A 55,539-nucleotide genomic window follows, 5' to 3' on the forward strand; every position below is an offset into this window, starting at 1 on the left:
CGCCCGGTTACATTCCGAACCCGGAAGCTAAGCCTCACAGCGCCGATGGTACTGCAGGGGGGACCCTGTGGGAGAGTAGGACGCCGCCGAACTATCATTAACGGGAAACCCCCGCACCCTCTGGGTGCGGGGGTTTTCTGCGTTTAGGGTCCAGTTATGCGCTACGACCTGGTCATCTTCGACAATGACGGTGTTCTCGTGGACAGCGAACCGCTTTCCAACACCATCCTGGCCGCCTATCTGACAGAGCTCGGCCACCCCACCACGTATGAGGATTCCCTGCGTGACTACATGGGCGCCGCCGTCCATCGCGTACACGACCTTGTTCTTGAGCGCAGTGGAGAGCGGCTGCCCGAGGATTTCGACGTTGCCTTCCACGCTCGGGTATTCGCCGCCTTCGAGCGGGAGCTGGAGCCTGTGGCGGGGGCCGTCGACGTACTGGAGAAGCTGGCGGCCGGGGGAGTGCCGTACTGCCTTGCCTCGTCCGGGAGTCATGAGCGGATTCGGGTCGGCCATCGGCGGACCGGACTCGACCGGTGGTTCGACGACGAGCGGATCTTCAGCTCCGAGGATGTGGGGCGGGGGAAGCCGGCGCCGGATCTCTTTCTGTACGCCGCCGAGCGGATGGGTGTGGCGCCCGCGAGGTGTGTGGTGGTGGAGGACAGCCCGTTGGGGGTGAGGGCCGCTGTGGCGGCCGGCATGGACGTGTTCGGGTTCACCGCCATGACGCCGGCCGAGCGGCTTGCGGGGGCCACTGAACTCTTCGGGGACATGGGGGAGTTGCCTGACCTGCTCGTATGACGCGGGCCGTGGGAGCGGCCTGACATTTGTCATCGCGAGGTCCGGACGATCGTTTCTGTCGGGCGAGGGGTGGTCGCCGCGAAGCTGAGTACGTCGAGAACGAACGGGACGTACCCAGAGTCAGTGACGACGGAGGATGCAACGCCATGAGCGCAACGAGCCAGCTCGCCGCCCCCACGGAGACCCGCGTCCGGCAGCCCCGCTGGGAGTCGCTGAAGCCGCTCGTGCTGGACGCGGTCGTGCCGACGGCCTCGTACTACCTGCTCAGCAAGGGCTTTGGGATGGGCACGATGGCGGCGCTCGCCTGGAGCAGCGTGGTGCCCGCCGGGCGGACGCTGTGGAGCGTGGTGAAGGAGCGGCGGGTCAACGGTCTGGCGGCGCTCATCCTGGCCGCCAACGTCGTCGGGCTGCTGCTCAGCCTGCTGGCCGGGGACCCGCGTCTGATGCTCGCCAAGGACAGCGGGATCACCGCGACGGTCGGGATCGCCGTGCTGGTGTCCGTGGCCGCGGGGCGGCCGTTGATGACCGTGGGGCTCAAGCCCTGGGTGACCAAGGGGAATCCAACGCGGACGGCTGTGTGGGAGCGGTTGATCGCCGAGCGGGGGCGGTTCGCGCGGATGGAACGCACGTTTTCCGTGATGTGGGGTGTCGCGCTGTTCGGTGAGGCCGCGGTGCGGGTCGTGGGGGCGTACACGCTGCCCGTCGACACCATGGTGTGGCTGGGCGGTGTGATCGCGGGCGTCACCATCACGGCGACGGTGGTGGCGAGCGGGCGGCTGGTCGTCGATCCGATGGAGAAGAAGGTGAGCGCGGAGGTCGCCGCGCTCGGGCGGTGACGTAGGGCGGGGAGGACAGGACGTGGGGAATTGGGTGGGTGATCTATCTACCCACCGGTAGTCAGGGGTCCTACGCTCTGCAGCCATGACAGATGAGCTGCGGCGCGGCAGGGCCTCTTTGGCGTTCAGCTTCCTGGTGCAGGGCGTCACCTTCGCGTTGCTGGTGACGCGGATCCCCGCCATCCAGGATCGGTACGGGATATCCGACGGCCTGCTGCCGGTGTTCCTCGCCGCGGTGCCGATCCTCGCGGGTGTGGGGAGCGTCGGCACGGAGTGGCTGGTCAAGAGGGTGGCGCCCAGCCGTGTGCTGCGGTGGGCGCAGCCCGTGGTGCTCCTGGCGCTGCTCGGGGTCGGCGCGGGCGACGCCCTGTGGCAAGTGGCCGTGGCGCTGGGGGCCTTCGGGCTCTCCGTGGGGGCGCTCGACGCGTCCATGAACATGCTCGGGGTGAGTCTTCAGCGGGCGTACGGGCGCAGCATCATGCTGGGGTTTCACGCGGCGTACAGCCTGGGCGGGATCGCGGGGGCGTCGCTCGCGTGGGCGGGGGCGCACTGGGATCTGTCGCTCTTCGTCTCGTATCTGCCGGTGGTCGTGGTGCTGCTGCCGGCGGCGCTCGTGGGGAGCCGGTGGTACGTCGACGCGAAGGCCGCGAAGGCCGCGGGGGCTGTGGACGGCGCCGGGGAGGGGAAGGGCGGCCCGGTCGTCTTCAAGCTGCTCCTGCCGCTGTGCCTGGTGATGACCTTCGCGTACATCGGGGATTCGACCGTCTCCAATTGGAGCGCGAAGTATCTGCAGGACGTGCTGGGGAGTTCGGAGGAGGTCTCGACCGTCCCCTACAACGTCTACATGGTCATGACCCTGCTCGGGCGGGGACTCGGGGACCTGGGCGTGCGGCGGTTCGGGGCCGTGGCGGTGGTGCGGGCCGGGTCGGTGGTGGGCGCGCTCGGGTTCGCGATCGTGGCGGTGGCGCCGGGGGCGTGGGTCGGGATTCTCGGCTTCACGGTGCTGGGGCTCGGGTTGTGCGTGATCGTTCCGCAGACCTTCGCCGCGGCGGGGAGGCTCTTCCCCGGGGCCTCGGACGCCGCCGTCGCGCGGCTCAACATCTTCAACTACGTGGGGTTCCTGATCGGTTCACCGCTGGTGGGCGCGCTGGGGGATGCCTGGAACTACCGCGGGGCGATGCTCGTTCCCATGGTGTTGGTGCTCGTGACCTTGTTGTACGCCCGTTCTTTCGCCCCAGGAGCGGACCGATACGGTGACGGGCATGAGCGGCCACGCACAGCTGATGTGGGACGAGGCAGTAACGGGCTATGACTTCGGTCCTGAGCACCCCATGGACCCGGTCCGGCTCGCGCTGACCAGAAGCCTGGTCGGTGCCTTCGGGCTCGACCGCGAGCTGGAAGTGGTCGCGGCCAAGCGTGCCGGTGACTCGACGTTGCGGCTCGTGCATCGCGAGGACTATGTGGAGGCGGTCAAGGCCGCGTCCGCCGATCCGGCGTCGGCGGACGGCAGCTATGGCCTCGGGACCGCGGACGATCCCGCCTTCGCGGGGATGCACGAGGTGTCGGCGCTGATCGCCGGGCAGTCGGTGGGTGCCGCCGAGGCGGTGTGGCGCGGGGAAGCGCTGCACGCGGTGAACTTCGCGGGTGGGCTGCATCATGCGATGCCGGGGTCCGCCTCGGGGTTCTGTATCTACAACGACGCGTCGTTGGCGATCGCCCGGCTGCTGGAGCTGGGTGCGGAGCGGGTCGCGTACGTGGATGTGGACGTGCATCACGGGGACGGGGTGCAGGCGTCCTTCTGGGACGATCCGCGGGTCCTGACCATCTCGATGCACGAGCATCCGCGGACGTTGTTTCCGCAGACCGGGTGGCCCGAGGAGACGGGTGCGGCCGGGGCGGCGGAGGGCTCGGCGGTCAATGTGGCGTTGCCGGCCGGGACCGGGGACGCGGGGTGGGTGCGGGCGTTCCACGCCGTGGTGCCGGAGCTGTTGGCGGAGTTCAGGCCGCAGGTTCTGGTCACCCAGCATGGAGCTGACACGCATTTCGAGGATCCGCTGGCTCATCTCGCCGTTTCGCTCGACGCACAGCGGGCCGTGCAGGTGGCCTGCCATGAGTTGGCGCACTCGTACGCCGACGGTCGGTGGGTCGCGCTGGGTGGCGGCGGGTATGCCGTGGTGGATGTGGTGCCTCGGTCCTGGACCCATCTGACCGCCATCGCTGCGGGGCGTGAGGTGCTGCCCTCGGCGGAGATTCCTGAGGCATGGCGGCAGGAAGTCTTCGCTCGTACGCGGCAGTTGGCGCCGGGGCGGATGACGGATGGGCGGTGGCCCGTTTCCTGGGCGGAGTGGTCCGAGGGGTATGACCCTGCGGATCGGCTCGACCAGGCCGTGCTGGCTGCTCGCCGCTCGGCGTTTCCGTTGCGGGGGTTGTTGCCGTAGGAGGGCGTGGTGGTTCGGGTGGGCCCTGCGGGGCTTTCCCCCATCCCGCCCCTTCCCGAAACCATGGGGCTTCGCCCCCTGGACCCCCTTACAAGATGTCCTCAAACGCCGGACGGGCTGAATTGGGTCCGCAGTGTGCCCCCGTTAGCCCAACTGTGGGGGTTTTCCGGGGTTTTGGGGGCGCCAGGGGGTTCTCTGCGGCACGCTCACAGCGTGTTGAGCACCGGAGCGTTGCGCGCGCATCTGTTGGCCGCCCGGTTGGCCGGGCCCGTGGCCACCACGCGGGAGGCGAGCCTGCGGAGCTATCGGCTCTTCGCCGCCCGGGACCCGCGGATACTGCTCGGCCTCGACCCCGAGTGGAATTGGGGGCCCGGCGACCTGCTCGGCCTCATGGCCGACAAGTGCGGGGTGTCCGCCGACCCGCGGCACACCTCGGGGGTCGATGTCATCGACCCGGAGCGGACATTGGCCGCGCTGGACGCCTTCGCCGAGAGGCTCGCCGAAGCGGTGCGAGGGCGGCTTCCCGTGCTCTTCGGGACGGGACATCCGCACCGGCTCCTCGGTTTCTACGCCGCCCTGGCGGACGCTATGTCGGCGGCCGGGTGCACCGTCCTCACCCCCGCGCAGGGCAACAGTGTCGACATAACGACCCGGTTCGGCCTACGCACGTACAACCTTGACTACGTACAAGGAGTCGCGCTGGTGCGGGAACCCGGCGCGCGTCCCACCGGGAGTGAGACCGGCGCACACTCCCACTCCCCGCTCCCGGTTCGAGCCGCTCTCGCGGCCGCGGCGGAGGCCGACGGACCGCTTCCAGAGCTCGTGATCGGCGACCACGGATGGGTCTGCGGGGCAGGTCAGCTGGGGTTTGAGGCGATCGGTCTGGCGGATACGGACGATCCCGCGCTGTTCGTCGGAGAGGCCGAGGGGCAGGTGTCCGTCGTCGTTCCGCTTGATGACGCTGTGCGGTCTGATTACTACCGACCGCTTACTCGCTATGTACTCAATCGAGCGTGTCTGTCACAGTAGGCGGCCGATCGCTACTCCTCTTCCCCACTCGCATCATCCGCCCCTAGTCTGGGGAGTGAGCGCGCAGCGACGAAGAGTCACCGGAAGGGGAAGCCGGTGCCCGTCATGTGCGGAAGGTTCAGGTGGGGTGTCATGGCTGATAACCAGAGGCCGCTGAACGAGGTTCAGTTTCTGACCGTGGCGGAAGTCGCCTCGGTGATGCGAGTGTCCAAGATGACCGTGTACCGCTTGGTGCACAGCGGTCATCTGCCCGCCATCCGGGTCGGAAGGTCCTTCCGGGTCCCGGAGCAGGCGGTTCACGAGTACCTCCGCGAGTCCTATGTAGGAGTCGAGGCGGGCTGACCGGAGCCGGTCGATCCCCCTCGATTACGCCCCTCACCCGGGGACGGGTAGGCTAGGGCCGACGTAGGTCGTGTGGGCCCAGTCAGCTGCCCCGCACCGAGTGAAGAGAAGTGAGCGAGGGTAGTCGTGGGCTCTGTTATCAAGAAGCGGCGTAAGCGGATGGCCAAGAAGAAGCACCGCAAGCTGCTGAAGCGCACTCGCGTTCAGCGTCGCAACAAGAAGTAAGCGACAGCTGCACAGCGTGTACCGAAGCCCTCCCGTCATCCGGCGGGAGGGCTTCGGCGTTTCCCGGTGTCCCGCGGGGGCACCCGGCGGGCGTCTTCCGGCCGGTTTTCCGGGCTCGGCGGGCCATCCGGGGGCTTGTTTCGAACGTACGGCCTGGGCAGGATGTGCGTCCCGACCCTGCGTACGTCCTGGTCTGGGCATAGGACCAGGTCCATGCGCTGGTGTCGAAGCTGTCGTCACTTCCTGCATCGGGCGGTCATCACAGCGCAACATCGACCCGCTAGCGTGTGCCAGGAGAGAAATGATGGGGCGCGGCAGGACTTCGAGGGCTGGGGAAGGCAGGCGCTGATCTTGGGCAAGGTCGTGCTCGTGACCGGGGTGGCCCGTCAACTGGGCGGGCGGTTCGTCCGACGCGTGCTCCGGGACCCTGAGGTCGACCGGGTGGTCGCCGTGGACGCGGTTCCTCCCGAGCATCATCTGGGCGGCGCCGACTTCGTCCAGGCCGACATCCGGCAGCCCGCGATCGCCAAGGTGCTCGCCGAGTTCTCCGTCGACACCGTCGTGCACATGGACGTCACGGGTGCCGCGCTGGCCGGCGGCAACCGCGGCTCGCTCAAGGAAACGAACGTCATCGGCACCATGCAGCTGCTGGGCGCCCTGCAGAAGTCGCCGACGGTCAAGCGGCTCGTGGTGAAGTCGAGCACCAACGTGTACGGTTCCGCGCCGCGCGACCCCGCGGTGTTCACCGAGACGACCCCGCCGAAGTCGCTGCCGAGCGGCGGCTTCGCCAAGGACACCGTCGAGGTCGAGGGGTACGTACGCGGATTCGCGCGCCGGCGGCCGGACGTCGCGGTCTGCGTGCTGCGGTTCGCGAACATCCTGGGCCCCACCGCGGAGTTCCCGCTCGCCGAGTACTTCTCGCTGCCGGTCCTGCCGACCGTCTTCGGCTACGACCCGCGCCTGCAGTTCGTGCACGAGGACGACGCGATCGAGGTGCTGCGTCTCGGGGCGCACGATCCGGAGCGCGGGACGCTCAACAGCGGCACGTTCAACATCGCGGGCGACGGTGTGCTGCTGCTCTCGCAGTGCGCTCGGCGCCTGGGGCGCCCGACGCTGCCGGTGTTCATGCCGGCGATCACCTGGGTCGGCCAGGCGCTGCGCACCCTGGGCGCCACCGACTTCTCGCCCGAGCAGATCAGGCTGCTCACGCACGGCCGGGTCGTCGCCACCCGGCAGATGCGCGAGACACTGGGCTTCAGCCCCAAGTACACGACCGCGGAGACCTTCGCGGACTTCGTACGCAGTCGGGGTCCGGGTCTGATGCCGCCGCAGGCCGTAGCGGGGGCCATCGACCGGATCGCCACGCTGCCCTTCGCGGGCAACCAGAGCGCCAACTGAGGAGAGCGTCAACGATGGCGGACGCCAAGGTCATTCCGTTCGACGACGACCGGTCGCGCGCGGGTGCGCAGCGCCCGCCCCGGCGCAGGGGCACGGTCCGGCGCAAGAACGATCCGGCAGCCGTGCGTGAGGTCACGGCCATGCCCGGCCAGCAGGACGGAGAGCCGCAGGTGGAGCCGGCCGAGCCGGAGCCCTCGCGCCAGGAGACGCCCGGCCCCGGCCCCGGCACCGGCAGCGCGCCCGGGGCCGGACCGGAGCCGCGGGGCGGTGGCGGTGGCCTCGAGCGGCGTGTCGCGGGTGGCCTCGCGTTCCTGCGCCGACGGCTCACGGGCGAGTACGAGGTCGACGACTTCGGCTACGACGAGGAGCTCACCGACCAGGTCCTGATGTCCCTGGTGCGCCCGCTGTACGAGAAGTACTTCCGCGTCGAGGTGAAGGGCATCGAGAACATCCCGTCGGAGGGCGGGGCGCTGATCGTGTCCAACCACTCGGGGACGCTGCCGCTCGACGGTCTGATGATGCAGGTCGCCGTGCACGACAACCATCCCGAGGGGCGGCATCTGCGGCTGCTCGCGGCGGATCTGGTCTTCATGCTGCCGGTGGTCAACGAGCTGGCGCGCAAGGCGGGCCACACGCTGGCGTGCGCCGAGGACGCCGAGCGGCTGCTCGAGCGGGGCGAGCTGGTCGGGGTGATGCCGGAGGGCTTCAAGGGCATCGGGAAGCCGTTCAGCGAGCGCTACAAGCTGCAGCGGTTCGGGCGGGGCGGGTTCGTGTCCACCGCGCTGCGGGCCGGGACGCCGATCGTGCCCTGCTCGATCGTGGGGGCGGAGGAGATCTACCCGATGATCGGCAACGCGAAGACGCTGGCGCGGGTGCTGGGTTTCCCCTACTTCCCGATCACGCCCACGTTCCCGTGGCTCGGTCCGCTGGGGGCGCTGCCGCTGCCGACGAAGTGGACGATCCAGTTCGGGGAGCCGATCCCGACGGACGGGTATCCGCCGGAGGCGGCCGAGGATCCGATGCTGATGTTCAACCTGACGGATCAGGTCCGGGAGCAGATCCAGCACACGCTCTACAAGCTGCTGGTGCAGCGGCGGTCTGTCTTCTTCTGACCGGGGACCGGGGCCTGTCCTCGAACGCCGAACGGGCCGAACCCCGTGAAGAGGTTCGGCCCGTCCGGTGACCTGAGTGCTACCTCACGTCCTCTTCGTCGATCCCGAGGCCCGGCAGCAGGCCGGGGAGGATGGGCGGCACCGTGACGTCCGGCTTCGGTGTCGGGGTCTCCTTGCCGGAGGAGTCGCCCTTCGACGGGCTGCTCGGGGTGGTGTCGGACTTCGGGGGGTCCAGGAGGCCGCCCGTGTTGCCGCCCAGCAGGCCGTCGTCCTCGCCCTTGTCCGGTGTCGACGGGCGGGGTTCGCGCTTGTCGGCGCTCGATCCGTCCCGCGGGGAGGAGTCCGGGGCCGAGGGGCTGTCCGGGGCCGAGGAGCCGGGGGAGTCGCCCTGGCTCGGCTGTCCGGGGGTGTCGCTCTTGTCCGGGGTGCGGGGGAGGAGGGAGCGGAGGGGGTCCACTTCCTGGTCCATCGCGTCGAACACCGAGCTGACCTGATCGCCGACGTCACCGAGTTGGACGGGCAGTCTGCTCTGCAGGTCGCTCCAACTCCTGCGGTGCGACTCGGTGAAGGCGGACAGGGTCTGGATGTGGCCGAGCGAGCCGTCCCTCTCGTACGCCTGGTGGAGCAGGCGGTGGCCCTCCGTGGCGTCGTGGCGCATGCCCGAGAGGGCGCGCCTGATCTCGCCGAGCGACTCGTGGTCGAGGTCGCCGCTGCGGCCGCGCTCCATCAGCCGGCGGGCTTCGTTCAACCGCGTCGAGGCGTGGTCGAGATAGACCCCGCCCTTGTCGCTGTCGCCGTCGGCCATGCCGAGCTTGAGGTCTTCCATGCCGCGCTTCAAGCCGTACAGCGAATCGCCCGGCAGTGCGTCGGAGCTGGCCGCGGCCACCCCGCTGAACGCGCCGGCGGCCACGCCGACGGTGAGCCCGCCCGCGGCGATGCCTTGCGACAGCCGGGAGCGCGGCTTGAGTTTGCGCAGTCCCGTGGCCCGGTGGGCACCCTTGCGGGACCGCTGTTCGGGCACCGAGGTGCCGATGGTCCCACCGCCCGCGGCCGTGCCCTCAAGGAGCATGGCCTCCATGGCAGCTACGAGCTGGGCCCGCTGGACCACTTTGACCTCGGGATCCAGCTCCGGCTTCGGCAGCTCGCCGAGGCCGGTCGCCAGGGTCAGCATCCTGTCCGGGGCCGTCGCTTCGGACGGCCCGGAATCGGGCGTGACGGAACCTTCGGACTGCTCGGCCGCCGGGCCCTGGTCGGATTGCTCCTCCAGGGCCTGGGCGAAGGCGTTCGCCCGCCGGTGTGCCGATACGTTCGCGATCACTGGCGGCACCTCCTCTCGTCATGACGGTCGACTCCCCAGGGGGTCCTGAGGGTTGCCCGACCTGAGCACTTCCACACGAAAGAGTGAGCGGAGGTAGTCAGGGGGCGACCACAGGGAGCCTGCATCCCGCACAACGAGCGTCGCGGCACTTGGGTTACGGACGGAGGATGATCGGACCGCCCAAATTCCGTGACGGCCATCTGGCCGCCACGGAGCGTGAGTTGGGCGCTCCGCACGGCTACAGAGGGCGAGGGGGACGTGCGGCGCTAGCGCACGTCGTCGGGCAGCAGCCGGGCCAGCGTGCGCACGGCGCGGTACTGGAGGGTCTTGATCGCACCCTCGTTCTTGCCCATCACCCGAGCGGTCTCGGCGACCGAGAGGCCCTGCAGGAAGCGCAGGGTCACGCACTCCTGCTGCTGGGGGTTGAGGCGGCGCACGGCGTCCAGCAGTGCGGCGTTGGAGAGGGACTCCAGGACGGAGTCCTCGGGGCTGCGCTCGACCTCATTGGCGTCGAGCATTTCGCCTGTGGTCACTTCGAGGCGGAAACGGCTCGATTTGAAGTGGTCGGCGACGAGGTTGCGAGCGATCGTGACAAGCCAGGCGCCGAAGTCACGGCCCTGCCAGGTGAACGTGCTGATGCGGCGCAGGGCGCGCAGAAAGGTCTCGCTGGTCAGGTCCTCGGCGGTCGCCTTGCCGCCGACGCGGTAGTAGATGTAGCGGTAGACCGTGTCGCTGTACTGGTCGTAGAGACGGCCGAAGGCGTCGGACTCGCCCGCCTGGGCGCGTTCGACGAGGTCCATCATGCGGGCGCTGTCGCTGTCCGCGGCGGGACGGCGGTGGGTGGGGGTTGAGGTGGCGGCAGAAGCGGAACGAGTCCGTCTGCTGACCGCCGCGCCGCTGTCCGCCAGGGCATAGACGGGCCCGGCGGGTGTGGGGACGGCAAATGCGGGGACGGCGGGGCCGGCGTACGCGGTGGGGACGAAGCCGCGCAAGCGGTCGGCGACCGTTGCGCGCAGCGTAGCCAGGCCCGAGGCGTCAACCCCGACGTGTGGGTACACGGGACTCCCAGAGGCAGAGCTTCCATCACGTGCAGTGCGGAACCGTTCACCCGTCGTAGCGACGTGTGGGGTCCGTAATGCGTCTGAGGAGAATAACGCTTCGTACAGGCGGCACTACACCCAGTTGCTCAAATCACCGATTACGTCGCTTCTGTTATCGGTCTATGCCCGTTCAAGTAGCGCACAGTGACCAGTTGTTGATCGAAATAGGTCACATTCCGTCTCGGCGCGGGGCGTGTTGTGGCCGAGTGCTACCAACGTGACTGGCGGGAGCCCGGGAGGGGTATGACCGAGAGAATGCTCAGTGGCGGCGGCGGTGCAGGGCGATGGCCGCGGCCGTCCCACCTGCGATGGCGCCCACTCCCGCGGCGGCGGGGATGCCGACCTTGGCGGCCTTGCGGCCGGTGCGGTAGTCCCGCAGCCGCCAGTCCCGCTCACGCGCGTGCTTGCGCAGCTTGGCGTCGGGATTGATCGCGTACGGATGCCCGACGAGCGAGAGCATCGGGATGTCGTTGTGCGAATCGCTGTACGCAGCGCAGCGGCCCAGGTCCAGGCCCTCGGCCGACGCGAGCGCGCGTACCGCCTCCGCCTTCGCGGGGCCGTGCAGGGGCTCGCCGACGAGCTTTCCCGTATAGACGCCGTCCACGGACTCGGCGACCGTGCCGAGCGCGCCGGTCAGGCCGAGGCGGCGGGCGATGATCGTGGCCGTCTCCACCGGGGCGGCGGTGACCAGCCAGACCTTCTGGCCCGCGTCCAGGTGGGCCTGGGCCAGGGCGCGGGTGCCGGGCCAGATGCGCTCGGCCATGTACTCGTCGTAGATCTCCTCGCCGATGGACATCAGCTCGGCGACGCGGTGGCCCTTGACGATGGAGAGCGCGCTGTCGCGGGCGTCCTGCATGTGCTCGGGGTCCTCGACGCCCGCGAGCCTGAACCACGCCTGCTGCCAGGCGAATCGGGCCAGCTCCTGGCGCTCGAAGAACTTCCGCTTGTAGAGGCCGCGGCCGAAGTGGAAGATCGCGGCGCCCTGCATGACGGTGTTGTCGAGATCGAAGAAGGCGGCTGCCTTGTCGTCGCCGAAGACCGGGAACTCCGGCTCGTCGGGTTCCTCCGGCGAGGCCGCCGCGACGAGATCGTCGAGGGCCTCCAGCTCCTGGGAGGTCTTGCGCGCTGCCTCAGCCGAGGCCTCGCCTGCCAACACGCTCCGCGCGGTGGCGGAGCGCCTACGGGGGGTGAGCCATCCGAGAGCGGCCATGTCGTGAGCATAGCTAGTTCGTTCGGCCGTTCCGGAGTCGGCAGGATTCGGTGCTGTGAACTCTGCGCGACCGCACCGTTAAAGAGGCGGGCCGCGCGGCGCGTCGGCGGGGCGAGAATGGTGTCATGAGCCCGATTTTTCGCCGTGCGGAGAAGAAGAAGCCCCAGGACCGGACGGTCACCTTGATCGGCAAGCCCGGCTGTCATCTGTGCGATGAAGCACAGCTGGTGATCGAGAAGGTCTGCGGCGATCTTGGAGTCGTATGGGAGAAGAAGGACATCACTCAGGACGAAGAGCTCAACAGGGCCTACTGGGAACAGATCCCGGTGGTTCTGGTCGATGGTGAACAGCACACCTTCTGGCGTGTGAACGAGGACCGGCTGCGGCGCGAGCTCGCCCCGTAGTCCGAATCGTCACTGACCGACGAGTCCAAACGGCCCGAATGGTCCCTTAGGATCGTGGGCGGTTTGGGTCTCGGGGGCGATGATCGTGAGGAGAGTGTGCGGTTTTGCCCCCATCAATTGAGCACCGCAGCCTCATGTGTGCCGGTTCCCGGAACGCACGCCGGGGGCGCGTGACCCCGGTCACGTTGGCCGGGCAAATCGGACACCATCTTTGTGCACGCGTTCACAAAGACATAGCCTGCATTCGACGGGGCGGTCTGGGGACGTGTGACCGCCTGCAGCCCCGCTCTACCCGCAGGAGCACCGTGGCAACTGGCCGAACTCACCGACCGGCGACCCGCAGCCGAGGGATTCCCGAGGCCACCGTCGCCAGGCTTCCGCTGTACCTCCGAGCCCTCACCGCTCTGTCGGAGCGCTCGGTGCCCACGGTCTCCTCCGAGGAGCTCGCGGCCGCCGCGGGGGTCAACTCCGCGAAGCTGCGCAAGGACTTCTCCTACCTCGGCTCCTACGGGACGCGCGGCGTCGGCTACGACGTCGAGTACCTCGTCTACCAGATCTCACGCGAGCTCGGCCTGACCCAGGACTGGCCCGTCGTGATCGTCGGCATCGGTAACCTCGGCGCGGCCCTCGCCAATTACGGCGGGTTCGCCTCGCGTGGCTTCCGCGTCGCCGCGCTGATCGACGCCGACCCGGCCATGGCGGGCACGCCCGTCGCGGGCATGCCGGTCCAGCACACGGACGACCTCGAGAAGATCATCAGCGACAACGGCGTCTCCATCGGCGTCATCTCCACCCCGGCGGGCGCCGCCCAGCAGGTCTGCGAGCGGCTCGTCGCCGCCGGTGTGACCTCGATCCTGAACTTCGCGCCCACCGTTCTCTCCGTGCCCGACGGTGTCGACGTACGCAAGGTGGACCTCTCCATCGAGCTGCAGATCCTCGCCTTCCACGAGCAGCGCAAGGCCGGCGAGGAAGCGGCGGCCGACGAGGCCGTGGCGCCCGCCGCCGCCAAGCAGCAGCGCAAGGGACCCGACGGGGACGTCCCCGCCGTGATGCCGGCATGAGTCTCCTCGTCGTGGGGCTGAGCCACCGCAGCGCTCCGGTCAGCGTCCTGGAGCGGGCCGCGCTCAACGTGGACGCGCAGGCCAAGCTCCTGCAGGACACGCTCGCCGCCGAGCCCGCCGCCGAAGCGGCCGTCCTCGCCACCTGCAACCGCATCGAGCTCTACGCCGACGTGGACAAGTTCCACGCGGGCGTCGCCGAGCTGTCCACGCTGCTCGCCCAGCACAGCGGGGTCGGCCTGGAGGAGCTCACTCCCTATCTGTACGTCCACTACGAGGACCGAGCCGTCCACCACCTGTTCTCGGTGGCCTGCGGCCTGGACTCGATGGTCGTCGGCGAGGGGCAGATCCTCGGCCAGATCAAGGACGCCCTCGCGCGCTCCCAGGAGCTGCACACCGCGGGCCGACTCCTCAACGACCTCTTCCAGCAGGCACTGCGGGTCGGCAAGCGCGCGCACTCGGAGACCGGCATCGACCGGGCCGGGCAGTCGCTCGTGACCTTCGGCCTCGAACAGCTCGCCGGGCGCGAGCCGGTCGAGACCTGGGCCAAGGGCAAGCGCGCCTTGGTCATCGGCGCCGGCTCGATGTCCTCGCTCGCCGCGGCGACGCTCGCGCGCGCCGGGGTCCACGAGGTAGTCGTCGCCAACCGCACCCTGGACCGGGCGCACCGCCTGGCAGAGATCCTCGCCGAGGGCGGCACGGGCACCGTCGCGCGCGCCGTGCCGATGGACCAGGTGGCGGCCGAACTGACACGTGCCGATGTCGCGGTCTCCTGTACCGGCGCCACCGGTCTCGTCCTGACGGCCGAGGCCGTCGCGGCGGGAGTCGCAGACCGCACCGGCGCACCCGTCGCGGCGCCCGTCGCCGTGGGCGCCCCGCGCGTGCCGACAGCGGGGCCTTCCGCTCCGTCCGTCCCGCACGACACCGACGAGGCCTGCCCGCTCGGGCTCTCCGGTGACGGGACCGTGGGCCGCGGCGTCGGGTTCTCCGTCATGGGCGAGGAAGCCGTCGCCGGGATGGACGCCGCCACGCTGGAGCAGCACGCCGCCTGGGTGGACAACGCGCCCGCCGAGCGCCGCGACGACCCGCAGAGCGAGGCCGACACCATCTCCGCGCTCGCCGCGGCCGTCTCCGCGGGCGGACGCATCCCCGAGCACCGTCGCCGCCCCTCGCTCGTCGAGACCGGCAACGTCCTGCTCGCCCTGCTCGACCTGGCCATGCCCCGCGACATCGACGGCGCCGTGCACCGCATCGACGGCGTACGCCTCGTCGACATCGAGTCGCTCGCCGAGGCATCCGCCGACGCCCCCATGGCCGAGGACGTGGAGCGGGTCCGCGCGATCGTCTCCGACGAGGTCGCCGCCTTCGGCGCCGCACAGCGGGCCGCGCACATCACGCCGACCGTGGTCGCCCTGCGCACCATGGCTGCCGACGTCGTCGCGAACGAGATCGCGCGGCTCGACGGACGGCTCCCCGGCCTCGCCGAGAAGGAGCGCGCGGAGATCACCCAGACCGTCCGCCGCGTCGTCGACAAGCTGCTCCACGCGCCCACCGTGCGCGTCAAGCAACTGGCGAGCGAGCCCGGCGGCGCCGGGTACGCGGACGCGCTGCGCACCCTCTTCGACCTCGACCCGCAGACGGTCGCCGCCGTCAGCAGGGCCGACCGGCAGAGCGACCCCAACGACCAGAACGCAACGCAAACAGATCCGAATCGAGGCCGGGCATGACCGAGAGGGCACTGAGGCTCGGGACACGGCGCAGCAAGCTGGCCATGGCCCAGTCCGGGCAAGTGGCCGACACAGTGAGCCAGTTGACGGGCCGCCGCGTGGAGCTCGTGGAGATCACGACGTACGGCGACACGTCCCGTGAGCACCTGGCGCAGATCGGCGGCACCGGCGTCTTCGTGACCGCCCTGCGTGACGCGCTGCTCGGTGGCGAGGTCGACTTCGCCGTCCACTCGCTGAAGGACCTGCCGACGGCGCAGCCGCACGACCTGGCCCTGGCCGCGGTCCCGCTGCGCGAGGACCCCCGTGACGTGCTCATCGCACGCGACGGGATGACCTTCGGGGAGCTCCCGAGCGGCGCGCGCATCGGCACCGGTTCGCCCCGCCGCATGGCGCAGCTCAACGCCTACGCCCGCAACCACGGACTCGCCATAGAGACCGTGCCGATCCGCGGGAACATCGACACCCGCATCGGCTTCGTGCGCAAGGGTGAGCTCGACGCCGTCATCCTCGCCGCCGCGGGCCTCAACCGCGTCGGCAGGATCGGCGAAGTGACCGACTTCCTGCCGGTCGACACAGTTCTGCCCGCCCCCGGCCAGGGGGCACTGGCGATCGAATGTGCCGCGTCCGACGCGTCACTGACCGCCGCGCTCGCCGAGCTCGACGACCCGTACACCCGGGCCGCCGTGACCGCCGAGCGATCCCTGCTCGCCGCCCTGGAGGCCGGCTGCAGCGCACCTGTGGGTGCGTTGGCCGACCTTCTGGCCGACGGGCAGATTGTCAAGGAAATGCGCCTGCGCGGCGTCGTCGGGGCAACCGACGGCTCGACGCTGGTGCAGCTGTCCACCACCGGTCCCGTGCCCGAGACGCATGACCAAGCCATGGCGCTCGGCCGCGAACTCGCTGCCGAGATGCTTGCCAAGGGCGCGGCCGGTCTGATGGGGGAGCGAGCACTTTGAGCCCCACCTCGAACTTTCCCGGCCTTCCCGCACACGGGCACGTCACCTTCCTGGGTGCCGGACCCGGAGATCCGGGACTACTCACGCTACGCGCCGTTGAGGCGCTGGCCCGAGCGGACGTACTGATCGCCGAGCCCGATGTGCTCGACGTCGTTCGCGCGCATGCCAAGGGGGGTGTGGACACACCTCAGCCAGGGACAGTTGACGACGCGTCAGCGATCGCCGAAGCGTCGACTCTGCGAGCCGCCACCAATCTTGTCATGGAGGCAGCGAGGGGCGGCAAGCGGGTCGTACGTGCCGTCAGCGGCGACGTCGGCCTCGACACCTACGCGGCCGAGGAGATGCTCGCCTGCGCCGCCGAGGGCATCGCCTTCGAGGTCGTGCCCGGCATCGCGGCGGCGGTCGGTGTACCCGCCTACGCGGGTGTTCCGCTGCGCGACGCACAGGGCACGGACGTACGGTTCGTCGACGCGCGCACCGCGTCCGACCGCTGCTGGAGCGAGGTGGGGGCATCCGACGGGACCGTGGTCGTGTCGACCTCCCTGGACTCCGTGGCCGCGGCCGCCGGTGAGCTGGTGTCGTCCGGGCGCAAGCCGGACACGCCGATGACGGTGACCGTCGCCGGCACGACGACGCGCCAGCGGACCTGGCAGGCGACCCTGGGCACCATCGCCCAGGTCCTCAAGCAGGCGAAGGTGCTGCCCTCGCCCGACGGAGGCCAGCCCGTCATAGCCGTCGTCGGTGAGCGGTCCGCCGCCGCCCAGCGCGACCAGCTGTCGTGGTTCGAGTCGAAGCCGCTCTTCGGGTGGCGCGTGCTCGTCCCGCGGACCAAGGAGCAGGCGGCCTCGCTCTCCGACCAGCTGAGCTCCTACGGCGCGGTGCCGCACGAGGTGCCCACCATCGCCGTCGAGCCGCCCCGCACGCCCCAGCAGATGGAGCGCGCGGTCAAGGGCCTGGTCACCGGGCGCTACGAGTGGATCGCCTTCACCTCGGTCAACGCGGTCAAGGCGGTGCGCGAGAAGTTCGAGGAGTACGGGCTCGACGCGCGTGCCTTCGCCGGGATCAAGGTCGCGGCGGTCGGCGAGCAGACGGCCGCGGCGCTGGTCGCCTTCGGCGTGAAGCCCGACCTGGTGCCGAGCGGCGAGCAGTCGGCCGCGGGTCTCCTGGAGGACTGGCCGCCGTACGACCCGGTCTTCGACCCGATCGACCGCGTCTTCCTGCCGCGCGCCGACATCGCCACGGAGACGCTGGTCGCCGGGCTCATCGATCTCGGGTGGGAGGTCGACGACGTCACCGCCTACCGGACGGTGCGCGCGTCGCCGCCCCCGGCGGACACGCGTGAGGCGATCAAGGGCGGCGGCTTCGACGCCGTGCTCTTCACGTCCTCCTCGACCGTGCGCAACCTCGTCGGCATCGCCGGCAAGCCGCACAACGTGACCGTCATCGCGTGCATCGGCCCCGCCACCGCCAAGACCGCGGAGGAGCACGGGCTGCGGGTCGACGTGATGGCCCCGGAGCCGTCCGTGCACAAGCTGGCCGAGGCGCTCGCCGAGTTCGGCACGCGGCGCAGGCTCGCCGCCCTGGAGGCGGGGGACCCGGTGACCCGGCCGAGCGAGCGGCGACCCGGTTCCCGCAGGAGGCGTGCGGCACCCTGAGGCTTCAGGGCCGTACATATCCCTGGCCCCGGCTGAGATCCTTCAGCCGGGGCCGGAATCTTTTCGTGAGGTGAGAGAGACAGTGACCAAGTACGGATCGTTCCCCGGAGCCCGGCCCCGGCGCCTTCGCACCACGCCCGCCATGCGGCGCATGGTCGCGGAGAACCGGCTGCACCCGGCCGACCTGATCCTCCCCGCGTTCGTGCGCGAGGGGATCAGCGCCCCCGTGGAGATCGGTGCGATGCCCGGCGTCGTGCAGCACACCCGCGACAGCCTGAAGAAGGCCGCCGTCGACGCGGTGGAGGCCGGGGTCGCCGGGATCATGCTCTTCGGGGTGCCCGAGGACGAGAAGAAGGACGGTGCCGGGACCGTCGGCACCGACCCGGACGGGATCCTCCAGGTCGCCCTGCGCGACGTGCGCGCCGAGGTCGGCGACGACCTCATCGTCATGTCCGACCTGTGCCTCGACGAGTTCACCGACCACGGACACTGCGGTGTCCTGGACGCCGAGGGCCGCGTCGACAACGACGCCACCCTCGAGCGGTACGCGGAGATGGCGCAGGTCCAGGCCGACGCGGGCGCCCACGTCGTGGGGCCGAGCGGCATGATGGACGGTCAGGTCGGCGTCATCCGTGACGCCTTGGACCAGGTCGGCCACGAGGACGTCTCCATCCTCGCCTACACCGTCAAGTACTCGTCGGCGTTCTACGGCCCCTTCCGCGAGGCCGTCGGTTCGTCGCTCAAGGGCGACCGCAAGACCTACCAGCAGGACCCGGCCAACGCCCGCGAGTCCCTGCGCGAGCTGGCGCTCGACCTCGAAGAGGGCGCCGACATGGTGATGGTGAAGCCCGCGGGCCCCTACCTCGACGTCCTGGCGAAGGTCGCCGACGCCGTGGAGGTGCCGGTCGCCGCCTACCAGATCTCCGGTGAGTACTCGATGATCGAGGCCGCCGCCGAGCGGGGCTGGATCGACCGGGACCGGGCGATCATGGAGTCCCTCACGGGCATCAAGCGTGCGGGCGCGAACATGATCCTCACGTACTGGGCCACCGAGGTGGCGCGGCAGCTCTGAGGGCTTGCCCTCAAGTTTGGTTGAGGTTGCAGGGTGGTGTGCATCGACGTTCCGAGCGACGGGCGTCGACGTTCTGAGGAGGACGTATGCGCGCCGTTGTCCTGCATGAGTTCGGTCCCGCCGAGAACCTGACGTACGAGACCTTGCCCGACCCCGTCGCGGGGCCGGGCCAGGTGCGGATCGCCGTACGCGCGGCGGGAGTTCACTTCGTCGAGACCGTCATGCGGCGCGGCGACTCCAATGGCATGGCGCCGCCGCTGCCCGAACTCCCCGCCGTCTTCGGCGGGGAGGCCGCCGGAGTCGTCGACGCGGTGGGCCCCGGCGTGGACCCCGCCTGGCTCGGCCGGTCCGTCGTGACCCCGCGCAGCGCGCCCGGCGGGTACGCCGAACTGGCGGTGGCCGAACTCGCGCAGCTGCACGAGGTGCCGGACGGGCTCGGGTACGAGGCCGCCGTGACCATGGTGATGACCGGTGCGACGACCATGGGGCTGCTGGACGTCGCACAACTCACCGCCGACGACGTGGTGTTGGTGACGTCCGCGGCCGGTGGCGTCGGGCGGCTCGTGGTGCAGTACGCGCTGTCCGTGGGGGCGGTCGTGATCGGCGCCGCGGGCGGGGCCGACAAGGTCGAGGCCGTCTGGGGGCTCGGCGCCGACCTCGCCGTCGACTACAACGAGCCCGGCTGGGCGGACCTCGTGCGGGAGCGCCTCGACGGGCGCGAGGTGAGCGTCGTGCTCGACGGGGTGGGCGGCGAGAAGTCCGCCGCCGCGTTCGGGCTCATCGGCAGGGGCGGGCGGTACGTGGTCATCGGCTGGTCCTCGCAGGAGGGCTTCGAGCCGGACCCGGGTCTTGTGGAGCAACGGGACATCACCGTCACCAACGCGCTGATGCGGCTGATCGAGCGCCCCGAGGACGGCCCCGAGCACGAGCGGCGGGCTCTGGAGGCCGCGGCCAAGGGCGAGTTGGTGCCCGCGGTGCAGACGTTCCCGCTGGCGCAGGCCGCACAGGCCCACGCGGCCATGGAGCGACGGCAGACGACGGGGAAGGTCGTGCTGGTTCCGTAGTAGGTCCAGTTTCGGGCGCGGGCCTCAGTCCTGCTTGAGCAGGGTCACCAGGCGGGAGAGACCGTCGGCTCCGTACCCCTCCTCGACCGCGCGGTCGAGGAGGCCCTGGAAGGGGGCGAAGAGGTCGGGCCGCAGGCCCTGTTCGGCGTACGCCTGCAGGAAGTTGGGGAACGCCGCGCGGTTCATGGCGAGGTTGGACACGTCGGTGAGGTGCTGGTCGGTGTCGACCGCCTCGGCCGTCTCCGGCACGATCGCGTGCGTCATGCCCGCGACCCAGTCCTCGAGCAGCGGCGCGAACTCCCGGGCCGGGATGCCCTCGCTGCCGATCAGCGCGTAGGCCTGCGCGACGCCCGCCGCCATGCCGTACATGCCCGTGAGCAGGGCGAGGTCGTGCAGGGCCGCGAGGCCGGGGTCCTTGCCGACCCACTTGGTGGCGGCCAGCACGGTCAGGGTGGCGCGGTGCGCCTCGAAGGCCGCCTCGTCGGTGCCGCTGTAGAGGATGTACGCGGCGGGCGTCGCGATCATCTGGGGGACGGCCATGATGCCGCCGTCGATGTACGTGATGCCGTGCGCCTCGGCCCACGCCGCCAACTCCCTTGCCTGGGAAGGCGTTCCGTTCGTGAGGTTCACGAGGGTGCGGCCGGCTAGCGCTTCCGATTCCGGCGCCAGCAGGGTGCGTACGTCGTCGTTGGTCGTGAGGCAGACGATGACGAGGGGCGCGGCCTCGATGGCGTCCTTCGCCGTGTCGGCCGGGGTGGCGCCCTGTGCCGCGAGGGGGCCCGTCTTGGCGGCGGTGCGGTTCCAGACGGTGGTCGGGTGGCCCGCCTTGACCAGGGCGGAGGCGAGGGCGGTGCCCATGAGGCCGAGGCCGAGGACGGTCACGGGACTGCTGGTGCTGGGCATGAGGGCTCCTTCGGGGGCGTTTTCGGGGGTTTCCGGGTACGCCTTTGATCCTTGCGGGGCCCTGCGGGGAGAACAAGTACCGACTATTTTGTGCGGTACTTACCTTCTGGTCAGTGAGTGAGTGAGTAGGTGAGTGGGTGAGTGGGTGGCTGTCGGGGGTTCTCAGCCACCCACTCGGCGCCGGCCCTAGTGGGAGTACCCCGTCACCAGATCAGCGCGTCCGACGCCGACGTCTGCCAGTACGTGACGAACGCCGAGCTGTCCACGTACACCCCACCCTCCGGAAGCTTCGCCGCCGCCGGGCCGCCCGCGCTGCCGTTCATCGCGCGGTTGGAGAAGAGGACGTCCAGCGTGTGGGCCTGAGAGCCTTCCGAGCCCTCGGGCGACGACGTGCCGATGGCCGCGTACGCCGTCTGGCCCGGCTCGAGGGTGACGACCGCCTGGGGCGTGCTCGCGTCGAGCCACGGAGTGGCGGCCTGGCCCTCGTCGAAGCGGAGGTACGGGGCTCCGTACGCGTAACAGGTCTTCGTACCCGTGTTCTTGGCCTTCAGGAGCAGGTGGTTGATGGGGCGGTCGACCTCCTGCACGGTGACCTTCGTGGTGGCCGCGGTGCAGGTGACCGGCGCCGCCTTGGCGGCCGGGGTGGCGGCCGAGGCGGCGCCGCCGAGCGCGGTGAGCGAGAGGGCGGCGGTGAGCGTGGCGGAAACGGCGGCGGCCTTGGTGCTGAGTCGCATGGCTGATCTCTTTCGGTGTGATGCGGGAGACGCGAGCCGCGCCGAGGGGCTCCCGGTCGCGGCGTGCTTGTATGGCCCAGAGCTTGTGCGGGGTTCTGTCCCGTTGCACAGCGTGGAACGGCAGTTGGGGGACGCCGGGACATTCGTACGGCCGTGAGCTGGGAAAACTCCGTTCCCTGGAACGGATGAATGGGATGGAGAGAGCGTGGGGGCGGGCGGTCTCGCGGAGTTGCTGCGGGAGTTGAAGGAGCGGTCGGGGCTCAGTTACGGGTCGCTGGCCAAGCGGTTGCATGTGTCGACGTCGACGCTGCACCGGTATGTGAGCGGGTCGGCCGTGCCGACGGAGTTCGCTCCGCTGGAACGGTTCGCCCGGGTCTGCAAGGCGTCGCGGGAGGAGATGGTCGAACTCCACCGGCGGTGGATCCTGGCCGACGCTTCGAGGGGTGACCGCAAGGAACCTGTTGAAGCGGCTGTTGAAGCGGCTCCTCCCACGGTCGCGGCGCCCGACCAGCCGGTGGCGGCCACGGACCCCGCCGAAGCAGGCGACGAACCCCCCGGCATCGTCATCGGCCGTGCCCCCACCGGCAGCGGGAGCGAGGGCAGGCGGCTGCCCCGGGCGCGGGTCCTCGTCGCCGCGGGTGTCGTTCTCGCCCTTGGTGCCACCGCAGTCGCCGTACAGGCCGCGTCCGGCGGCGGTGACCGTGACCGTGCCGCCGTCGACTCACCCGCACCGCACGGCGAGCGGGAGCCGGGCCCGGACGGCTCCGGGTCGGCATCGCCCTCGGCGAAAGAGTCCGGGAAGGGCAAGCCCGGCAAGGAGCCGAAGGGCTCCGAGCGGCCGAAGGACGGGAAGAGCAAGGGCGCCGGAGCCGGTGCCGGGGCCCCCGGCACCGGAGACGGCGCCAAGGGCGGTGGCGGCACAGGCGCCGCCGAGGGCGGTGCTCCGGTGACCGTCTCCACCCAGCCCCAGTACTGGGCGGAGCCCTGCGGTCACCCCTACCTGGTCGACAAGACCCCCGCCACCCTCTCCCCGCCCCCCAACGAGCAGGACGCCGCCGGCTGGGTGGCCGCGAACGGCGCGGTCTCCGCGCGGGACCAGACCGTGAAGCTGACCGTGCAGGGCAAGGGCAAGGAAACCGTCGTCCTGGAGTCCCTGAACGTCCGCGTCGCCGGAACCAGCGCACCCCTCGCCTGGACCAACTACAAGATGGGCTACCTCGGCGTCGGCTGCGGAGGCAACGTCCCCCAGCACTCCTTCGACGTCAACCTGGACGCCTCGGTGCCGCGCCCGACCCCGCAGGAAGGGGAGAGCGGCTTCCCCTACAAGGTGAGCGCCGGCGACCCCGAGGCGTTCTTCATCAACGCGACCGCCAACACCCGTTACGTACGCTGGTACTTGGAGCTGGACTGGTCGAGCGGCTCCCGGCACGGCACGCTGCGCATCGACGACACGGGCAAGCCGTTCGCCACGAGCGGCGACAAGGGCCGCCCCGTCTACGGGTTCTCGCTCAACAGCAAGAAGTGGACGAAGACGAACCGCGACAACGACGACGTGCCGGACCCGCCTGCCTAGCCGCGCCGACCCGAGCAGCGGGGACGGCGTCCGCATCCCGGAATGGTGCTTGTAAACGCCACGCAAGTCCTTACGCTGCCGGAAAACAAAGGAGCCGCAGATGACCGTCACCGACGCCCACGCCCCCACCGGCCAGGACGAGGCAAGGACCCAAGGCCCGGCCCCCGTACCGGAGTTCGCGGCCCGCGTCGCCTCCGTCGGCGGCTCTCCCGTACGGGACATCCTGGCCGTGACGGCGCGGCCCGAGGTCATCAACTTCGCGGGCGGGCTCCCCGCCCCCGGCCTCTTCGACAAGGCAGGCATCGCCGCCGCGTTCCACGCCGTGCTCACCGAGCAGCCCGAGCGCGCGCTCCAGTACGCCACGACCGAGGGCGAGCCCGCCCTGCGGTCCGCCGTCGCCGCACGCTTCTCCGTGCGCGGACTCGCGACCGACGCCGACGACATCGTCGTCACCACCGGCTCGCAGCAGGCGCTGTCGCTGCTGGCCACGGCCCTCATCGAGCCCGGTGAGACCATCCTCGTCGAAAGCCCCTGCTATCTGGCCGCACTCCAGGCCTTCGGCTTCGCGGGCGCGCACGTCGTGCCCGTCCCGTGCGACGAGGCCGGGATCGACCCCGACGCCCTCGACGCACTCGTCGCCCTCCACCGGCCCAAGCTGCTCTACACCGTCCCCACCTTCCAGAACCCCACCGGCCGCACCATGCCCGCCGAACGCCGCGCCGCGATCGCCGCCGTCGCCGCCCGCCGCGGACTGTGGATCGTCGAGGACGACCCCTACGGAGAGCTGCGCTTCGAGGGCGAGCGCGTGCCGTGGATCGCCTCGTACCCCGGCGCCGAGGACCGCACCATCCTGCTCGGCAGCTTCTCCAAGGTCATGGCGCCCGGCCTGCGCCTGGGCTGGCTGCGCGGCCCCGCCACGCTGCTGCGGGCCTGCGCCATCGCCAAGCAGGCCGCCGACCTGCACACCCCCACCGTCAACCAGCTCGCCGCCGCACGGTACTTGGCGGACAACGACCTCGACGCGCACGTGGCGCACGTCGCGGGGGAGTACCGCGTACACCGGGACGCGATGCTCGCGGGCATCGGGGACGCGCTGCCCGAGGGGTCCACCTGGCTGCGGCCCGAGGGCGGCATGTTCGTCTGGGCCAAGCTGCCCGACGGATACGACACCGGCGCGCTGCTCCCCGAGGTCGTCAAGCACGACGTGGCGTACGTCCCGGGAGCGCCGTTCTTCGCGGGTGAACCCGATCGGGCCACCCTGCGCATGTGCTTCGTGACGCAGTCCCCCGACGAGATCGCCGAGGGACTGCGCAGGCTCGGAAGCGCACTCAAGGGCTAGAGGCGCTCGGGCGTCCTGATGCCGAGGAGCGCCATGCCCTGGTGCAGGGTGCGGGCCGTGATGTCGCACAGGAACAGACGGTTCTCGACCTGCGCCGGGGTGTCCGCCTTCAGGACCGGGCACTTGTCGTAGAACGTCGTGTAGTACGACGCCAGTTGGTACAGGTACGCGGCCAGCTTGTGCGGCGCGTACTCCCCGGCGACCTCGGCGACCGTCTCCGCGAACTGGTCGAGGTGCAGCCCCAACGCCCGCTCGGCCTCGGCCAGTTCGAGCTCCGGGTGGGCCTTGGGGGAGACGTCGCCCGCCTTGCGCAGGATCGACTGGATACGGGCGTACGCGTACTGGAGGTACACCGACGTGTCGCCGTTCAACGACACCATCTGGTCCAGGTCGAACTTGTAGTCGCGCACCGCCGACGTCGACAGGTCCGCGTACTTCACCGCGCCGATGCCCACCTGGGCACCGCGCTCGGCGATCTCCTCCTCGGAGAGGTCCTGCGCCTTCTCGCGCACGATGGCCGACGCCCGGTCGATCGCCTCGTCGAGAAGATCGATGAGGCGTACGGTCTCGCCCTCACGGGTCTTGAACGGCTTGCCGTCCTTGCCGAGCACCGTGCCGAAGCCCAGCTGCACCGCCTTGACGTCCTCCGTCAGCCAGCCCGCCCTGCGCGCCGTCTCGAAGACCATCTTGAAGTGCAGGGACTGCCGCGCGTCCACCACGTACAGGAGGGTGTCGGCCTTGAGGTTGAAGACACGGTCACGGATCGCGGAGAGGTCGGTCGCCGCGTACCCGAAACCACCGTCGGACTTCTGGACGATCAGCGGGGACGGGTTGCCGTCCGGGCCCTTCACGTCGTCGAAGAACACGCACAGCGCGCCGTTCGACCGGACCGCGACGCCGGACTCCTCAAGGATGCGGCAGGTCTCCGCCAGCATGTCGTTGTAACCCGACTCACCGACGATGTCCGCGTCCTCGATCTCCACGTCCAGCTTGTTGAAGACCGAGTAGAAGTACACCTTCGACTCGTCCACGAACCGCTGCCAGATCGCGAGGGTCTCCGGGTCGCCCGCCTGGAGGTCCACGACCCGGCGCCGGGCACGCGTCTTGAACTCCTCGTCGGAGTCGAAGAGCACCTTCGACTCCTTGTAGACGCGGTTCAGGCCCGACATGGCCTCCTCGCCCGCCTGCTCGGTGCCGTCGGCGGCCTGGTGGCCCAGCGCGTCCGGGTGCTCGATCAGATACTGCACGAGCATGCCGAACTGGGTACCCCAGTCGCCGATGTGGTGGCGGCTGACCACCTTCTCGCCGGTGAACTCGAGGATCTTGACCACGGAGTTGCCGATGACCGAGTTCCGCAGGTGGCCGACGTGCATCTCCTTGGCCACGTTCGGCTGCGCCCAGTCCACCACCGTCGTGCCCGGCTGCTCGGCGTACGGCACGCCGAGGCGCTCGCCGTCGGCGGCGCGCGCGGCGAGGTTCTCGGTGATCGCCTTGTCGGTGACCGTCACGTTCAGGAAGCCGGGGCCCGAGACCTCGACGTCCTTCAGCAGGTCAGGGGCGTCGATCGCGTCCACGACCTTCGTCGCGAGCTCACGCGGGTTCGCCTTAGCCTTCTTCGCGAGGGCCAGGATTCCGTTGGCCTGGTAGTCGGCCCGGTCGCTTCGTCGCAGCAGCGGGTCGGCGGCGCCGGCCTCCGGCAGGGCAGCCGAGAGGGCGTCCGCGAGGCGCTGGTGGACGGAGGCGGTGAGGGACGTGACCGAGGCCATGAAGGGGTGCCGTTCTGCTCGGGTGCCTGGTTGCTGGGGGTCCAGGGGCCGTCGGACGGATCCTGGAAATTCGAGTATCCCACGGGGTGAAAAGCGGTTTTCGCGGTTGCGGGTCGACCTGGGAGAATGACTCCGACAAGCGGTACTCACGTAGAAGAAGAGATGAAGCAGAAAGGCGTGCCGATCGTGGCTCAGAGCACCGATACCACCGACTGGGTCTCCCGCTACGCGGACGAGGTCATCGCCGAGTCGGAGCGTCGTGCCCCGGGCAAACCGGTCGTCGTCGCCTCCGGGCTCTCCCCCTCCGGACCGATCCACCTGGGCAACCTCCGCGAGGTCATGACCCCGCACCTCGTCGCCGACGAGATCCGGCGGCGCGGGCACGAGGTCCGTCACCTGATCTCCTGGGACGACTACGACCGGTATCGGAAGGTCCCGGCCGGCGTCCCCGGCATCGACGACTCCTGGGCTCAGCACATCGGCAAGCCCCTCACCTCCGTGCCCGCCCCGGCCGGTTCCGCGTACGCGAACTGGGCCGAGCACTTCAAGGCGGCCATGACCGAGGCGCTCGACGAGCTGGGCGTGGAGTACGACGGGATCAGCCAGACCGAGCAGTACACCTCGGGCGTCTACCGCGAGCAGATCCTGCACGCGATGAAGCACCGCGGTGACATCGACGCGATCCTCGACCAGTACCGGACCAAGAAGGCCCCCGGGAAGGGCGGCCAGAAGCAGTCGCAGAAGCCCGTCGACGAGGCCGAGCTCGAGGCCGCCGAGGGGTCCGGCGCCGCCAGCGAGGACGACGGCAGCGGCGGCTCCAGCGGGTACTTCCCGTACAAGCCGTACTGCGGCGCGTGCGAGAAGGACCTGACCACGGTCACGTCGTACGACGACGAGAGCACCGAGCTCGCGTACGTCTGCGCGGACTGCGGCCACAGCGAGACCGTCCACCTCAACGAGTTCAACCGCGGCAAGCTGGTCTGGAAGGTCGACTGGCCCATGCGCTGGGCGTACGAGGGCGTCATCTTCGAGCCCAGCGGCGTGGACCACTCCTCTCCCGGGTCGTCCTTCGTGGTCGGCGGGCAGATCGTGCGCGAGATCTTCGACGGCGTGCAGCCGATCGGCCCCATGTACGCGTTCGTCGGCATCTCCGGGATGGCGAAGATGTCGTCCTCGAAGGGTGGCGTGCCGACTCCGGCCGACGCGCTGAAGATCATGGAGGCGCCGCTGCTTCGGTGGCTGTACGCGCGTCGCAAGCCGAACCAGTCCTTCAAGATCGCCTTCGACCAGGAGATCCAGCGGCTCTACGACGAGTGGGACAAGCTGGACGCGAAGGTCGCCGACGGGACCGTGCTGCCCGCCGACGCCGCCGCGCACTCGCGTGCGGTGCGGACGGCTGCCGGTGAGCTGCCGCGGACGCCTCGTCCGCTTCCGTACCGGACGCTCGCGTCCGTCGCGGACGTCACGGCGGGCGCCGAGGACCAGACCCTGCGCATCCTGCGGGACCTGGACCCGACCGACCCGATCTCGTCCCTCGACGAGGCACGGCCGCGCCTGGACCGCGCCGAGAACTGGATCACCACCCAGGTCCCGGCGGATGCCCGCACGATCGTGCGTTCGGAGCCGGACGCGGAACTGTTGTCCTCGCTGGACGACGAGGCCCGCGAGTCACTGCGGCTGCTCCTCGAGGGCCTGGACTCGCACTGGTCCCTCGACGGGCTCACGCACCTCGTGTACGGGGTGCCGAAGGTGCAGGCCGGGTTCTCCGCGGACGCGACGGCCAAGGAACTCCCCCCGGAGATCAAGGTCGCGCAGCGGTCCTTCTTCGCCCTGCTCTACCGCCTCCTGGTGACCCGGGAGACGGGACCGCGCCTGCCCACGCTGTTGCTCGCCGTGGGCGCGGAGCGGGTGCGCAAGCTCCTCGGCGCGTAACGCTGGCCGCTTCGGCGGTACGGGGATGGGGGCGGGGCCCAGTTTTCACTGGGATCCGCCCCCTTCACGTGCCGCGTGCCGGGTCTGGGGGTGCTGGGTGGCTTCGGGCTGCCGGGACTCTCCGCGTGCCGCGGGCCGGCTTCGCGGGGCGGGGGTTTGGGGGTGCCGCTTGCCTTCGCGTGCCGCGGACTGAACCGCCGCTTCGCGGCGGATTTTTCCCGCCCACCCACCCGATTGCCCGGGGGCGATCGGGTGGGTGGGCTGTGGGGCATTGGGGGGCCGGAGCACTGGCCGTGGGGCAGTCAGGTGGGGGGGGCGTGCTCGTCGGCTGGGTGCTGCGGGGCAATCGGGCGGGTGGGTGGGAGGGCTTGTTCGGTCAGGGGTGTCTGCCGGGTGTCGGGCGGGTGGGTGGGAGGGCTTGTTCGGTTAGGGGTGACTGCCGGGTGTCGGGTGGGTGGGTGGGGGAGCCTGTTCGGGCGGGGGAGGCCTGCCGGGTGCCGGGGCGGTGGGGCAGCTTGTTCGGGCAGGGGGGACTGCCGGGTGCCCGGTGGGAGGCGTCCGCTGCAAGCGGGGGTGCATCTTTTGGGGTACCGGGAGATCCCTCCCGGGCAGGACGCCCAAGGCCCCGGGGCCAGAGATCGTGAACGTATGAAGGAAATCATCGCCATCGTCGGATGGGTCGTAGGGATTCAGGGCGCGCTCGGAGCCGCCGGGCGTCTCTTCGGGGACGAGCCCTGGGGCCTCCTCCACAAGTGGTGGGACATACCCACCCCCGCCTACCTCGCCCTGGCCATCACCGGCGCCGCCCTCGCCATCTGGGGCGAGACCGCCAAGAAGCGCACCCACAGCAAGGCGTAAGCCCCCACTACGCGCTGTACTCGGAGTCCAGCTCCTCCTGGTAGCGGCTCCGGAAATCACGCAGATACGGACGCAGCGTGCTCTCCGCCGGAGGCCCGCCCGCCTGCCCGGTGACGCCGTACAGGTCCATCAAGTACAGGCCGAACTGCCGGGCGTTGGGATAGTCCCCGAGCTCGCTCACGTACTTGCGGAACGCCGCGAAGTACGCGTCGTCGCGCGAGACGTCGTCCGGCAGACCGGAAGCCTCGGGCAACGGCCCCAGCTCCTCAGGCCCCACCTCGCGGTCCTCACGCTCCTCACGCTCCTCGCGGACCTCGCGGACCTCGCCCTCGCCGACCTGCTCCTCACGCGGCCCCGGAATCAGATGCTGACCCCCGAGCGGCCGCGTACGGCCGGGCCCCGCAGGCACCTGGAACTCCGGCTCGGCGGGAGCAACCCCGGCCCCGACCCCGCCCCCGCCCTGCTCGTCGAAGTACGCCTGCTGCTGCGCCAGATACTCCTGCTGCTCGACGTACGCCTGCTGCTCCGCGTACGCCTGCTGGTCCGCGTACCACTGGTCGTGCGGCTCCTCAGGAACGTACGACGGCTGCTGAGCGGCGAACCACGGGCTCACATGCGCCCCCGCAGGCTCCGGCACGACCTGCTCCTGCGCCGCCTGCTCCTGCTGGGCCTGGCTCTGACCCTGGCCCTGGCCCTGGCCCTGCGGCTGCTGCCGCTCCGACTCCAGCTGCGGCACCGGCGGCGCCACCAGCTCCGGCTGCTGCGACTCCGCCGCCACCGGCACCGGCACCGGCGCGGGCGGCAGCAGCGCGGGCTCGATGCCCGCCGCCGCGAGCCCGGCAGGAGCCGTCTCGGCCAGCGGTACACCGAAGCGCGCGAGCCGCAGCGGCATCAAGGACTCGACGGGGGCCTTGCGGCGCCAGTTGCGGCCGAAGCGGGCCTGGAGGCGGGCCTGGTAGATGAGACGGTCCTGCTCCAGCTTGATGACCTGCTCGTAGGAACGAATCTCCCACAGCTTCATCCGCCGCCACAGCTTGAACGTCGGTCCGGGGGACAGGAGCCAGCGCGTGAGGCGTACGCCCTCCATGTGCTTGTCGGCCGTGATGTCCGCGATCCGCCCCACCGCGTGCCGCGCCGCCTCGACGGCCACCACGAACAGGACCGGGATGACCGCGTGCATGCCCACGCCCAACGGGTCCGGCCAGGCCGCAGCCCCGTTGAAGGCGATCGTCGCCGCCGTCAGGAGCCACGCCGTCTGGCGCAGCAGCGGGAAGGGGATGCGGATCCACGTCAGAAGGAGGTCGAGCGCCAGCAGGACGCAGATGCCCGCGTCGATGCCGATCGGGAAGACCGCCGAGAAGCTGCCAAAGCCCTTCTTCTCGGCCAGTTCGCGTACGGCCGCGTACGACCCCGCGAAACCGATGCCGGCGATGACGACCGCACCGGCGACGACCACGCCGATGAGTATTCGGTGCGTGCGTGTCAGCTGCATCGCGGCCACCCGCGAACCCCTCCCTGTTCGGTTTGTTGCGAGCGACAGCCTGGCACACGCATGCGGAAGCCGGTGTGCCGGTACGGCAAGAGCCCGGCCACCAGAGGGCCGGGCTCCACAACTGCCTTGACTGCGCCGCGAGTTGTACGCGAGGCGCGTGCCGCGTTTTTCCCGCGCCCGCGCCTAGGCCTACGCCTACGCCTACGCCTGCGTCAGCTCTTCGGCTTGCTGCTGGACTTGGACTTGGCGCTGGAATCCTTCGACCCCGAGTCCTTCGAGTCCGAGTCCTTGGAACCCGACCCCTTCGACCCCGACCCCTTCGACCCCGAGTCCTTCGACCCCGAGTCCTTGGAGTCGCTGTCCGCCCCGCCCGCCTTGTTCGCGGCGACGACCGCCTCGGCGGCCTCCTTCGCGGCCTTCTCGGCGTCCTTGGACAGATCCTTCGAACTCGGCGCCTTGTCGCCCGCCAGGCCCGCGCCGTTGTAGTCGATCGTGACGACCGCGTTCTCCACGCGCGTCACGACCGTCTGCTGCTTGAAGTTTTCCTTGTCCTTCTTCAGGTCGTAGTGCACGACCGTCGTCTGGTCGCCCATCCCCGGCACCGGCTCCGTCTTGACGCTCTTCGCGCCCTCCGTCGCCTGCGCGTCCGCGACCTGCTTGGCGAAGCTGTTCTGCGCACGCTTGGCGCCGCTGCCGAGCGAGGCGTCCGAGTCGAAGCGCATCAGCGAGACGCGCAGCCAGCGGAACTGCGAACCGTCGACGCCGTTGTTGTCCAGGCTGTCCCACGAGCAGGTGCCGCGCGCCGACGTATCGTCGGACGTGCCCGCCTTGCCCGACTTGTCCTTCGCCTCCGGGACGAGGTCGTCGAGCGTCTTCTTCGACAGGACGTCGCAGGGCTCCGGCAGCTTGCCGAACGCCGCCTTCTCCACGGTCGCGGCCTTGTCCTTGCCCGAGGCCGAGGCGGACGCCTTGGAACCCGAGTCCTTCTTGGCCCCGTCCGAGCCCGAGCCCGAGTCGGAGGAGCAGGCGGAGGCAATGAAGATCACCGGTACGGCGGCTGCGCAGGTGAGTATGCGGGTGAGTCGCTGTCCTTGTCGGTGCATGGTTCCTTCACTCAAGTCACTCAAGACGGCTGTCGTCGGTTCGATGGGCCACGGTACGCCGTGCCCGACGCGAACGACTCCGCTTCCGGACAGCGGGTGACCCGCCCGAACCGTCTCTAATCGTCGAAACCCTCGGCCAGCGTTCCGGCCACTTCCTGCGCCTTGTCCTGCATTTCCTTGCTGTCGGGGATCTCCGTACGGCGTCCGGGCTGCTCGTCGTACTCGACGGTCACGACCACGTTCGACGTGCGGAACACCACAGTCACCGTGCGGTGCCGGGTCGCCGAGCCGGACGTCGTGAGCGCGTCGTCCAGGAACGCCTCGTCACCCAGCTCGTCCAGGACGCGGGGCTCGAGACCGGGAGGCGTCACGGCCTCGCCCGGGGAGTCGCCGGCGTCACCGGACCCGCCCTTGTCCGACCCGGAAGCGGCACCGTCGGAAGGCTCGCCCCCCTTGTCACCGTCACCGTCACCATCGGCGGGCGGCTCCGTGTCCGCGTCGGCGGACGGGGTGCCGGAGGGCTCGGCGAGGTCGGCCTTCTGCGCCTTGGACGCGTAGACCTCCGTGGCACGGGTGTCGTCGCTCACGGCGTTGTCGTACGAGACGACGCGCTCGAAGTCGACGAACAGATGATGCGTGGCGTCCGAGGACTCCACCTTCCAGCGGCAGCCCACACGCCGGTCGGTGTCGTACGTGACGGTGGGCGCACCCTCGTACGCCTTCTCCCGCTGCTCCTCGCCCGGGATCTCCTCGATGCCGGGCAGCATCGAGTCGAGCGTGCCGCGGTCGACCTGGCCGCAGGGCTCGGGGAGCGTGCGGTACTTGCCGGGCTCGGCGGCCGCGGTCGTCCCGCCCGTCTCACCGGGCTTCGAGTCGTCCGGCTCTCCGCCGAGCGCGCCGCCGCCCGTGCAGCCGGCGAGCAGCGCCGTGAGGAGAGCTGCGACGCCTGGTAGGTAGGCCTTCCGCTGCACCGATGGGCTCCTTCTCGCCGGGGATATTGGGTTGCCGCTGATGGGCGACCGGTGGACACAATGTGTATCGCACGCAATGCCGTGGACGCCGGTCCGTGATCCCTTTCGTTGACCTTGGCTCCGGTATTTGCTCTTCACGACTTTCAGCACTTTGATGCAACTACGGGGTAATGAGGACGATATGTCGTACGTAGAGGTTCCCGGGGCGAAGGTACCGATCCGCATGTGGACGGACCCCGCATCGGTGGAGGACGTCGCGCTCCAGCAGCTCCGGAACGTGGCGACCCTGCCCTGGATCAAGGGCCTGGCGGTCATGCCGGACGTCCACTACGGCAAGGGCGCGACGGTCGGCTCCGTGATCGCGATGCAGGGCGCGGTATGCCCCGCGGCGGTCGGCGTGGACATCGGCTGCGGAATGTCGGCGGTAAAGACGTCCCTGACGGCAAACGACCTCCCGGGCGACCTGTCCCGCCTGCGCTCGAAGATCGAGCAGGCGATTCCGGTGGGCCGTGGGATGCATGCGGATCCGGTGGATCCGGGGCGGCTGCATGGGTTCGGGACTTCGGGGTGGGACGACTTCTGGGGGCGGTTCGAGGGGGTCGCTGACGCGGTGAAGTTCCGCGAGGAGCGGGCGGTCAAGCAGATGGGCACGCTCGGGTCGGGGAATCATTTTGTGGAGATTTGCGTCGATATGTCCGATTCGGTGTGGCTCATGCTCCACTCCGGTTCCAGGAACATCGGCAAGGAGCTTGCAGACCACCACATCGGTGTCGCGCAGAAGCTGTCATTCAATCAGGGCCTGGTAGACCGCGACCTCGCGGTCTTCGTCTCCGACACTCCACAGATGGCTGCGTACCGGAACGACCTCTACTGGGCGCAGGAGTACGCGAAGTACAACCGCTCGATCATGATGGCGCTCCTGAAGGACGTGGTCCGCAAGGAGTTCAAGAAGGCGAAGCCGACCTTCGAGCAGGAGATCAGCGCCCACCACAATTACGTGGCAGAGGAACGGTACGAGGGCGTCGACCTGCTGGTCACTCGCAAGGGCGCGATCCGTGCGGGCTCGGGCGAGTACGGCATCATCCCTGGCTCGATGGGCACGGGCTCGTACATCGTGAAGGGCCTCGGCAACGAGAAGGCCTTCAACTCGGCCTCGCACGGAGCGGGCCGGCGGATGAGCCGGAACGCAGCGAAGAAGCGCTTCTCCACGCGTGACCTGGAGGAGCAGACGCAGGGCGTCGAGTGCCGCAAGGACTCGGGCGTCGTGGACGAGATCCCGGCCGCGTACAAGCCGATCGAACAGGTCATGGAGAACCAGCGTGACCTGGTCGAGGTCGTGGCCAAGCTCAAGCAGGTCATCTGCGTGAAGGGCTGAGCCGCAGCCTCTGCCCTACAGCTCGCGGTGGACCTTCGTGTTGGAGGCCTGGGCTCGGGGGCGGACCACCAAGAGGTCGATGTTTACGTGGGGCGGGCGGGTTACCGCCCAGGTGATCGTGTCCGCCACGTCGTCGGCCGTGAGGGGGGCCGCCACGCCCGCGTAGACCTTCGCGGCCTTCTCCGTGTCGCCGCCGAAGCGGGTCGTCGCGAACTCCTCTGTCTTGACCATGCCGGGGGCGACCTCGATGACGCGGACCGGGGTGCCGACGATCTCCAGGCGGAGGGTCTCGGCGAGTACGTGCTCGGCGTGCTTCGCGGCCACGTAGCCGCCGCCGCCCTCGTACGTGCCGTGGCCGGCGGTGGAGGAGAGGACGACCACCGTGCCGTCGCCGCTCGCGGTGAGTGCGGGGAGCAGGGCCTGGGTGACGTTCAGGGTGCCGATGACGTTCGTCTCGTACATCTGGCGCCAGTCGTCCGGGTCGCCGGTGGCGATGGTGTCGGCGCCGAGTGCGCCGCCCGCGTTGTTGACCAGGACCGCGACCTTGCGGAAGGCGGTGGCGAACTCGTCCACTGCCGCGCGGTCGGTGATGTCGAGCGCGTACGCCATGGCGTCGTGGCCCGCGGCCGTGATCTCCGCGGCGAGGGCCTCGATGCGGTCCTTGCGGCGGGCGGTGAGGACGACGCGGTAGCCGGCGGCCGCGAGTCCGCGCGCGGTGGCGGCGCCGATGCCGCTGCTCGCGCCGGTGACGATCGCGATGCGGGTGGCGGCGGGCGCGGCGGTCATGGTGACTCCTTGGGCGTACGTGTGTTCCTGGCCTGTTCCGCCAGGATAGGTCGACGTCTGCCTAGCGGCTCCGTGGCGCGTACATGATGACCGCCATACCGGCGAGGCAGATCAGCGCCCCGGTGACGTCCCAGCGGTCGGGGCGGTAGCCGTCGGCGACCATGCCCCAGGCGATCGATCCGGCGACGAAGACGCCGCCGTACGCGGCGAGGATGCGGCCGAACTCGGCGTCCGGTTGGAGCGTGGCCACGAAGCCGTACACGCCGAGCGCGATGACGCCCGCGCCGATCCACGCCCACCCCTTGTGTTCGCGCACTCCTTGCCAGACGAGCCAGGCGCCGCCGATCTCGAAGAGTGCGGCGAGGACGAAGAGGGCGGCGGAGCGGGCGATGAGCATGGGGGAATCGTGGCATGAGGGGGGTGCGGGTGTGGGGTGCGGGAGTGCGATGTTGGAGGGCGTTGTCAGACCCTCGCCGTAGCTTGGTCTGTATGGAGAGATCGCTGGTGGCTGCCGGTCCGGTTCTAATTCCTTGGGCGGAGGGTGACTTCGGGTTGTTGGTCGCCTGTAACTCCGCCGAGATGACCGCGCATTTGGGCGGTCCCGAGACGCGGGAGCAGGTGGAGTCCCGGCATCGGCGTTACCTCGCGCTGGGCGGGCGGGGGCAGGGGCAGATGTTCCGGATAGCTCTGGACGGTGAGGCCGTCGGTTCGATCGGGTATTGGGAGACGTCCTGGCAGGGCGAGTCCGTCTGGGAGACGGGGTGGGGTGTGCTGCCCGGGTTCCAGGGGCGGGGCATCGCGGCGTCGGCCGCGCGGCTGGTCGTCGAGGAGGCGCGGGCCGCGGGGCGGCACCGGCGGCTGCACGCCTTTCCCTCCGCGGACCACGCGGCGTCCAACGGGGTGTGCCGTAAGGCCGGGTTCACGCCTGGGGGCGAGCACGACTTCGAGTATCCGAAGGGGCGTTGGATGCGGTGCAACGACTGGAGCGTCGACCTGGGGGGCTCCTGAACGGGTAGTCAGAGTGCGGCCGTCACTGCGGCGCGTACGCCGTCGGCGGTACTCCCACCGTTGCCGTGAAGTCCCTGATGAGGTGGGCCTGGTCGGCGTAGCCGAGTGCGTCGGCGACGTCCGCCCAGTCCACGTCCTCGCCCGTTTCGGCGTGCTCGAGCGCCTCGTGGATGCGGTGGCGCAGGATCATCCACTTCGGGCCGACTCCCACGTACGTGGAGAACAGCCGCTGCAGTGTGCGTACGGACATGCCCTGCGCGCGGGCGAACTCGCTGACCCGGCGGATCCCGCGGTCCGTGCGGATGCGTTCGGCCAGGGCCATGGCGAGGTCCGCCTGGGGGTCGGGGGTGGGGCCGAGGGCCAGCAGGAAGGCGTCGAGTGCCGCCACGCGCGCGTGCTCGTCGTCCGGGGTCAGGACGGCGTCGAGGGCGTTCTCGGGGATCTTGCCGAAGACCTCCGCCAGTGGCAGCATCCGGCGTCCCGTCCACGCGGACACGGGGGCCGTGGGAGCGAACGGCCGGAAGCCCCCTGGGCGGAACTTCACGCCGCAGACCCGCCCCCGCCCCTCCAGCTTCTGCGTGAAGAGGTCGAGCCCGATGCCCGCCACCTCGGCGAAGGGCTCCTGCCCGGGGAGCCTCTGGAAGACGACGTTCACGGACGGGTGCGGCACGACGTGGGACGCGTAGGGCTGGGTGAGGTCCCAGTCGATCAGCCAGTACTGCTCTACGTAGGGGCGCAGCTCGGGCGTCGCCAGGTGCCGGCGGAAGCGTGCGCGGGCCAGGAGTCCGGCGGCGTCGACGATGCCCTTGGTGTCGCTGCGCGGGGCGGAGGGGGTGGCGTCGGAGGGGGAGGCGTCGGCGTCGGCCATGGCTGGATCGTATGACGCGGGGGCGGGGTCGCGGGCGGGGGCAGGGTCCTCCGGAGGTTGTCGCCCCTGTCGCGTTTCTTCAAGCCAGGGCAGTGGCCTCCGGCCTACGGTCACGGCATGAGTGAGAACAGCATTGCCGACCTGTTGAAGGCGGCCACCGACCGAGCCGTCCCCGTGGTCCGCGCGATTCCGGACGACCGTCTCGCCGCGCCCACTCCCTGTGCCGAGTACGACGTGAAGGCCCTGGTCAACCACCTCTTCCAGGTGATCGTCCAGTTCCAGGCACTCGCCGCCAAGCAGAACTCCGACTTCGGCACCGAGGCCCCCGATGTCGTCGCCGAGAGCCCTGACTGGCGTGAGCGTTTCGCCGACGAGGCGGAGAAGCTGGTCGCCGCGTGGGCCGCGCCCGGGGCCGACGAGGGCACCACGGGTGCGATGGACATGCCCGCGAGGACCGTCGGCTCCATGGCCCTGCTCGACCTGACGGTGCACGCCTGGGACCTGTCCCGCGCGACGGGGCAGGTGTACGAGCCCGCCCCGGAGAGCAGCGGTGTCGTCGCCGCGTTGCGGGAAGCGGTGGCGGGCCTGGGGCCGACGGCCCGGAAGATGGGTGTGTTCGGGGAGCCGATCCCCGTGCCCGAGGGTGCCTCCGAGCTGGAGCGGCTCCTTGCGGAGACGGGCCGCGACCCGCGCTGGACGCCGTAGCGCCCTCGCTGCCGGTCTCTGCGACGCCTGGCCGGAGCCCCCGGGGGAATACCGCCCGGGGGAGCCCCGGGGAATACCCCCCGCCACCCCACCGTTCCGTAGGTATAGTTGAACAGTCAACAACCTGCGGAGAGTGAGTCAGCCATGCAGTCGCAGTCCGGATCCGGCATGCAGTTCGGGATCTTCAGCGTCGGCGACGTGACGCCGGATCCCACGACGGGCCGCACCCCCACCGAGCACGAGCGCATCAAGGCGATGGTCGCCATCGCGCTCAAGGCCGAGGAGGTCGGACTCGACGTCTTCGCGACCGGCGAGCACCACAACCCGCCGTTTGTCCCCTCCTCGCCCACCACGATGCTCGGCTACATCGCCGCCCGCACCGAGAACCTGATCCTCTCCACCTCCACCACCCTCATCACCACGAACGACCCGGTGAAGATCGCCGAGGACTTCGCGATGCTCCAGCACCTCGCCGAAGGCCGGGTCGACGTGATGATGGGCCGCGGCAACACCGGCCCGGTGTATCCGTGGTTCGGCAAGGACATCCGCGAGGGCATCAACCTCGCCGTCGAGAACTACGCGCTCCTGCACCGCCTGTGGCGCGAGGACGTCGTGACGTGGGAGGGCAAGTTCCGTACGCCCCTGCAGTCGTTCACCTCGACGCCCCGCCCGCTCGACGGCGTCGCGCCCTTCGTCTGGCACGGCTCCATCCGCTCCCCGGAGATCGCCGAGCAGGCCGCGTACTACGGGGACGGCTTCTTCCACAACAACATCTTCTGGCCGCAGGAGCACACCAAGAAGATGGTCGACCTCTACCGCCGCCGGTACGCGTACTACGGGCACGGCACCGAGGAGCAGGCGATCGTCGGGCTCGGCGGTCAGGTCTTCATGCGCAGGAACTCCCAGGACGCGGTCAAGGAGTTCAGGCCGTACTTCGACAATGCTCCCGTCTACGGACACGGGCCGTCCCTGGAGGAGTTCACCTCCCAGACGCCGCTGACCGTCGGCTCGCCGCAGCAGGTGATCGAGCGGACGCTGTCCTTCCGGGACACCGTCGGCGACTACCAGCGCCAGCTCTTCCTGATGGACCACGCGGGCCTGCCCCTCAAGACCGTCCTGGAGCAGCTGGACATCCTCGGCGAGGAGGTCGTCCCGGTCCTGCGCGCCGAGTTCGCCAAGAACCGCCCGGCGACCGTGCCGGACGCGCCGACGCACGCCATCCGTCTGGCCTCGCAGGGCAAGGAGATCACCGTATGAAGCTCGTGATCGTTTCCGCTGGTCTCAGCGTCCCCTCCTCCACCCGCCTCCTGGCCGACCGCCTCGCGGCGGCCACCGGGCGCCACGCCGACGTGGAGATCCAGGTCGTCGAACTGCGCGACCTGGCGGTGGAGATCGCCCACAACTACGTCACCGGCTTTCCGGGCCCGGAGCTGGGCGCGGCGGCCGAGGCCGTGAAGGGCGCGGACGGTCTGATCGCCGTCACGCCGATCTTCTCCGCCTCCTACAGCGGTCTGTTCAAGTCGTTCTTCGACGTCCTGACGGTCCTGGACAAGGACGCGCTCGCGGGTACGCCGGTCCTGATCGCGGCGACCGGCGGCACCCCGCGCCATTCGCTGGCCCTGGAGCACGCGCTGCGTCCTCTGTTCGCCTATCTGCGGGCGGTGGTCGTACCGACGGCTGTGTACGCGGCGTCCGAGGACTGGGGCGCGGACGGCCTGGACCAGCGCATCGAGAGGGCCGCGGGCGAACTGGCCGGGCTCATGCGGCCCGCGCCCGTACGGGAAGAGGAGCTGATCCCCTTCGAGCAGCAACTGGCATCACTGCGGCCGGAGTAGGCCCCGGAAGAACAGGAGCGGGACGCGGGGATCAGGGCCAGACCAGGCAGTACGCCTGGTGCCCCGCGTCGTGCAGCCGGTGGCTGAAGTCCTGCCATTCGTGCAGCAGTTGATAGACGTTGAACGCGTCGCGCGGGCCGCCGCGGTCGGGGACCGTGGACCAGATGAAGGCCGCGGCGCCGACCGACTCCTCGCCGACGCCGCGCAGCGGGTCGACGACCGTCATGGGGAGCTTCACCACGGCGTAGTCGGGGTGCAGGACGACCAGTTCGAGCGGGGGCACCTTGGACAGGGGTATGCCCTCGATACCGGTCAGGACCATCGCGGCGACGGTCTCCGGCTTGATCTTCGTGAACATGCCGCCCATGCCGAGCTCGTCACCGCCGAGCTCCTCGGGACGCATCGAGATGGGCACGCGGGCGGCGGTCGCGCCGTCCGGAGCTCCGAAGTACTTGTAGGTCACCCCACCCACCCGGCCACTCCTGGTTCCCGCCCGGTCCTGCTCCGTCTCGCCGCCCCGTGCCAAGGCCTCAGCCTCGGCCGCTTCCGCCTCGCGTCGGTGCCTGCCGATCCGCCGGGCACGCCGCGGACCCAGGTCGTCGGTCCCCTCGCCCAGTCCGCCACCGCGATGCATATCTCCACCCGACTGCTTTTCCAGGGCGCCCGCCCCTGCTTTTCTAGGCCTCGCGGCCCCCGCCGCGCAACCCGATCATCGTGTCAGTGACCTCCCCCACGGTCACCGGCTAAAACGTCGAGTGAAACACCTGTCCGCAGGATGTCCGAAGCCTCTGACACCATGGTTCATGTGAGCTTCCCGTATAGCGCCCCAGTTTCGCAGACTCTCTTCGACCGTGCGGCGGCCGTGACGCCCGGTGGTGTGAACTCTCCCGTGCGCGCTTTCCGCGCTGTGGGCGGTACGCCCCGCTTCATGGTGTCCGGTACCGGTCCGTACCTCACGGACGCCGACGGCCGTGAGTACGTCGACCTTGTCTGCTCGTGGGGGCCGATGATCCTCGGCCACTCCCACCCCGAAGTGATCGCCGCAGTTCAGGAGGCCGTCGCGCGCGGCACGTCCTTCGGCACGCCCGGAGAGGGCGAGGTCGCGCTCGCCGAGGAGATCGTCGCGCGCATCGAGCCCGTCGAGCAGGTGCGGCTCGTCTCCAGCGGTACCGAGGCGACGATGTCCGCGATCCGTCTCGCGCGCGGGTTCACCGGCCGCGCCAAGATCATCAAGTTCGCCGGGTGTTACCACGGTCACGTGGACGCGCTGCTCGCCGCGGCGGGCTCCGGGCTCGCCACCTTCGGCCTGCCGGACACCCCGGGCGTCACCGGCGCTCAGGCGGGCGACACGATCGTCGTCCCGTACAACGACATCGAGGCCGTGCGTGCCGCGTTCGCCGCGAACGCCGGCGAGATCGCCTGCGTCATCACCGAGGCGTCGCCGGGCAACATGGGCGTGGTGCCGCCGCGCGAGGGCTTCAATCAGGGCCTCGCGGACCTGTGCAGGGAGAACGGCGCGCTGTTCATCTCGGACGAGGTCATGACCGGCTTCCGTACGTCGAAGGCGGGCTGGTTCGGCGTCGACGGCGTGCGGCCCGATCTGATGACCTTCGGCAAGGTCATGGGCGGCGGCTTCCCGGCCGCCGCTTTCGGTGGCCGCGCCGACGTCATGGAGCACCTCGCCCCGGTCGGCCCCGTCTACCAGGCGGGCACCCTGTCGGGGAACCCGATCGCGACGGCCGCGGGCCTCGCGCAGCTGCGGCTCCTTGACGACGACGCGTACGACAAGGTCGACGTGGTCTCCGGGCAGTTGCGCGGTCTGGTCACCGACGCGCTCTCCAAGGAGGGCGTCGCGCACCGGCTGCAGAACGCGTCGAACATGTTCTCCGTCTTCTTCACCGAGCGCGACGTGCGGAACTACGACGACGCGAAGACCCAGGAGTCCTTCCGCTTCACCGCGTTCTTCCACTCGATGCTGTCGCAGGGCGTGTATCTCCCGCCGTCGGCCTTCGAGTCCTGGTTCGTTTCCACCGCCCACGACGAGCGGGCCGTCGAGAAGATCGCCGCGGCCCTGCCCGCGGCGGCGCGCGCGGCCGCCGAAGCCACTGAATCCACCACGGAGGCCACCGCATGAGTGCGGGCAGCGAGCTGACAGTCGTCCACGTGATGCGCCACGGGGAGGTGGAGAACCCGGACGGGATCCTTTACGGGCGCCTGCCGGACTACCACCTCTCCGACCTCGGCCGGCAGATGGCCGACCGGGTCGCCGAGCATCTGGCCCCGCGTGACATCACGCACGTCGTGGCCTCGCCGCTCGACCGCGCGCAGGAGACGGCGACGCCGATCGCCAAGGCGCAGGGCCTGGACCTGGCGACGGACGGGCGGCTCATCGAGGCGGGCAACGTCTTCGAGGGCAAGACCTTCGGCGTCGGCGACGGCGCGCTGAAGAACCCGGAGAACTGGAAGCACCTGGTCAACCCCTTCAAGCCGTCCTGGGGCGAGCCGTACGTCGAGCAGGTCGTGCGGATGATGGGCGCCCTGGACGCGGCGCGGGACGCGGCCCGCGGGCACGAAGCGGTGTGCGTCAGCCATCAGTTGCCGATCTGGATCGTGCGGAGCTTCGTGGAGAAGCGGCGGCTGTGGCACGACCCGCGCAAGCGGCAGTGCACGCTCGCCTCGCTCACGACGTTCACGTACCGCGGCGACAAGATCGTGTCCGTCGGTTACACGGAGCCCGCGCGGGATCTCGTTCCCGCGCATCTTCTGGCGGGCGCCAAGCCGGTGAAGGGAAAGGCCAAGGCCTTCGGCGCGTAGGCGCTCCGCTGATATCGCCGTCAATTGTCTGCGGCGTCGTCGTGGCTGAGCGCGCAGTTCCCCGCGCCCCCTTCGGGGCGCCACGCCAGGTAATCGGCTCGCGACCGTATGTCCATTCTTGGTAAAAGGCGGCAAATATGTGCCTGTTGCCAGGAACCCCCTTCTTCGTCGTGCCCTCTAACGGGGCGTCCATCGTGCATGGACGCATGCAGGACCGCAGGGCGCGACGAATGGGGATGGAATGCGCGACATCAGTCGCAGGGGAATGCTCGGTCTCGGCGTCGGGACCGCGGCCGCTTTGGGACTTGCCGGCTGCGGCACGGGCGGCGGCAGTCATGCGGCGGGTTCCGCGGACGGGTCGAAGGACGGCAACGGCGGCAAGGGCGGCGACAAGCGCCCGGCGAAGCCCATCGGTGACGGTTCGACCTCGTACACCGGCAAGCAGCCCAACCAGCCGGGCAAGCCCGTTCCCCTGCAGCCGGGCGAGACGCCCCCGCAGTTCGTGATCTTCTCCTGGGACGGTGCGGGCGAGGTCGGCAACGGCCTCTTCCCGCGTTTTCTGAAGCTGGCCGAGGAACACGACGCGGGGATGACGTTCTTCCTCTCCGGTCTTTATCTCCTGCCCGAGTCGAAGAAGCGGATGTACAAGCCGCCGAACAACGGCGTCGGCGCCTCCGACATCGGATATCTCACCGACGGTCACATCAAGGAGACGCTGAAGTACGTCCGGCAGGCGTGGCTCGAGGGCCATGAGATCGGCACGCACTTCAACGGTCACTTCTGCGCGGGCAGCGGCACGGTCGCCAACTGGACGCCCGCGCAATGGCAGAGCGAAATCGACCAGGCCCGTTCCTTCGTCAAGGAATGGCGCACGAATACCGGCTGGACCGATCTGCCGTCGCTGCCCTTCGACTACGACAAGGAACTCATCGGCGGCCGTACGCCCTGTCTCCTGGGCCAGGACAATCTGCTGCCGACGGCGAAGAAGCTCGGCTGGCGCTACGACGCCTCGTCGCCCGGCGGCCGGCAGCGCTGGCCGCAGAAGAAGATGGGCGTCTGGGATCTGCCGCTGCAGGCCATGCCGTTCCCCGGGCACTCCTTCGAGGTCCTGTCCATGGACTACAACATCCTGGCCAACCAGTCGCAGAACTCCACGAAGGCCCCGCCGGCCAACTACCCGGGCTGGCGCAAGCAGGCCACCGAGTCCTACATCGCCGGGTTCAAGCGCGCCTACGAGAGCAACCGGGCGCCGCTCTTCATCGGCAACCACTTCGAGGAGTGGAACGGCGGCATCTACATGGACGCCGTCGAGGCGGCCCTGAAGCACATGGCCGGGAAGAAGGACGTGCGCCTGGTCTCCTTCCGCCAGTTCGTCGACTGGCTCGACGTACAGGACCCGAAGGTCCTCGCCGACCTGCAGGGCCTCGAGGTCGGCCAGGCGCCCACCGGTGGCTGGAAGGGACTCGGGAAGGCCGTCTGAAATGGGACTTTCCGCAACCCCGGGGGGTGCGGAAGATCCCCGAAACAGACATGCGAAACTTTTCACATGAGTGCCGCCTGCCGCGCCCCCCACAGCACGAACCGCAGCCGTAGCCGCGCCGCCCTGCTGGGCGCCGGGGCCGCGGTCGCCGCGCTGACCCTGTCGGCGTGCAGCTCCGGCGGCACGTCCGGGGGCTCCGGGAACACCAACTTCGTCACCGGCTCCGACGGCATCGCCACCGCCGACAAGGGCGAGCGCCAGGACGGGCCGAAGCTCGAGGGGGAGACCCTCACCGGCAAGCACCTGGACGTCGACGACTACAAGGGTAAGGTCGTCGTCCTGAACGTGTGGGGCTCCTGGTGTTCGCCCTGCCGGGCCGAGGCCCCGAACTTCGCGAGGGTCTCGAAGGACACCGCGGACAAGGACGTGCAGTTCATCGGCATCAACACCCGTGACCCGCAGAAGGGTCCGGCGCTGACGTTCGAGAAGGAGTGGAAGATCTCCTACCCGAGCCTGCACGACCCGATGGGCAAGCTGATGCTGCGCTTCCCCAAGGGCACGATGAACCCGAAGTTCATCCCCTCCACGATCGTCCTCGACCGCGAGGGAAAGATCGCGGCCCGCTCGCAGCAGGCCCTCAGCGAAGAGAAGCTGCGCAAGATGATCGACCCGCTGATCGCGGAGAAGTGATCTCCCCGTGATGTCCACCCTCGCCGCCGTCGGCGAAGCGAACCAGACCGTCATGAACGGCGCGCTGCTCCTCGCCCTGCCCATCGCGGCTCTCGGCGGTCTCGTCTCCTTCTTCTCCCCGTGCGTCCTGCCGCTCGTGCCGGGCTATCTGTCGTACGTCACCGGGGTCGGCGGCACCGACCTCGCGGAGGCCAAGCGGGGGCGGATGGCCGCGGGAGCCGGGCTCTTCGTGCTCGGGTTCACCGCCGTCTTCGTCTCCACCGGCGCGCTCTTCGGGTACGTCGGGCAGAACCTGCAGGAATACCAGGACGTCATCACCAAGGTGCTCGGCGTCCTGATGATCGCGCTCGGCATCTTCTTCATGGGGCTCATGCCCTGGCTGTCCCAGCGGGAGTTCCGCTTCCACAAGAAGCCGGCCGCCGGGCTCGCGGGGGCGCCGCTGCTCGGCGCGCTGTTCGCCGTGGGCTGGGCGCCCTGCGTGGGGCCCACGCTCACGTCCGTCAACTCCCTGGCGCTCGACCAGGGGAGCGCGGGGCGCGGGGCCATACTGAGCGTCGCGTACTGCGTGGGGCTCGGGCTGCCGTTCATCCTCGCGGCGATCGCCTTCCGCAAGGCGCTCGGCGCGTTCAGCTGGGTGAAGAAGCACTACGTCTGGGTGATGCGCATCGGCGGCATCATGATGATCGCGACCGGGCTGCTCCTCGTCACCGGAGTGTGGGACAGCATCGTGCAGGAGATGCAGGTCTGGTCCAACGGCTACACGGTGGGGATCTGATCCATGAGCAAGACCGACGCCCCCGAAGAGCAGACCGAGAGCGATCTCGGCGCCGCGGGCTCCCAGCTATCCACCGCCCCCGTCGACCGTGTGGTGCCCGGCTCCTTCGGCGGCAAGCGCGCCCCCGGGGTCACCGGCTGGCTGGCCTGGACGGGCCGTGAGGTCGTCGGCTGGGTCCGGTGGATGTGGCGGCAGCTGACCTCGATGCGGGTCGCGCTGCTCCTGCTGCTCCTCCTCTCGCTCGGCGCGATCCCCGGTTCGCTGATCCCGCAGACCGGCATCGACGAGCTGAAGGTCCAGGACTTCAAGAAGGCGCACACGACGCTCGGGCCGCTCTACGAGAAGTTCCAGCTGTTCGACGTCTACAGCTCCGTGTGGTTCTCGGCGATCTACATCCTTCTCTTCATCTCCCTCATCGGCTGCATCGTGCCCCGCACCTGGCAGTTCGTGGGCCAGCTGCGCGGCCGTCCGCCGGGCGTGCCCAAACGGCTCGACCGGCTGCCCGCCTACACCACGTGGCGCACCGAGGCCGCACCCGACGAGGTCCACGAGGCCGCGCTCGGCCTGCTCAAGGGGCGGCGCTTCCGCGCCGACCTCACGGCGGGCAAGGGGGGCGCGGGGGCGTCCGTGGCCGCGGAGAAGGGCTACCTGCGTGAGGCCGGCAACCTCTTCTTCCACGTCTCGCTGATCGTGCTCCTGGTGGCCTTCGCCGTCGGGGCCCTGTTCAAGTCCGAGGGCGGCAAGCTCATCGTCCAGGGGGACGGGTTCTCCAACACCCTCACCCAGTACGACAACTTCAAGTCCGGCAACCTCTTCAACACCGACGACCTGGCGCCCTTCAGCTTCAAGCTGGATAGCTTCGAGTCGTCGTTCGAGAGGAAGGGCCCCGAGAAGGGCACGGCCCGCACCTACCGGGCGAACGTCACCTACAGCGAGGGCATCGACGGCCCCGAGAAGAAGAAGGCCATCGAGGTCAACAAGCCGCTCGAGGTCGACGGCTCGAAGGTCTACCTCATCGGCCAGGGCTACGCCCCGACCGTCACCGTGCGCGACGGGAAGGGCAAGGTCGTCAGCACCCAGTCCGTCCCGCTCCTTCCGATCGACTCCAACGGCACGGCCACCGGCGCGATCAAGGTCCTCGACGGCTACCGCGACAAGGACGGCAAGAAGGAACAGCTCGGCTTCAACGCCTTCTTCGTGCCGACGTTCGCGGGCGAGGGCCACGGCCAGATGTTCTCCCAGTTCCCCGCCCTGGACTACCCCGTGCTCGCGCTTTCCGCGTACCACGGGAGCCTCGGGGTGGACTCCGGTCTGCCGCAGAACGTGTACCAGCTGGACACCAGCAAGATGTCCAAGTTCAAGGACTCCAAGGGCGAGCTCTTCAAGAAGCGGCTGGTGCCCGGCGAGACGATGAAGCTGCCGAACGGCGCCGGCTCGATCACCTTCGAGAAGGACATCAAGCGCTGGGCGACCTTCCAGGTCTCCCAGCAGCCCGGCAGCATGTGGGCGCTGATCGGGGCGGTCTCCGCCATCGTCGGCCTCGCCGGGTCGCTGTTCATCCAGCGCCGCCGCGTGTGGGTGCGGGCCGTGCGGGGCGCCGACGGCGTGACCGTCGTGGAGATGGCCGGGCTCGGCCGCAGCGAGTCCGCGAAGCTGCCCGAAGAGCTGGGCGATCTCGCCGCACATCTGCACGAGAAGGCGCCGAGCGCGCCCGACGAACATCAAGACCATGCCGACCCCACCCCCGATGTTGTTCCTGCCGAAGGGGCTGAGAAGTGAATCTCGCCACCACCCTCGCTGCCGAACCGAACGAGAACCTCGCGAACATCAGCAATGTGCTGGTGTACTCCGCGATGGCCGTCTATCTCCTTGCCTTCTTCGCGCACATGGCAGAGTGGATCCTCGGCAGCCGCAGCAAGGTCGGCCGCACGGCCGCCGCGCTGACCTCGAGGACCGAGGCCGCCGCCAAGGCGCCCGGTGTCACCGTCAAGGCCAAGGGCGGCACCGCCGTCCTGGACCGGCCGAAGGCGGCCCCGAAGGTCGTCACCCGCTCCGTCACCGGCACCCGCGATGTGCCGGACGGTCCCGGCGCCGCGGCCGGAGACGAGAAGGGTGACCTCTACGGCCGTATCGCCGTGTCCCTGACCGTCCTCGCGTTCCTCGTCGAGTTCGGTGGTGTGCTCACCCGCGCGCTCTCGGTGCAGCGGGCGCCGTGGGGCAACATGTACGAGTTCAACCTGACGTTCTCCACCATGGCCGTCGGGGTGTACCTCGTGCTCATGGCGCTCAAGAAGAACGTCAGCTGGCTCGGCCTTCCGCTGGTCACCACGGTCCTCCTCGACCTCGGTCTCGCCGTCACCGTCCTGTACACCGCCAGCGACCAGTTGGTTCCCGCCCTTCACTCGTACTGGCTGTGGATCCACGTCTCCACCGCGATCTTCTGCGGCGCGACGTTCTACCTGGCCGGCGTCGCGACGATCCTCTACCTCTTCCGCGACTCCTACGAGAACAAGCTGGCCTCGGGCGGACAGCCCGGCCGCTTCGCGACCTCGGTCCTGGAGCGCCTCCCGGCCGCGGCCTCGCTCGACAAGTTCTCGTACCGCGTGAACGCCGCCGTCTTCCCGCTGTGGACGTTCACGATCATCGCGGGCGCGATCTGGGCGGGCGACGCGTGGGGCCGCTACTGGGGCTGGGACCCCAAGGAGGTCTGGTCCTTCATCACCTGGGTCGCCTACGCCTGCTACCTGCACGCCCGCGCGACAGCCGGCTGGAAGGGCCGCAAGGCCGCCTACCTGGCCCTGATCGCCTTCGGCTGCTGGCTGTTCAACTACTACGGCGTGAACATCTTCGTCACCGGCAAGCACTCGTACGCCGGCGTCTGACCACCGCCCACACCGCCGCAGCCTCCACAGGCCGGTTCCCGTGACCCAGGTCATGGGAACCGGCCTTTGCCGTACGGACAGACAAGGGGCGTGGAGACGAATCAGGGGGACCCTCAGGCACACCGCAGAGCGTTGCGCGTCCGCATCAGGGACGGGGACGCCGGCGCCTTCGGTGAGCTCTTCGACGCGTACGCGCGCTCCGTCTACAACCACGCCTACCGGCTGACGGGGGACTGGTCGGCGGCCGAGGACATGGTGTCGCTCACCTTCCTGGAGGCGTGGCGGCTGCGGGACAGGCTCGACGCGGACGGCGGCTCGCTGCGGCCGTGGCTGCTCGGCGTCGCCACGAACGTCACCCGCAACGCCCGCCGCGCCGCCCGGCGGCACGCGGCGGCGGTCGCCCGGCTGCCGCGCGACGAGGCCGTGGCCGACTTCGCCGACGAGGTCGCCGGGCGCGTCGACGACGAGGAGCAGCTCGTCCTCGTCCGCGCCGCTCTGGCCACACTGCGGCGCGGTGAGCGCGAGGTGCTCGCCCTGTGCGTGTGGTCGGGGCTCAGTTACGCGGCGGCGGCCGAGGCGCTCGGGGTGCCGGTCGGGACCGTACGCTCCCGGCTGTCCCGGGCCCGTGCAAAACTCGCGAAACGTGTGGAACCGGTCGGCGGGCGCGGACAGATGAGAGGTGACCGCACCACCGCGGTCGGGCCCACGAGGGAGGGAAACCGATGAACGAACTTCCAGAGCGCGACCTTCCGCCGGGCCGTCATCACCTGCTCAGGGAGCACCTGTTGACCGAGATCCGGCAGAACGAGAAGAAGCCCGCAGAGACCCCGAAGCCTCAAGAGACCTCGAAGCCCCGGGCGACCCCGAAGCCCCAGAAGCGCTGGTTCCGCCCCGCGCTCATCGCCGGAGCGGTGGCCGCTTCCGTCGCGGCGGGTGTGCTGGTCGCCTCGCCGTTCGGCGACCGGCCGGCGCAGGCCGCGCCCTCGGCGGAGACCGTGCGGATGCTGGAGGAGATCGCGGAGGCGGCGCGGCGGCAGCCCGCGCCGAAGGACCTGCGGGACGACCAGTTCGTGTACGTCAAGAGCAAGGTCGCCCACATGTCGGCGCAGGCCGACAAGCCGGGCGAGCTCGGCCCCGTGCACCAGCGGGAGATCTGGCTCTCCGTGGACGGCCTGCACACCGAGATCGTGCACGAGCCCGCGAACGACCTGGACATGGAGCGCCTGAAGCCGGAGCTGCCGCTTCCGGACGCGGACAGCAACTACCGCAACCTGCAGAAGCTCCCGACCGACCCGGTCAACATGCTGGACTGGCTCCACAAGGAGAGCCAGGGCGGCAAGAGCGACGACCAGAACGCCTTCGTACTCGTCGGTGACCTCTCGTACGAGTCGCTCATGCCGCCGAAGCAGGCAGCCGCCCTCTACCTCGCCGCATCCAAGATCCCTGGCGTCGAGCTGATCGAGGACGCGGTCGACGCGGAGGGGCGGCACGGCGTCGCGATCGCCCGTGAGGACGACGGCGTCAGGGAGGAGCTGATCTTCGACAAGCGGACCAAACAGTTCCTCGGTGAGCGGGAGGTCGTGGTCGAGGACACGCCGTACGGCGCCGAGGAGGGTGACGTCGTCGGCCGCAGTGCCGTCCTCGACCGCACCGTCGTCGACAAGGCCGGTCAGCGCCCGTAGAAGCGCCCGTAAGCACCCCCATCGCGTGCGCGCGGGGGCGGGGCGGGTGAGGCTTGGGGTATGAGTGCGACGATCGGGCAGGGTACGAGCCGGACCAATGGTTCACGGCAGCATCTCGGCTATGAGCTTCATCTTCCCCACCCTGTGGACAAGGTCTGGGCGGCGGTGGCCACCCCGGAGGGGCTTCCGGGGTGGCTGGCCGCCGCCGATGTGTGGGAGCCACGGCTCGGTGGGGCCGTGTCGTTGCGTTGGCTCAACGGCGACCAGTCGGCCACCCACTCCGGGACCGTCACCGCGTGGGAGCCGGAGCGGATCGTCGAGTACACGATCGACCTGCACGGCCGGTGCCGCTTCCATCTGGAGGCGGCCGAGGGGAAGGCCGGGACCACCCTGCGGTTCACCAACGAGTTCGAGGGCGACGACGAGCTGCGCCTCGACTGTCTCGCCGGCTGGCACCACCACTTCGAGTTCCTCGTCGACGCGCTCGACGGACATCCCAAGGACTGGTCGACGTGGAGTCTCGACCCCTGGCGGGAGCTTCGTGAGACGTATCAGCAGTATCAGCAGAGCTGAACGGCTCCGTGACCTTGGTCCATCGTTTCCGCCGATGACCCCATCGGCAGGACGCCCCACTGGCGCGTGGACCAGGGCATACGCCCGCTCGTAGCTTCATGGCATGACCTCAGAGAACAAGGGCACGGCCCAGCTCACCGCCGCGATGGTGCTCTCCGGCACCCTCGGGATCTTCGTCGTCGAGTCGGGCGCGTCGGCCTTCAACGTCGTGTTCTTCCGCGTGCTGTTCGGCGCCCTTGCCCTAGGGGCCTACGCCTTCGCCCGCGGCTACTTCCGCGGCCACGGCCTCACCCCGAAGAAGCTCGGACTCGCCGCGCTCGGCGGCGCGTTCATCGTCTTCAACTGGGTGTTCCTCTTCAAGGCGTACGAGGAGACCTCGATCTCCCTGGCCACCGTCGTCTACCACACGCAGCCGTTCCTGCTCGTGCTGATGAGCGCCGTCATCTTCCGTGAGCGGCTGACCAGGCATCAACTGATGTGGCTGGCAATCGCGTTCGCCGGGCTCGTCCTCGTCTCCGGAGTGCGGCCCGGTGACCTCGGCTCGCTCACCGGCATCGGCTTCGCCCTCCTGGCCGCGCTGCTCTACGGCCTCTCCACCCTCGTCACCAAGCGCATCACCGGGGTGCGGCCCCACCTGATCGCCCTGGTCCAGGTTCTGGTCGGCATCCCGCTGTTGCTGCCCTTCGCGGACTTCGGTGCGATGAGCGGGACGGGCGCGGGGTGGGGCTGGCTCGTCGGGCTCGGGGTCATCCACACCGGCCTGATGTACGTCCTGATGTACGCGGCGTACGCGAAGCTGCCCACCGCCAAGATCGCCGTACTCGCCTTCACCTACCCGGCGGTCGCGATGGTCGCCGACTGGGCCGTCTACGGGCACCACATCGGCCTGGTGCAGGCGCTCGGCGTACCGCTCATCGTCCTCGCGAGCCTCAAGGTCAACCGCTCCAAGTCGCCCCGCGTGAGCGCTGGTTCGCGTACTCCGCTGCCTGCTCCCGCACCAGCCGTACCGACTGGTCGATGAACAGCCGCACATGGGCCGGAAGCCGCTTGCCCGAGCGCCACGCCAGCTGCGTGTGCAGGACGAAGGGCGGCTCCCACGGCAGCGCGACGAGCACCCCCGACGCCAGCTCGTCCCGCACCGCCATCCGCGGCAGCAGCGCCACCCCGAGGCCACCGGCGACCCCACGCTTGGTGGCCTCGATCGTGCCGAACTCCATGAAGGGCGGCGGGGAGCCGTTGCGCGTCCGCAGCTCGTCCTCGAACAGATCCCGGTAGGGGCAGCCCGGCTCCGTGCCGACCAGCTGGACCGCCGCCAGATCACCCGTGGCGAGCGAGTCCGCCCCCAGCGCGGCCAGCGGATGCGTCGGCGCGCAGACCAGGACCAGCGGCTCCTCGGCGAGGACCTCGGTCTCCAGGCCCGCGTGCTCGGTCTCCCGCTCCATCAGGAACCCCACGTCGTACGTCCCCTGCCGCAGCGCGTGGCGGGTCTCGTCGCCCAGCGTGGGGCGCAGGGAGAGCTGCACCTTGGGGTAGCGGTGGTGGAAGAGTTCGAGCAGCGGGGGCAGCCGGTAGGACGTCAGGGACTCCATCGTGCCGACCGCGATGGCGCCGCTCGGCTCCCCGGCGTCGACGACCGCCGACCGTGCCTCGTCCGCGAGTTCGATGATCTGCCGGGCGTAGGGAAGCAGGCGCTCGCCCGCCTCCGTGAGGCGGATGCGGCTGCCGAGCCGGTCGAAGAGCTCGGCGCCGAGCGAGGACTCCAGGGAGCGGATCTGGCTGGTGACGCTGGACTGGGCGTACTTCAGCTCGGCGGCGGCCTGCGTGAAGCTGAGCACGGTCGCGACCTTCTCGAAGGTGACGAGCAGCCGAAGCTCCATCAGCCCTCGCTTCCCCTGTCCCGCTTCTTCTCGTCCGGGTCCTCGTCCCTGAGCGACTTCAGGAACTCGGGGTTGTCGTCCGGTGCCACCCACTGTCCGCCGCGCCCGGCGCGAGGGCCACCCCCGGCGGCGGGCGTCTTGCGCACCTTGCCCGTGACGAACCAGGCGATCGGGCCGAGGAGAACCTCGCCGAAGAGCAGCACGATGATGACCCAGACCACCTTCGGCAGATGCCTGACCTCCTTCTCCGGAGTGTTCAGGACATCGATGAAGGCATAGATCCACACGGCCAGGACCAGCAGGAACGGCAGATACCTGAGCATGGTTGCGCGATTCCCCAAGCGACGAAGGAGGGGCGCGGTGCGGGCCCCGCTGTCCGGGCCAGGGTAGCCGGTGACCGATACTTGACCGCATGGCTTATGACGATCTTCGCTCCCTGCTCCGTGCACTGGAGCGCGAGGGCGATCTCAAGCGCATCAAGGCCGAGGTCGATCCGTACCTGGAGGTCGGCGAGATCACCGACCGCGTCCAGAAGGCCGGCGGCCCCGCGCTCCTCTTCGAGAACGTGCGCGGCTCGGCGATGCCCCTCGCGATGAACGTGTACGGGACGGACCGCCGCCTGTTGAAGGCGCTCGGCCTGAAGTCGTACAGCGAGATCAGCGACAAGATCGGCGGCCTGCTCAAGCCGGAGCTGCCGCACGGCTTCGTCGGCGTGCGCGAGGCCTTCGGGAAGCTCGGCGCGATGACGCACGTGCCGCCGAAGAAGGTGAAGTCCGACAACGCGCCCGTGCAGGAGGTCGTGCTCACCGGCGACGACGTCGACCTGGAGAAGCTGCCCGCGCTCTTCACCTGGCCCGAGGACGGCGGCTCCTTCTTCAACCTCGGTCTGACCCACACCAAGGACCCGGACACCGGCGTCCGCAACCTCGGTCTGTACCGCCTGCAGCGCCACGACAAGCGCACCATCGGCATGCACTGGCAGATCCACAAGGACAGCCGCAACCACTACCAGGTGGCCGCCCGCAGGGGCGAGAAGCTCCCGGTCGCGATCGCCTTCGGCTGTCCGCCCGCCGTCACGTACGCCTCCACCGCGCCGCTGCCGGGCGACATGGACGAGTACATGCTGGCCGGGTTCATCCAGGGCAAGCGCGTGGAGATGGTCGACTGCAAGACGGTCCCGCTCCAGGTCCCCGCGCACGCCGAGGTCGTCATCGAGGGCTGGCTCGAGCCGGGCGAGATGCTCCCCGAGGGCCCCTTCGGCGACCACACCGGCTTCTACACGCCGCAGGAGGACTTCCCGGCGCTGAAGATCGACTGCGTGACGATGCGGAAGCGTCCGCTGCTCCAGTCGATCGTGGTGGGACGCCCGCCGACGGAGGACGGCCCCCTCGGCCGCGCCACCGAGCGCTTCTTCTTGCCGCTCCTCAAGGTGATCGTCCCGGACATCGTCGACTACCACCTGCCGGAGTCCGGCGGCTTCCACAACTGCGCGATTGTCTCGATCGACAAGAAGTACCCCAAGCACGCGCAGAAGGTCATGCACGCCATCTGGGGCGCCCACATGATGTCCCTGACCAAGCTGATCGTGGTCGTGGACAAGGACTGCGACGTCCATGACCTGCACGAAGTGTCCTGGCGCGCGCTCGGCAACACCGACTACGCGCGCGACCTGACGGTGGCCGAAGGTCCCGTCGACCACCTCGACCACGCCTCCTACCAGCAGTTCTGGGGCGGCAAGGCGGGCATCGACGCGACGAAGAAGCTGCCCGAAGAGGGCTACACCCGGGACGGGGGCTGGCCGGACATGGTCGAGTCCGACCCGGAGACGGCGTCGAAGGTCGACCGCCGCTGGAAGGAGTACGGGCTCTAAAGATGAGTGCTGATTCAGCGACCCCGGAACTCTTCGGGCCCGAGCCCGCACCGCCCGGCAAGGTCAAGGCGTTCCTGCGCCTGGTCATGATCGAGCACTCGGTCTTCGCCCTGCCCTTCGCCTACATCGCCGCCCTGACCGCGATGTTCCAGATGGACGAGAACATCCACTGGGGGCGGCTGCTCCTGGTCACCATCTGCATGGTCGGCCTGCGGACGTTTGCCATGGCCGCCAACCGCATCATCGACCGGGAGATCGACGCCCGTAACCCGAGGACCGCCCACCGCGAGCTCGTCACGGGCGCGGTGTCGGTGAAGTCCGCCTGGACCGGGGCGCTGATCGCGCTCGTCGTGTTCCTCGGCGCCGCCGCCCTGCTCAACCCGCTGTGTCTGGCGCTCGCGCCCGTCGCGGTGATCCCGATGGTCGTCTATCCCTACGGCAAGCGGTTCACGAACTTCCCGCAGGCGATCCTCGGCATCGCCCAGGCGATGGGCCCGGTCGGCGCGTGGATCGCGGTCACGGGCGAGTGGTCGGGGCAGGCGGTCATCCTCGGCCTCGCGGTCGGCGTCTGGATCGGCGGCTTCGACCTGATCTACGCCTGCCAGGACGTGGAGACGGACCGCGAGGTCGGCGTGAAGTCGGTGCCCGCACGGTTCGGCATCGCCAAGGCCATCTGGGGGGCGCGCGGTTGCCACCTGGTGACCACGGCGCTGTTCGTCTGGTACGCCGCCGACACCGGCGCGGGCCCGTTCCTCTGGCTCGGCCTCGCGGTCGTGGCGGGCGCGTTCGTGTACGAGCACTCGATCGTGAAGCCGCACGACCTCTCCCGGCTCAACCGCGCCTTCTTCCAGGTCAACGGCTTCATCGGCATCGCGCTCTTCGTCTGCGCGCTGCTCGATCTGCTGATGCGCGGACTGACCGTCTAGGCTCACGGTGTGAAGCCAGGAGACACGCAGCGTAAGCCTTGGATCGTGGGGGTGTCGGGGGCCTCGGGGACCCCGTATGCCGCCGCAGTGCTGCGGGCACTGCTCGCGGCGGGGGAGAGCGTCGACCTGGTGGTCTCGCGGGCCTCGCGGCTGACGATCCTCGACGAGACGGGCATCGCCTTCCGGGACGCGCACTGGCAGGAAGACCTGCGGGAGTGGCTCGGCCGTGGCGCCGACGGCAAGCCGGCGACCTTCGACGTGCCGGTGGACGACGTGCGGTACTGGGCGGCCGGGGACCTGGCAGCCGGGCCTTCCTCGGGGTCGTACGCGACCAAGGGGATGCTGATCGTGCCCGCGTCCACGGCGTGTGTGGCCGGGGTGGCGCTGGGGCTCTCGAAGGATCTGCTGCAGCGGTCGGCGAGCGTGACGCTCAAGGAAGGCAGGCGACTCGTCGTCTGTGTGCGCGAGACGCCGCTGAACGGACAGACGCTGAAGCACTTGGTGACGCTGGACGAGGCGGGCGCGATCGTGCTGCCCGCCTCTCCGGCGTTCTACGCGGGGGCGACGCACATCCAGGATCTGGTGGACTTCGTCGCCGGGCGGACGCTCGACGCGGCGGGGGTGCCGCACCAGCTGTACCGCCGCTGGAAGGGAGAGCTCGGCGGAGGCTCGGCCCCTTCGGGGGACTAGCGCTTCTCTGCAGCTCGCGCATGCTCGAAGAATCCTTGCCGATCGGCGGAGATTCCAAAGATTCACAGGGTTCAACCCTGTTGTGCCTTAGTTTCTACACATAGACTCGCGGTATCGCTGAATAATGAAAGGCATCGCACCTATGGACGCCGTGGACAGGCAGCTCATCCAGGCTCTGCGCGAGAACGGCAGGGCCTCGTACGCCGAACTGGGCCGGCTCGTCGGCCTCTCCGGCCCGAGCGTCACGGACCGGATCAACCGCCTCGAGGCGGCGGGCGTCATCACCG

At 69.7% G+C, this 55,539-nt stretch carries 55 protein-coding genes and 1 rRNA gene (1 of these 56 only partly in view); 41 read left to right on the forward strand and 15 right to left on the reverse strand.

Translation table 11 applies throughout. The features are described from left to right. From rrf to AB0M70_RS41205, 10 genes are all read left to right on the forward strand, one after another. A 5S ribosomal RNA gene (rrf, locus tag AB0M70_RS41160) occupies positions 1–92 on the forward strand; the annotation flags it as partial. A gap of 64 nt (positions 93–156) precedes the next feature. Beyond that, a complete protein-coding gene (locus AB0M70_RS41165) occupies positions 157–801 on the forward strand; it encodes an HAD family hydrolase (protein ID WP_365828822.1) in 645 nt (214 codons plus the stop codon). A gap of 146 nt (positions 802–947) precedes the next feature. Beyond that, positions 948–1,637 (forward strand): VC0807 family protein, encoded by a 690-nt coding sequence (locus AB0M70_RS41170; protein ID WP_365828824.1) that lies wholly within the window; start codon positions 948–950, stop codon positions 1,635–1,637. Between the two features lie 85 nt (positions 1,638–1,722). Further along, positions 1,723–2,949 (forward strand): MFS transporter, encoded by a 1,227-nt coding sequence (locus AB0M70_RS41175; RefSeq protein ID WP_365828826.1) that lies wholly within the window; start codon positions 1,723–1,725, stop codon positions 2,947–2,949. Further along, positions 2,900–4,075, forward strand: coding sequence for an acetoin utilization protein AcuC (locus AB0M70_RS41180; RefSeq protein ID WP_365828828.1), 1,176 nt, complete (start codon positions 2,900–2,902; stop codon positions 4,073–4,075). The genes AB0M70_RS41175 and AB0M70_RS41180 overlap by 50 nt, the downstream gene beginning before the upstream one ends. Before the next feature lie 213 nt (positions 4,076–4,288). Further along, positions 4,289–5,104: a phosphatase gene (locus AB0M70_RS41185; protein WP_365828830.1), complete on the forward strand. Its 816-nt coding sequence runs from the start codon at positions 4,289–4,291 to the stop codon at positions 5,102–5,104. A 132-nt stretch (positions 5,105–5,236) separates the two neighbouring features. Beyond that, entirely contained in the window at positions 5,237–5,446 is a 210-nt protein-coding gene (locus tag AB0M70_RS41190; RefSeq protein WP_157996488.1) for a helix-turn-helix domain-containing protein, read from the forward strand. Between the two features lie 126 nt (positions 5,447–5,572). Then, a complete protein-coding gene (locus AB0M70_RS41195; protein ID WP_003948845.1) occupies positions 5,573–5,671 on the forward strand; it encodes an AURKAIP1/COX24 domain-containing protein in 99 nt (32 codons plus the stop codon). Positions 5,672–6,022: 351 nt separating this feature from the next. Continuing rightward, complete coding sequence (locus AB0M70_RS41200) at positions 6,023–7,069, forward strand: NAD-dependent epimerase/dehydratase family protein (RefSeq protein ID WP_365828833.1); 1,047 nt, start codon at positions 6,023–6,025, stop codon at positions 7,067–7,069. A gap of 14 nt (positions 7,070–7,083) precedes the next feature. Next, positions 7,084–8,181: a lysophospholipid acyltransferase family protein gene (locus AB0M70_RS41205; protein WP_365828835.1), complete on the forward strand. Its 1,098-nt coding sequence runs from the start codon at positions 7,084–7,086 to the stop codon at positions 8,179–8,181. A gap of 79 nt (positions 8,182–8,260) precedes the next feature. Here AB0M70_RS41205 and AB0M70_RS41210 read toward each other — a convergent pair whose 3' ends face one another. From AB0M70_RS41210 to AB0M70_RS41220, 3 genes are all read right to left on the reverse strand, one after another. Beyond that, positions 8,261–9,499 (reverse strand): DUF5667 domain-containing protein, encoded by a 1,239-nt coding sequence (locus tag AB0M70_RS41210; protein ID WP_365828837.1) that lies wholly within the window; start codon positions 9,497–9,499, stop codon positions 8,261–8,263. Between the two features lie 266 nt (positions 9,500–9,765). After that, on the reverse strand, positions 9,766–10,557 hold the full coding sequence (locus tag AB0M70_RS41215) for an ECF subfamily RNA polymerase sigma factor, BldN family (RefSeq protein WP_365828839.1): 792 nt from the start codon (positions 10,555–10,557) through the stop codon (positions 9,766–9,768). 301 nt (positions 10,558–10,858) lie between these two features. Next, complete coding sequence (locus AB0M70_RS41220) at positions 10,859–11,809, reverse strand: HAD-IB family hydrolase (RefSeq protein WP_365828841.1); 951 nt, start codon at positions 11,807–11,809, stop codon at positions 10,859–10,861. A gap of 125 nt (positions 11,810–11,934) precedes the next feature. On the opposite strand from AB0M70_RS41220, the gene AB0M70_RS41225 reads away from it, so the two are divergent. The 7 genes from AB0M70_RS41225 to AB0M70_RS41255 all read left to right on the forward strand — a co-directional run bounded on the left by AB0M70_RS41225 (position 11,935) and on the right by AB0M70_RS41255 (position 19,745). Continuing rightward, positions 11,935–12,213 carry a glutaredoxin family protein gene (locus AB0M70_RS41225; protein WP_365828843.1) on the forward strand — a complete coding sequence of 93 codons (279 nt, stop codon included), beginning with the start codon at positions 11,935–11,937 and terminating at the stop codon, positions 12,211–12,213. Between the two features lie 305 nt (positions 12,214–12,518). Next, complete coding sequence (locus tag AB0M70_RS41230; protein ID WP_365828845.1) at positions 12,519–13,274, forward strand: redox-sensing transcriptional repressor Rex; 756 nt, start codon at positions 12,519–12,521, stop codon at positions 13,272–13,274. Further along, positions 13,271–14,998 carry a glutamyl-tRNA reductase gene (locus tag AB0M70_RS41235; RefSeq protein WP_365828847.1) on the forward strand — a complete coding sequence of 576 codons (1,728 nt, stop codon included), beginning with the start codon at positions 13,271–13,273 and terminating at the stop codon, positions 14,996–14,998. Before AB0M70_RS41230 ends, AB0M70_RS41235 begins: the two co-directional genes overlap by 4 nt. Beyond that, the gene (hemC, locus tag AB0M70_RS41240; RefSeq protein ID WP_365828849.1) at positions 14,995–15,954 is read left to right on the forward strand and encodes a hydroxymethylbilane synthase; all 960 of its coding nucleotides are present in this window, start codon (positions 14,995–14,997) and stop codon (positions 15,952–15,954) included. The genes AB0M70_RS41235 and hemC overlap by 4 nt, the downstream gene beginning before the upstream one ends. Beyond that, a complete protein-coding gene (locus AB0M70_RS41245; RefSeq protein WP_365828851.1) occupies positions 15,951–17,609 on the forward strand; it encodes a bifunctional uroporphyrinogen-III C-methyltransferase/uroporphyrinogen-III synthase in 1,659 nt (552 codons plus the stop codon). Before hemC ends, AB0M70_RS41245 begins: the two co-directional genes overlap by 4 nt. Positions 17,610–17,691: 82 nt before the next feature. Further along, positions 17,692–18,681 (forward strand): porphobilinogen synthase, encoded by a 990-nt coding sequence (gene hemB, locus AB0M70_RS41250; RefSeq protein ID WP_365828853.1) that lies wholly within the window; start codon positions 17,692–17,694, stop codon positions 18,679–18,681. An 86-nt stretch (positions 18,682–18,767) separates the two neighbouring features. Continuing rightward, on the forward strand, positions 18,768–19,745 hold the full coding sequence (locus tag AB0M70_RS41255; protein WP_365828855.1) for a zinc-binding dehydrogenase: 978 nt from the start codon (positions 18,768–18,770) through the stop codon (positions 19,743–19,745). Positions 19,746–19,769: 24 nt separating this feature from the next. On the opposite strand, the gene AB0M70_RS41260 is transcribed toward AB0M70_RS41255, so the two are convergent. Both AB0M70_RS41260 and AB0M70_RS41265 read right to left on the reverse strand, forming a co-directional pair. Next, positions 19,770–20,648 (reverse strand): NAD(P)-binding domain-containing protein, encoded by an 879-nt coding sequence (locus AB0M70_RS41260; RefSeq protein WP_365828857.1) that lies wholly within the window; start codon positions 20,646–20,648, stop codon positions 19,770–19,772. Between the two features lie 203 nt (positions 20,649–20,851). Further along, positions 20,852–21,382, reverse strand: a complete 531-nt coding sequence (locus AB0M70_RS41265) for a DUF4232 domain-containing protein (protein WP_365828859.1) — start codon at positions 21,380–21,382, stop codon at positions 20,852–20,854. Positions 21,383–21,587: 205 nt separating this feature from the next. Between AB0M70_RS41265 and AB0M70_RS41270 the strand changes: the two genes are divergently transcribed. Both AB0M70_RS41270 and AB0M70_RS41275 read left to right on the forward strand, forming a co-directional pair. Beyond that, positions 21,588–22,955 carry a helix-turn-helix domain-containing protein gene (locus tag AB0M70_RS41270; RefSeq protein ID WP_365828861.1) on the forward strand — a complete coding sequence of 456 codons (1,368 nt, stop codon included), beginning with the start codon at positions 21,588–21,590 and terminating at the stop codon, positions 22,953–22,955. Positions 22,956–23,055: 100 nt separating this feature from the next. Continuing rightward, on the forward strand, positions 23,056–24,294 hold the full coding sequence (locus AB0M70_RS41275; RefSeq protein WP_365828863.1) for a PLP-dependent aminotransferase family protein: 1,239 nt from the start codon (positions 23,056–23,058) through the stop codon (positions 24,292–24,294). Here AB0M70_RS41275 and argS read toward each other — a convergent pair. Next, positions 24,291–26,060 (reverse strand): arginine--tRNA ligase, encoded by a 1,770-nt coding sequence (argS, locus tag AB0M70_RS41280; protein WP_365828865.1) that lies wholly within the window; start codon positions 26,058–26,060, stop codon positions 24,291–24,293. The genes AB0M70_RS41275 and argS overlap by 4 nt on opposite strands. Positions 26,061–26,237: 177 nt before the next feature. Here argS and lysS point away from each other — a divergent pair, with 177 nt between their 5' ends. Together lysS and AB0M70_RS41290 are read left to right on the forward strand one after the other, a co-directional pair. Further along, positions 26,238–27,992 (forward strand): lysine--tRNA ligase, encoded by a 1,755-nt coding sequence (gene lysS, locus AB0M70_RS41285; protein WP_365828960.1) that lies wholly within the window; start codon positions 26,238–26,240, stop codon positions 27,990–27,992. A gap of 648 nt (positions 27,993–28,640) precedes the next feature. Then, a complete protein-coding gene (locus AB0M70_RS41290; RefSeq protein ID WP_365828867.1) occupies positions 28,641–28,850 on the forward strand; it encodes a hypothetical protein in 210 nt (69 codons plus the stop codon). A gap of 7 nt (positions 28,851–28,857) precedes the next feature. Here AB0M70_RS41290 and AB0M70_RS41295 read toward each other — a convergent pair whose 3' ends face one another. The 3 genes from AB0M70_RS41295 to AB0M70_RS41305 form a co-directional block, all read right to left on the reverse strand. Beyond that, a complete protein-coding gene (locus AB0M70_RS41295; protein WP_365828869.1) occupies positions 28,858–30,351 on the reverse strand; it encodes a DUF2637 domain-containing protein in 1,494 nt (497 codons plus the stop codon). Positions 30,352–30,554: 203 nt separating this feature from the next. Beyond that, positions 30,555–31,445, reverse strand: a complete 891-nt coding sequence (locus AB0M70_RS41300; RefSeq protein ID WP_365828871.1) for a DUF3558 domain-containing protein — start codon at positions 31,443–31,445, stop codon at positions 30,555–30,557. Positions 31,446–31,561: 116 nt separating this feature from the next. Then, complete coding sequence (locus tag AB0M70_RS41305) at positions 31,562–32,416, reverse strand: DUF3558 domain-containing protein (protein WP_365828873.1); 855 nt, start codon at positions 32,414–32,416, stop codon at positions 31,562–31,564. A gap of 181 nt (positions 32,417–32,597) precedes the next feature. Between AB0M70_RS41305 and AB0M70_RS41310 the strand changes: the two genes are divergently transcribed. Next, complete coding sequence (locus tag AB0M70_RS41310) at positions 32,598–33,791, forward strand: RtcB family protein (RefSeq protein WP_365828875.1); 1,194 nt, start codon at positions 32,598–32,600, stop codon at positions 33,789–33,791. A gap of 15 nt (positions 33,792–33,806) precedes the next feature. Here AB0M70_RS41310 and AB0M70_RS41315 read toward each other — a convergent pair whose 3' ends face one another. Then, complete coding sequence (locus AB0M70_RS41315) at positions 33,807–34,577, reverse strand: SDR family NAD(P)-dependent oxidoreductase (RefSeq protein WP_365828877.1); 771 nt, start codon at positions 34,575–34,577, stop codon at positions 33,807–33,809. Positions 34,578–34,638: 61 nt separating this feature from the next. Continuing rightward, complete coding sequence (locus tag AB0M70_RS41320) at positions 34,639–34,974, reverse strand: YnfA family protein (RefSeq protein WP_365828879.1); 336 nt, start codon at positions 34,972–34,974, stop codon at positions 34,639–34,641. A gap of 128 nt (positions 34,975–35,102) precedes the next feature. Between AB0M70_RS41320 and AB0M70_RS41325 the strand changes: the two genes are divergently transcribed. Next, a complete protein-coding gene (locus tag AB0M70_RS41325) occupies positions 35,103–35,585 on the forward strand; it encodes a GNAT family N-acetyltransferase (protein WP_365828961.1) in 483 nt (160 codons plus the stop codon). A gap of 22 nt (positions 35,586–35,607) precedes the next feature. Here AB0M70_RS41325 and AB0M70_RS41330 read toward each other — a convergent pair whose 3' ends face one another. Next, complete coding sequence (locus AB0M70_RS41330) at positions 35,608–36,453, reverse strand: helix-turn-helix domain-containing protein (protein WP_365828881.1); 846 nt, start codon at positions 36,451–36,453, stop codon at positions 35,608–35,610. Positions 36,454–36,570: 117 nt separating this feature from the next. On the opposite strand from AB0M70_RS41330, the gene AB0M70_RS41335 reads away from it, so the two are divergent. From AB0M70_RS41335 to AB0M70_RS41345, 3 genes are all read left to right on the forward strand, one after another. Continuing rightward, the gene (locus AB0M70_RS41335) at positions 36,571–37,158 is read left to right on the forward strand and encodes a TIGR03086 family metal-binding protein (RefSeq protein WP_365828883.1); all 588 of its coding nucleotides are present in this window, start codon (positions 36,571–36,573) and stop codon (positions 37,156–37,158) included. Between the two features lie 168 nt (positions 37,159–37,326). After that, positions 37,327–38,415 carry an LLM class flavin-dependent oxidoreductase gene (locus AB0M70_RS41340; protein WP_365828963.1) on the forward strand — a complete coding sequence of 363 codons (1,089 nt, stop codon included), beginning with the start codon at positions 37,327–37,329 and terminating at the stop codon, positions 38,413–38,415. After that, on the forward strand, positions 38,412–38,993 hold the full coding sequence (locus AB0M70_RS41345) for an FMN reductase (RefSeq protein WP_365828885.1): 582 nt from the start codon (positions 38,412–38,414) through the stop codon (positions 38,991–38,993). Before AB0M70_RS41340 ends, AB0M70_RS41345 begins: the two co-directional genes overlap by 4 nt. A gap of 31 nt (positions 38,994–39,024) precedes the next feature. On the opposite strand, the gene AB0M70_RS41350 is transcribed toward AB0M70_RS41345, so the two are convergent. Then, on the reverse strand, positions 39,025–39,465 hold the full coding sequence (locus AB0M70_RS41350; RefSeq protein WP_363212845.1) for a hypothetical protein: 441 nt from the start codon (positions 39,463–39,465) through the stop codon (positions 39,025–39,027). 324 nt (positions 39,466–39,789) lie between these two features. Here AB0M70_RS41350 and hemL point away from each other — a divergent pair, with 324 nt between their 5' ends. The 11 genes from hemL (at position 39,790) to AB0M70_RS41405 (ending at position 50,910) form a co-directional block, all read left to right on the forward strand. Further along, complete coding sequence (hemL, locus tag AB0M70_RS41355; protein ID WP_365828888.1) at positions 39,790–41,127, forward strand: glutamate-1-semialdehyde 2,1-aminomutase; 1,338 nt, start codon at positions 39,790–39,792, stop codon at positions 41,125–41,127. Then, positions 41,124–41,807 (forward strand): histidine phosphatase family protein, encoded by a 684-nt coding sequence (locus AB0M70_RS41360; protein WP_363212843.1) that lies wholly within the window; start codon positions 41,124–41,126, stop codon positions 41,805–41,807. Before hemL ends, AB0M70_RS41360 begins: the two co-directional genes overlap by 4 nt. 241 nt (positions 41,808–42,048) lie before the next feature. After that, positions 42,049–43,287, forward strand: coding sequence for a hypothetical protein (locus AB0M70_RS41365; protein ID WP_365828890.1), 1,239 nt, complete (start codon positions 42,049–42,051; stop codon positions 43,285–43,287). Between the two features lie 66 nt (positions 43,288–43,353). Then, positions 43,354–43,977 carry a TlpA disulfide reductase family protein gene (locus AB0M70_RS41370; protein WP_365828892.1) on the forward strand — a complete coding sequence of 208 codons (624 nt, stop codon included), beginning with the start codon at positions 43,354–43,356 and terminating at the stop codon, positions 43,975–43,977. Between the two features lie 10 nt (positions 43,978–43,987). Further along, positions 43,988–44,752 (forward strand): cytochrome c biogenesis protein CcdA, encoded by a 765-nt coding sequence (locus AB0M70_RS41375; protein ID WP_365828965.1) that lies wholly within the window; start codon positions 43,988–43,990, stop codon positions 44,750–44,752. A 3-nt stretch (positions 44,753–44,755) separates the two neighbouring features. Continuing rightward, the gene (locus AB0M70_RS41380; RefSeq protein ID WP_365828894.1) at positions 44,756–46,531 is read left to right on the forward strand and encodes a cytochrome c biogenesis protein ResB; all 1,776 of its coding nucleotides are present in this window, start codon (positions 44,756–44,758) and stop codon (positions 46,529–46,531) included. Continuing rightward, positions 46,528–47,634: a c-type cytochrome biogenesis protein CcsB gene (ccsB, locus tag AB0M70_RS41385; protein WP_365828896.1), complete on the forward strand. Its 1,107-nt coding sequence runs from the start codon at positions 46,528–46,530 to the stop codon at positions 47,632–47,634. Before AB0M70_RS41380 ends, ccsB begins: the two co-directional genes overlap by 4 nt. Positions 47,635–47,724: 90 nt before the next feature. Next, a complete protein-coding gene (locus tag AB0M70_RS41390; RefSeq protein ID WP_365828898.1) occupies positions 47,725–48,360 on the forward strand; it encodes an RNA polymerase sigma factor in 636 nt (211 codons plus the stop codon). Further along, positions 48,357–49,316 (forward strand): CU044_5270 family protein, encoded by a 960-nt coding sequence (locus AB0M70_RS41395; protein WP_365828900.1) that lies wholly within the window; start codon positions 48,357–48,359, stop codon positions 49,314–49,316. The genes AB0M70_RS41390 and AB0M70_RS41395 overlap by 4 nt, the downstream gene beginning before the upstream one ends. A gap of 60 nt (positions 49,317–49,376) precedes the next feature. Beyond that, positions 49,377–49,889, forward strand: coding sequence for an SRPBCC domain-containing protein (locus tag AB0M70_RS41400; protein WP_365828902.1), 513 nt, complete (start codon positions 49,377–49,379; stop codon positions 49,887–49,889). Positions 49,890–49,992: 103 nt separating this feature from the next. Further along, entirely contained in the window at positions 49,993–50,910 is a 918-nt protein-coding gene (locus AB0M70_RS41405) for a DMT family transporter (RefSeq protein WP_365828904.1), read from the forward strand. On the opposite strand, the gene AB0M70_RS41410 is transcribed toward AB0M70_RS41405, so the two are convergent. After that, the gene (locus AB0M70_RS41410) at positions 50,825–51,766 is read right to left on the reverse strand and encodes a LysR family transcriptional regulator (RefSeq protein WP_365828906.1); all 942 of its coding nucleotides are present in this window, start codon (positions 51,764–51,766) and stop codon (positions 50,825–50,827) included. The genes AB0M70_RS41405 and AB0M70_RS41410 overlap by 86 nt on opposite strands. Further along, on the reverse strand, positions 51,766–52,089 hold the full coding sequence (locus tag AB0M70_RS41415; RefSeq protein WP_365828908.1) for a PLD nuclease N-terminal domain-containing protein: 324 nt from the start codon (positions 52,087–52,089) through the stop codon (positions 51,766–51,768). The genes AB0M70_RS41410 and AB0M70_RS41415 overlap by 1 nt, the downstream gene beginning before the upstream one ends. Before the next feature lie 89 nt (positions 52,090–52,178). On the opposite strand from AB0M70_RS41415, the gene AB0M70_RS41420 reads away from it, so the two are divergent. The 4 genes from AB0M70_RS41420 to AB0M70_RS41435 all read left to right on the forward strand — a co-directional run. Further along, positions 52,179–53,636 carry a menaquinone biosynthesis decarboxylase gene (locus AB0M70_RS41420; protein ID WP_365828910.1) on the forward strand — a complete coding sequence of 486 codons (1,458 nt, stop codon included), beginning with the start codon at positions 52,179–52,181 and terminating at the stop codon, positions 53,634–53,636. Positions 53,637–53,638: 2 nt separating this feature from the next. Then, positions 53,639–54,562, forward strand: a complete 924-nt coding sequence (gene mqnP, locus AB0M70_RS41425) for a menaquinone biosynthesis prenyltransferase MqnP (protein WP_365828912.1) — start codon at positions 53,639–53,641, stop codon at positions 54,560–54,562. A gap of 9 nt (positions 54,563–54,571) precedes the next feature. Continuing rightward, complete coding sequence (locus AB0M70_RS41430; protein ID WP_363212831.1) at positions 54,572–55,252, forward strand: UbiX family flavin prenyltransferase; 681 nt, start codon at positions 54,572–54,574, stop codon at positions 55,250–55,252. 142 nt (positions 55,253–55,394) lie between these two features. After that, positions 55,395–55,539, forward strand: partial view of an Lrp/AsnC family transcriptional regulator gene (locus AB0M70_RS41435; protein WP_365828967.1) — the 5' end (the start) only. 311 nt of this gene lie beyond the right edge of the window; only the first 145 of its 456 coding nucleotides appear in the window; it begins with the start codon at positions 55,395–55,397; its stop codon lies off the right edge, out of view.

Source organism: Streptomyces sp. NPDC051214 (genome assembly GCF_040682375.1).
GTDB lineage: Bacteria > Actinomycetota > Actinomycetes > Streptomycetales > Streptomycetaceae > Streptomyces.

Bases quoted from the DNA above. Each gene is read 5' to 3' on its own strand.
- AB0M70_RS41165 (WP_365828822.1), top strand. From the start codon at position 157: ATGCGCTACGACCTGGTCATCTTCGACAATGACGGTGTTCTCGTGGAC.
- AB0M70_RS41170 (WP_365828824.1), top strand. From the start codon at position 948: ATGAGCGCAACGAGCCAGCTCGCCGCCCCCACGGAGACCCGCGTCCGG.
- AB0M70_RS41175 (WP_365828826.1), top strand. From the start codon at position 1,723: ATGACAGATGAGCTGCGGCGCGGCAGGGCCTCTTTGGCGTTCAGCTTC.
- AB0M70_RS41180 (WP_365828828.1), top strand. From the start codon at position 2,900: ATGAGCGGCCACGCACAGCTGATGTGGGACGAGGCAGTAACGGGCTAT.
- AB0M70_RS41190 (WP_157996488.1), top strand. From the start codon at position 5,237: ATGGCTGATAACCAGAGGCCGCTGAACGAGGTTCAGTTTCTGACCGTG.
- AB0M70_RS41205 (WP_365828835.1), top strand. From the start codon at position 7,084: ATGGCGGACGCCAAGGTCATTCCGTTCGACGACGACCGGTCGCGCGCG.
- AB0M70_RS41220 (WP_365828841.1), bottom strand. From the start codon at position 11,809: ATGGCCGCTCTCGGATGGCTCACCCCCCGTAGGCGCTCCGCCACCGCG.
- AB0M70_RS41225 (WP_365828843.1), top strand. From the start codon at position 11,935: ATGAGCCCGATTTTTCGCCGTGCGGAGAAGAAGAAGCCCCAGGACCGG.
- AB0M70_RS41235 (WP_365828847.1), top strand. From the start codon at position 13,271: ATGAGTCTCCTCGTCGTGGGGCTGAGCCACCGCAGCGCTCCGGTCAGC.
- hemC (WP_365828849.1), top strand. From the start codon at position 14,995: ATGACCGAGAGGGCACTGAGGCTCGGGACACGGCGCAGCAAGCTGGCC.
- AB0M70_RS41255 (WP_365828855.1), top strand. From the start codon at position 18,768: ATGCGCGCCGTTGTCCTGCATGAGTTCGGTCCCGCCGAGAACCTGACG.
- AB0M70_RS41260 (WP_365828857.1), bottom strand. From the start codon at position 20,648: ATGCCCAGCACCAGCAGTCCCGTGACCGTCCTCGGCCTCGGCCTCATG.
- AB0M70_RS41265 (WP_365828859.1), bottom strand. From the start codon at position 21,382: ATGCGACTCAGCACCAAGGCCGCCGCCGTTTCCGCCACGCTCACCGCC.
- AB0M70_RS41275 (WP_365828863.1), top strand. From the start codon at position 23,056: ATGACCGTCACCGACGCCCACGCCCCCACCGGCCAGGACGAGGCAAGG.
- argS (WP_365828865.1), bottom strand. From the start codon at position 26,060: ATGGCCTCGGTCACGTCCCTCACCGCCTCCGTCCACCAGCGCCTCGCG.
- AB0M70_RS41290 (WP_365828867.1), top strand. From the start codon at position 28,641: ATGAAGGAAATCATCGCCATCGTCGGATGGGTCGTAGGGATTCAGGGC.
- AB0M70_RS41300 (WP_365828871.1), bottom strand. From the start codon at position 31,445: ATGCACCGACAAGGACAGCGACTCACCCGCATACTCACCTGCGCAGCC.
- AB0M70_RS41310 (WP_365828875.1), top strand. From the start codon at position 32,598: ATGTCGTACGTAGAGGTTCCCGGGGCGAAGGTACCGATCCGCATGTGG.
- AB0M70_RS41315 (WP_365828877.1), bottom strand. From the start codon at position 34,577: ATGACCGCCGCGCCCGCCGCCACCCGCATCGCGATCGTCACCGGCGCG.
- AB0M70_RS41320 (WP_365828879.1), bottom strand. From the start codon at position 34,974: ATGCTCATCGCCCGCTCCGCCGCCCTCTTCGTCCTCGCCGCACTCTTC.
- AB0M70_RS41330 (WP_365828881.1), bottom strand. From the start codon at position 36,453: ATGGCCGACGCCGACGCCTCCCCCTCCGACGCCACCCCCTCCGCCCCG.
- AB0M70_RS41335 (WP_365828883.1), top strand. From the start codon at position 36,571: ATGAGTGAGAACAGCATTGCCGACCTGTTGAAGGCGGCCACCGACCGA.
- AB0M70_RS41340 (WP_365828963.1), top strand. From the start codon at position 37,327: ATGCAGTTCGGGATCTTCAGCGTCGGCGACGTGACGCCGGATCCCACG.
- AB0M70_RS41345 (WP_365828885.1), top strand. From the start codon at position 38,412: ATGAAGCTCGTGATCGTTTCCGCTGGTCTCAGCGTCCCCTCCTCCACC.
- hemL (WP_365828888.1), top strand. From the start codon at position 39,790: ATGGTTCATGTGAGCTTCCCGTATAGCGCCCCAGTTTCGCAGACTCTC.
- AB0M70_RS41360 (WP_363212843.1), top strand. From the start codon at position 41,124: ATGAGTGCGGGCAGCGAGCTGACAGTCGTCCACGTGATGCGCCACGGG.
- AB0M70_RS41365 (WP_365828890.1), top strand. From the start codon at position 42,049: ATGCGCGACATCAGTCGCAGGGGAATGCTCGGTCTCGGCGTCGGGACC.
- AB0M70_RS41370 (WP_365828892.1), top strand. From the start codon at position 43,354: ATGAGTGCCGCCTGCCGCGCCCCCCACAGCACGAACCGCAGCCGTAGC.
- AB0M70_RS41375 (WP_365828965.1), top strand. From the start codon at position 43,988: ATGTCCACCCTCGCCGCCGTCGGCGAAGCGAACCAGACCGTCATGAAC.
- AB0M70_RS41380 (WP_365828894.1), top strand. From the start codon at position 44,756: ATGAGCAAGACCGACGCCCCCGAAGAGCAGACCGAGAGCGATCTCGGC.
- AB0M70_RS41395 (WP_365828900.1), top strand. From the start codon at position 48,357: ATGAACGAACTTCCAGAGCGCGACCTTCCGCCGGGCCGTCATCACCTG.
- AB0M70_RS41400 (WP_365828902.1), top strand. From the start codon at position 49,377: ATGAGTGCGACGATCGGGCAGGGTACGAGCCGGACCAATGGTTCACGG.
- AB0M70_RS41405 (WP_365828904.1), top strand. From the start codon at position 49,993: ATGACCTCAGAGAACAAGGGCACGGCCCAGCTCACCGCCGCGATGGTG.
- AB0M70_RS41410 (WP_365828906.1), bottom strand. From the start codon at position 51,766: ATGGAGCTTCGGCTGCTCGTCACCTTCGAGAAGGTCGCGACCGTGCTC.
- AB0M70_RS41415 (WP_365828908.1), bottom strand. From the start codon at position 52,089: ATGCTCAGGTATCTGCCGTTCCTGCTGGTCCTGGCCGTGTGGATCTAT.
- AB0M70_RS41420 (WP_365828910.1), top strand. From the start codon at position 52,179: ATGGCTTATGACGATCTTCGCTCCCTGCTCCGTGCACTGGAGCGCGAG.
- mqnP (WP_365828912.1), top strand. From the start codon at position 53,639: ATGAGTGCTGATTCAGCGACCCCGGAACTCTTCGGGCCCGAGCCCGCA.